Genomic DNA, 56966 nt, shown 5'->3' on the forward strand with positions numbered 1-56966 from the left:
ATGATGCATCATTCGAATAATTTAAGTTGATGATTTTGAAGTGTTAATAAATTTATTCGTGCGCTTTTGTCGTCTCTGGCCTGCTTTGTGCAGTAGCCCATGCACTTCTCTTTGCTACGGGATAACACCATGTCTGACGAACATCACAGCGGCCTGCTTTACGGCCTCGAACAGCGGATCCCACCGCTTCCTGCCTTTTTTAGCGCCCTCCAGCATGTGCTGGCGGGTCTGGTGGGGATCATCACGCCGCCGCTGATCATCGGCGCCACCCTCGGACTTGGCGACTGGCTGCCGTATCTCATCAGTATGTCGCTGCTGGCTTCGGGTATCGGTACCTTTCTGCAGTCCAACCGGGTCTGGGGCATTGGCGCCGGGATGATCTGCATGCAGGGCACCAGCTTCGCCTTTCTGGGCGTGGCGGTAGCCGGAGGGATGTGGGTGAAAGCGCAGGGCGGCGGGCCGCAGGATATTATGGCGATGCTGTTTGGCGTTAACTTTGTCGCCGCCCTGGTGCCGGTGATTGTCAGCCGCTTTATCGAACCGCTGAAGAAAATCTTTACCCCTATCATTACCGGCAGCGTGATTGCGCTGATCGGCATCAGCCTGATCAAGGTCAGCGTCATTAACTGGTGCGGTGGGGAAAAGGCGCAGGATTTTGCCAGCATGAGCAATATCGCGCTCGGGGCGGGTACCCTTGGCGTTATCGTCCTGCTGAGCTGCGCCAAAAACCGCTGGCTGCGGCTCTCCTCGGTGGTGGTGGGCATTGCCGTGGGCTGTGTGGCGGCAGGGCTGAGCGGTCAGTTCCATCTTCACAGCCTGGGCGATACCCTGTTTCGCCTGCCAACGCTGTTCCCGTTTGGCTTTCAGTTTAACAGCGCGATATTTCTGCCGGTGGCGCTGGTGTCGCTGGTGTGTATTCTGGAGGCGGTGGGCGATCTGACGGCCAACTCGCTGATTTCACTACAGTCTGTTGACGATCGCGCTTTCCGCAACCGGCTGAAGGGCGGTATCCTGGCGGATGGCGTCAGCTGCATGGTGGCCGCAATGCTCAGCGCCTTTCCAAACACGACTTTCGCGCAGAACAACGGCGTGATCCAGATGACCGGGGTGGCCAGCCGCTATGTCGGACGCTACATTGGCGTAATTCTGATCCTGCTCGGGCTGTTCCCGCCGGTGGGCGAACTGTTGCGGCAGATCCCGGCGCCGGTGCTGGGGGGCGCTACGATGGTGATGTTTGGCTGCGTGGTGGCGGCCGGGATCCGGATCATTACCCAGAACCCGCTCACCCGACGCGATGTGCTGATCGTGGGTCTGGCGTTTGGTGCGGGTCTTGGCGTGGAGTCGGTGCCGGCGTTTCTCAGCCATTTTCCGCCGATGGTCGGCGATCTGTTCGGTTCCGCGGCCACCAGCGGTGGGCTGGTGGCGATAGCGATGAACCTTGTTCTGCCGCAGGAGCAGGCGGCGACGAAAACGATAAGGAGTCAGGATGATCGCGCTGAGTCAGTTTAACAGCCTGAGTGGCGATGAGGCAGGGGAGCTGCTGGCTCCCTGTGTGGCGATCCCGGCCTGGAGCGATAAGCTGGTGAACTTGCGCCCCTTCGCCAACCGTGAAGCGCTGCTGCAGGTCGCCCGGGAAGCGATGGGCGACTGGGGAGAGAACGATCTGAACGCGGCGCTCAGCGCCCATCCGCGGATCGGCGAAAAACCGAGCGGCAGCCAGGCGCACGCGACGATGTCGCGCCAGGAGCAGTCGGCGGTGGACAGCGATAATGAAAGACTGGCGCAGGCCCTGCGGGAGGGGAATGCCCGCTACGAAGCCCGCTTTGGCCGGGTGTTTTTAATCCGCGCCAAAGGGCGCAGCGGCGAAGAGATTCTGCAGGCGCTGACGCGCCGGCTGCAGCATACCGCTGACGAAGAAGTGGCTGAGGCGCTTGCCCAGCTGCGGGAAATTACGATGTTAAGACTGGAAGGAGCGATTGGCGAATGAGCACCCTGAGCACCCATATTCTGGATATTTCCACCGGCACGCCGGCTGAAGGCGTCGCGGTCAGCCTGAGCCGGGAGGGCGAGACCCTGGCGAACCTGGTGACCAACGCCCAGGGGCGTATCGCCACCTTCAGCTCCGCGCCGCTGCCGGCGGGGCGCTACCGTTTAACCGCGGAAACCGGGGCGTGGTTTGCCCGTGCCGGGCGCGAGAGCGTTTTTACCCGGGCGCAGATTGATTTTGTCATTGGCGAGGCGGCAGAGGACCATTTCCATCTGCCGTTTCTGATCGCCCCGGGCGGGTGGTCGACCTACCGCGGCAGCTAAGCCCGGCTGCGCGTTGCCCGAGTGACAGCCATTGCCGGGCGGCGCTGCGATTGCCCGACCTGGATGATGATGAAACTGGTAGCGACAGCCCGTAGGCCCGGTAAGGCGCAGCCGCCACCGGGCAGACCACGTTGCTCCGGCTGCCATCCCTTCTGCTTTATCCCTACGTAAGGATAATCATTGACTTATCCCCACCAGGGGATAAACTTGACATTATCCCTTGCAGGGTATAAAACCAGTTTTATCCCGATAGGGGGATAAATGATGGTGAGGAACAAGGCGATGAATTCCCCGCAGATATACAGTCCGGTTCAGCTGGCCAATTACCTGAAACTGCTGCGCCAGCAAAATCACTGGACTCAGGAGGCGCTGGCCAGCCGGATCGGCATTAAACAGGCGACGCTGTCCAATTTTGAAAATCACCCCGACAAAACCACCTTAACCACCCTGTTTAAGATCCTCCAGTCGCTGGGGGTGGTGATGACCCTGAACGCCAAACCGGCAGAGACGGCGATGATTCCCGATAACACCACGGATCTTGACTGGTAATGGCGACGCTCACCACCTGGATGAACAATGCGCGCGTGGGAACCTTAACCCGCCAGGCCAACGGGGCGCACAGTTTCCGCTATGATGAGGAGTGGCTGCGCAGCCCGCGCGCCAGACCGCTCTCCCTCTCGCTGCCGCTGCAGTATGGCAATATTACCGCCGACGCGGTGTATCACTATTTTGATAACCTGCTGCCCGACAGCCCGCAGGTCCGCGAGCGGATCGTCAGGCGCTATCAGGCGCGTTCGAAACAGCCGTTCGATCTGCTGGCCGAGGTCGGGCGGGACAGCGTAGGGGCGGTGACTCTGCTGCCGCCGGGGGAAGAGGCGCATCTTGCCGCGTTGCGCTGGCAGACGCTGGATGAGGCGCAGCTGACCGCTTTGCTGACCGCCTACCAGTCGGATATTCCTCTCGGAATGGTGACCGGCCAGGACGATTTTCGTATCTCGGTGGCCGGCGCTCAGGAGAAAACCGCGCTGCTGCGAATGGGCGAGCACTGGTGTATTCCGCAGGGCACCACCCCGACCACCCATATCATTAAACTGCCCATCGGCGAGATAAAGCAGCCCAATGCGACGCTGGATCTGCGTGAAAGCGTGGATAACGAATATCTGTGCCTGGCGCTGGCCAGGGCGTTGGGCCTGGCGGTGCCGGAGGCGGAGATTATCAACACGCCGCGGATCCGTGCGCTGGCGGTGACCCGCTTCGACCGGCGCTGGGCGCAGGAGGGGCGCGTGCTGCTGCGTCTGCCGCAGGAGGATCTGTGTCAGGCATTCGGCATACCGTCGTCGATGAAATATGAGTCTGACGGCGGGCCGGGTATCGCCGCGATCATGACCTTTCTGCTGGGCTCCAGTGAGGCCCTGAAAGATCGCTATGACTTTATGAAGTTCATGGTGTTCCAGTGGCTGACCGGGGCTACGGACGGGCATGCGAAGAACTTCTCGCTCTTTTTGCTGCCCGGCGGCAGCTACCGGCTCACGCCGTTCTACGACATTATTTCGGCATTTCCGGTGCTGGGCGGGACGGGACTGCATCTGCGCGACCTGAAGCTGTCGATGGGGCTCAATGCCACAAAAGGGCGGAAAACGGAGATTAACGCTATCTATCCGCGTCATTTTCTGGCGACCGCCAAAGCGGTTAACTTCCCCCGGGAGCAGATGCTGGCGATCCTGGGCGAGTTTGCCGACCGCGTGCCGCAGGCCATCGAAAGCGCCCGCCAAACGCTGCCGTCGGACTTTTCCGCCCACGTCTGGCGGGCCATCACGGAGAACATGCTTAAACTGCACGCCCGCCTGCAGCAAGGGCTGCTGGCGGGATAGCGAAGCCGGTTGGCGGTTAGCTCTGCGGCGGCCCCCAGCGGCTGCGCAGGTAGTTAACCGCCTGGCGGGTCTGCGGCTGATTGAGGTTGTTTTCGCGGAACAGGATGGTGCCCTGGATCTGCGGCAGGGACTCATTGAGGTCGAGCTGTTTTTTCAGCTCCGGCACGCCGCCATCCACCGTCCAGTCAGGCTCATTTTTGGACGGTTCACCCACCTTGTACAGGGCCACGCCGATATACAGCCGGGTATGCGTCGGCTTGACCACCTCGGCCCACCAGTTGGCCAGCACATCGTAGCGCGCCGCATCGCGGGCAAACGGCCAGTAAATCTGCGGGGCGATGTAGTCGAGCAGCCCCTGCTGCACCCAGCTGCGGGTATCGGCATAGGATTCATCATAGGCGGCCGCGCCACGGGTATCAGACCCCGCCGGATCGTGGGAGCGGTTGCGCCACACCCCGGCCGGGCTCACGCCAAACTCGACGTTCGGATTGAGTTTTTTAATGGTCGCGGAGACCTGGGCAATAAGCTGCTGAGTGTTATGCCGCCGCCAGTCGCCCTTCGAGGCATAGCCCTGCCCGTAACGACGGAAGGTCTCGTTGTCGTTAAGCGGGGAAGAAGCGGTTTCGGTGTAGAAATAGTCATCGAACTGCACGCCGTCAATCGGGTAGTTCTGCACCACTTCAGCGACAATGCTGGTGATCCAGTCACGCGCTTCGGGAATACCCGGGTCGAGAACAAAGCGATCGCTGGCGGTGCGGATCCAGTTACGGTGCAGGACGAACACGCTGGCCGGCACCTGAGTGAGGGTGTTGTTCAGCTCGGCAATCGTCGACGGTTTGGTGTTGACCGAGACGCGGTAAGGGTTAAACCATGCGTGGACCTTCATGCCGCGCTTGTGCGCTTCATCCAGCATAAACTGCAGCGGATCGTAGCCGGGGTATTCGCCGATTTTGCCGGTCAGCATATCGGACCACGGCAGAATATCCGACCGCCAGAGCGCCGTACCGTCCGGTTTCACCTGGAAAAAGACGGTGTTGATCCCCAGGCGCTGCAGATTATCGAGTTTGGCGATCAGCGCCAGCTTCTGCTGGGTGATGCGGCTTTCCGGCGTACTGGCGATAATTGACCCGACCGGCGGCCAGTCAAGGCGCGAGACGGTGGTCAGCCAGACGCCGCGTACCGGCTCCCGGTGCGTCTGACCGGCTTTAACGGCCGCGCTCTTCGGCGGCGTGACGAGGGATTTGGGGGCCTTACTGGTGCAGCTGAACAGCATGCCGGCGGCGATGAGCGCCGCGCCTGCCAGCGCCACTTTGCTGGCTAGGGGGAATCGACGAGAATGGCTGATGATGAACTCCCGTGTAATCAGATCGTCGCGTGTAGGCGCTATTCTCTTACGATTCGCCGGCCAGAGCAATTCCTTGATTGGACTGTTGACATCAGGTGGGAGAGGTCAGTCGGGCTCCCACGCCAGAATATCGCCAGGCTGACACTCGAGCGCCTCGCAGATGCGCGACAGGGTATCAAAGCGGATGCCTTTGACTTTACCTGACTTGAGCAGCGACAGGTTCTGTTCGGTAATGCCTACAAAGGCCGCCAGCGCCCTGGACGTCATCTTTTTTTCCACCAGCAGTTTGTCCAGATTCACCACCACAGCCATCGTTAAATAAACTCCTTATTCTCTTCTTCCGCACGGATCCCGTGGAGCATGGCGTGAAATGTCACAAACAGCAAGCTTCCTGTCAGCAGCAGCACCCCGTCGCTGAGCAGAAACACCACCTGGTAATAAGGCTGCGGCCACCAGGCGAGCAGCGGGATGAGAAAGCGGCAGACCGGCAGTAAGATCCCCATCCCCACCATGGCCAGAGCGATGTAACGAACGCTGTGCGCCAGGGAGAGGCTGAGCACGCTGCGCTGGCGGACGCTACGGGTTACCTTCATGCCCTGCCAGATAGCGAACGCGAACAGCCCGGCCGGAAGATACAGCAGGGCCAGCAGCAACAAACGTCTCGCCATCCCCGGCGCCTGGGCCGGGTTGTCGGTTAACGGCACTTCAGCAAAGTGCAGCAGGGTGGAAAGAAAATATCGTTCGCCGGTAAAGAAAATCCACAGCGGCACGATCAGGGCGAGCATAAAAAAGAGGGGCAGTATGCCGCTAATAATAGCCAGACTCAGCCGGGTTCTGGATTGCTTCACAATTTACCTTCCTGATTGATGAGAATAATTAAAGCACCAGCCGCGTCAAGCATGACATAAGGGCCACGGCGAAGACAACGCTCATCGCCCGGACGCCGCGTCGACGGCTGGCAAACCACGGACGGGTCCAGACGCGGTAGAGGCTGAGGGTGATGAACGATGCCTGGATGGTCCAGGTCAGCATCCGAAACAGGTAGCCCATTTTGCCGAGATTCTGCAGGGTCTGGAAAACCTCGGCGAGATAAATAACCCCGGTCACCAGCAAAACATAATTGAGCAGGCGTATTTTTCGCTGCGCCAGCCAGTCGCCGGAAATAAACAGGATCACCGACAACAGCGTTAACAGCGCCCAGAGGATGTCAATTCCGTTCATTACGCGCCTCCTGTTCATCAGGGGTGGCAGCCAGTAAGAGCTTGATGGCAGGCCCGATCACCGGCCAGGCGGTATCGGAGAGGAGCACTACCGCGGTCTGTCGCTGTCGGTCGAAGGCCATCATTGCCGCAAAGCCGCCACTCTGCCCGTCATGCCAGACGATCTCCCGTCCGCGGACGCGGGTAGTGAACCAGGCATAACCCACCCGGGAATCGGGATCATCGGTGGCGAACAGGGGGGGCATGCCTTCACTGCCCGCCAGGTTTCCTGCCAGCAGCGCCTGGGCATATTTCGCCATATCGACAATCGTGGCGCGTACGCCGCCGGCGGGGGCGAAGGCGTCCATCACCCATGGCTGCTGAGGGAAACCAGAGGCTGACCAGCCCACGGTAAACGTCGGCGAGGCTGGAGTATTGTGCCGGGCCACTTCCGCGTCCTGCATTCCGGCGGGGGCAAAGACCCGTTGCGCCATCAGTGTGGCAAAATCGCGATGAGACGCCCGCTCCAGCGCCAGTCCGAGCAGGGCAAACCCGGCGTTGGAATAATCAAACCATTTCGTCGGCTGCAGGGTGGCCTGGTTCATCATCGCGATCAGCGCGGGTCGATCGTAGCGCCAGGGATTCTGCCGCCGGGCAATGTCGCTCAGAATAGCCAGCCGCTGCCCAACCGACGCGGTAAGCGGTGGCAGTCCTGAACGGTGAGAAACCAGTTGCTCCAGGGTAACGTTCCGCACCGGGCTGACAATCTCCGGGACCAGCGCCGACACCGGCGTCTGCGCGGTGACTTCGCCGCGGCGAATAGCCTCCAGCAGCAGGCTGGCGGTCATGGTTTTGCTCAGGCTGGCGATCTCATACTGCGTCGTATACTCGCTCCCCCACAGGCCGTAACGCACCCCCTGAGGGGTAATCAGCGCGGCGGCGACCTGTCCGCGGGCGCCATTGAGCAGGGGCGTTAATATCGAGACCAGCTGTTTATCCCCCGTCGTCCGGGAGCTGGGGGGATGAAAGCCGGGCTGCAGGGCGATCCCCGCCGCCACAATGACGGTAAAAACCAGCACGGCGGCAATGATCTGTCTGTCCCGGCGATAGCGGTTCCAGCGCATGTTTTCTCCTTAACGCGGTACGACATCCAGGTGAGGGAATACCGTTTCTCCCTGGTGTTAAAGTGAGCGCAGGTTAGCCTGGTGTTTATCGTTTTACAATAAATTTTTATCGTTTTATGATTAACTTTATGAGGAGTAAAGCAGACACACCCGGCGCGGTGTGGAGAACGCGGGGGGCAATAGAGGCCAGGGGATAAAGTGCGCTGACGAAGGGCGGTACTCGCCAGCGAGAAATGTCGGCTATGCCGATATACCGGGAGAAGAAAACTTAGCGGATCCGCGACTGCTCGTCGTCGCGTAACGTCAGCACCTCAAATCCGTTGGCGGTGACGGCCACGGTGTGTTCCCACTGCGCGGAGAGTTTTTTATCGCGGGTGACCACCGTCCAGCCATCCTTTTTGGTCTTGATACGACTGTCGCCCTGGTTCACCATCGGTTCAATAGTGAATACCATGCCTTCCCGCAGCACCGCGCCTTCACCGGGCCTGCCGTAGTGCAGCACCTGCGGCTCTTCATGCATTTCCTGACCGACGCCGTGACCGCAGTATTCTCTGACCACGCTGTAGCCATGGTCCTCGACCCAGCGCTGAATGGCATGGCCGATGTCGCCCAGCGTCGCGCCGGGTTTCACCACCTCAATGCCTTTCCACATGGCTTCATAGGTGGTCTTTACCAGCCGGCGAGCCAGCGGGGAAACGTCGCCTATCAGGTATATCTTACTGGAGTCAGCGATCATGCCCGCTTTCTCGAGGGTGATATCGACGTTAACGATCATCCCGGAGCGCAGATGCTCGGTCGCCTTCGGGATCCCATGGCAGACCACATCGTTAATTGAGGTGTTCAACACATAGGGAAAGTCGTATTGCCCCTTGCTGGCCGGGCGGGCGTCCAGCTGGTTGACGATAAAATCTTCCACTCGATCGTTGATTTCCATCGTCGTCACGCCGGGGACGATAAAGGTATCCAGCATGTCAAACACCGATGCCAGCAGCTGGCCGGCATGGCGCTGGCGCGCGAGCTCATCGGCGGTTTTAATGATTATTGATGGCATTGATCACCTCCAGCAGACGGTCAGAGCCGGATTTCAGCATCAGCAGTTTGATCTGCTGGTGGTTAAGCTCGGGGTAGAGTTCGCTCATCATGCCCAGGCGGATCCAGTATTCCGCCTGGGCATTAACGGAGCGGGACATGGCTTTGCTGGCATCACGAATGTCATCGTGCAGCAGATCGGAGATTTTGACGATTCCCATAGAAACAGACCATATATGATTCGTAGATGTATCGTATAGAAACCAGCGCGGGATGTCCTTGGCATTTTGTGGCGTGGGTGACGAGCGTCATGCAAAAAAGCCCGACCAGCGGGCTTATTTACCGTATTTTTACAGGTTAAAAATTCGCGCGGCTCACCATGGCGAAAATTACCCATTAGGTTATTGGTATGCGGAATGAAAATAACATGATGACGACGCATCAATATATTTTATGCAGGTGTTAATTTTGCGTATGAATATTCTCCCGTCAGGCCGGGAATCCGGGAAATTTACAGCGCGTCAGTGAGTTTATCCACCACCACTTTACCCGCATTATCGAACTGCGTAATGCGGAAGCTGTCGCTCCAGGAGCGGCGGGTGGTGAAGCGGTCAAACAGGGATACCCGGCCTTTACGCTGGCCATCTTTACTTAAAATAACCCATTCAGTTACCGAAGAATAATGCTGACTATTGTCATGACGACTCTGTTGTTCAACCAACCGATCTTCTTTTTCCACTTTTAAATAATCACGCAACATATTTAACCTCCATAGAAAGTATTATTAACATTACTCTTTTTATTTATTCTTTCAATCAAACTTTTTAATCAATAAAAGTAACTATTAGTGGGCGACCTAAGTGCGAAAATCGCCGAGGTTATCCCCCCGAAGATGGTCTGGCCCACTACGCTTAACAGGAGTGTCCGCCGCGCGATCGGCGGTTGTCCGGGCCGGAAAGGCGACCATAAAACACCTTAACCTTGTATTCATTATGGGCGTGATTCTGTTATATCTAATGCGTTTTGCCACGACCGAGCCACAGAGAGCGCTGTACCATGAGTAACGATCACCTGACGGACATTGCCTATCGCCACTTTATTGAAAGTGTTAAAGATTATGCCATCTATATGCTGAGCGCCGACGGGACGGTCATTAGCTGGAATGAGGGCGCCCGCCGGGCAAAAGGGTACCTGAGCGATGAGATCATCGGTCGCTACTTCGGTCTCTTCTATAGCGAAGCCGAACAACTCTCCAGGGTGCCGGCGAATAATCTGCAAATTGCCCTGCGTAGCGGGCAGTTCGAAGGCGAAGGCTGGCGGTATCGTAAAGATGGCTCCCGGTTCTGGGCGCATGTCATGATCAATGCCATCCGCGATGAGCAAAATAACCTGCTGGGCTTTGCCAAAATTACCCGCGACATCAGCGAACAGAAGGCGATCAATGACCGCATCGCGTGGATGGCGCGTTACGATGCGCTGACCGGTTTACCCAATCGGGTGGAGTTCTTTGAGCGGGTGGAAAAGCTAATCACCGGGAATGACGCCCGCCGCTTTGCCGTTTTCACCATCGATTTAGATAAGTTTAAAGAGATTAACGATCAGCAGGGCCATCTTATTGGCGATCAACTGCTGCAGCGCGTGGCAGGCGCCGTACTCAAAACGCTGCAGAAGGAGGAGATGGTCGCCCGCTTCGGCGGCGATGAGTTTGTGGCCGTCAAACCTTTTGCCGATGAAAGCGAGGTGGACGCCTTTGCCGCCCGTCTCTGGCACTGCTTCAGCGGTAAGCAGACGTTTGCCGCGACGGAAGTGATCCTTTCCGCCAGCATGGGTATCTCCGTCTACCCGGAGGACGGGACGGATATTAATACGGTTCTGAGCAATTCCGATCTGGCCATGTATCGGGCAAAGAGCAGTCTCGACCACAAAATTTGCTGGTACGAACGCGAGATGGACGACAAGACGCGGCAGCGGAATATGATGGCCGCCGACATCCGCCGCGGTATTCAGGCGGGGGAGTTTTCGCTTCACTATCAGGCGATCCGCAATATTAAAGATCGTCGCATCACCGGTTATGAAGCGCTGTTGCGCTGGCAGCATCCTCAGCTGGGCGCTATTCCGCCGGACGTGTTTATTCCCATTGCCGAAGAGAGCGGCGCCATCGTGCCGTTAGGCTACTGGGTGCTGGAGCAGGTGTGTAACGAAGCGCTGGAAAAGGGTCTCAACAGAAAAATTTCGGTCAATATCTCGCCGGTGCAGCTGCGTCATCGTAGCTTTATCGAAAAAGTCCGCGAGATCCTGATGCGTACCGCCTATCCGGTCAGCCTGCTGGAGTTTGAGGTTACCGAGACGGCGTTTATCGTGAACAAGCAGCTGGCATTCAGCGTCCTGCATCATCTGCAAAAGATGGGGATCAGTATCGCACTGGATGATTTCGGCACCGGCTACTCCTCCCTGAGCATGCTGCGCGATTTTCATTTCGACGTCATCAAGCTCGACCGCAGCTTTATGCTGGATGTGGAGAGCAATCCCCAGGTCCGCTCATTCGTGCGGGCCATTATTTCGCTGGGCAACTCGATCAATACGCCGCTTATCGCCGAGGGCGTGGAAACCGCAGGACAACTGCAGATCCTCGAAGAGGAGGGATGTGACGAAATGCAGGGGTTCCTGTTCGGCGAGCCGGTCGATATTAAACACCTGCCCGATCAGCGCTGAATCGCCCGCCGTCCGCTGGTGGGCGCAAGGTCATCACTGATGCGCAAGCGCTGCCTGCCCGGAAAGGTGCAGCAGCGCGGAGCGCAGGGAGACCTCGAACATCTGACCATGGGTCAGCCCAGGGTAGCGCCAGAAGGCCACCCGCAAGCCGTTGTCCGCCAGTTGCTGTTGGGTCTGACGCAAAACCGCCAGGGAAGCCACGTGCCCGGACGGCTCTCCAGGGGCTTTGCCATCCCCCTCCAGCAGATACAGCGATTTCCCGACGAAAGCCGCGGCATCGATGTTGTTGCTGTCTTTAAGCGGAGACTCGAGTGCCTGGCCGAGCGACGGGCTGGTGGAATAAAAGATATGGAACAGGTCGCTCTTACGCCACGCGTCGAGTACAAACAGTCCGCCATAGGAGTGACCCCAAATAGCGCGCTGGCGGGGATCGATTTTCAGCTTAGCTTCTGCTTGCGGAACCATCGTTTCGCTCAGCAGCTGGCGAAACAGGTCATTACCCCCGGTTTTTCGCGGCGGCAGCGCGGATTTTCCGGCGCGAGGTTGATGCGTCTTAAGCGGCGGAGTGTAATCCCAGGCCCGGGCGGCGGTATCGAAGGGCAGCGCCGTCTGGTAACCAATAGCGACGATGACCGGCGGGGAACCAGCGGAGAGCTGTTTCAGAAACGCGTCGTTGAGTTTATCCATCACCGCGTTGCCGTCCAGCATATACAGCACCGGATAACCGGCGGCCGGCGGCGCTTTATCCGGCACCGCGGTCCACACCCGGTAATGGCGTTCGCCATCGGCAGAGTCGTACTGGCGCTGGGTAAAATGATAGAAAGCTGACCCTTTGTCCGCAATATTCGGCCCCAGCGGCTGCAGATCCGGCCGGGCGAAACTGCCGCTGCTGTAGAAGAGCGCGGCGCCTATCGCCAGCGTCAGCAATCCGTGCGCCTGCCGCGCTGTGATGATCCCTGAATCCTGCTTCACCTCGTCTGTCCCCCATTTTCTGTCATCTGGCGTTTTGCCTGGGCTGACACGTTAGCATAGCTTCATTGATAATGGTTCTCATTTCTTTTCATGCGCGCTGTAGCAGGCTGCATGCCGCTAAGGCTGGTGGCGGAATCAGTCTAACTGGAGGAGAGATGGCCGCCTGTCGGCGGCCGTGAGAGAAAAGTCAGGACCGATCGTGAAGGGTGCTAAGCAGTTTTTTGACCAGCGGGGTAAGCGCCATAAACAGCAGCGCAATAATGACAATCAATAAGATAGTCAGACCTTTATGGTGATTGATAAGCACCAACAGCATTGCCAGCGTCATGGGCATGCTCCTTTAATAACGGTATTCAGCGCCGCTGAGGTGAATGAAATTCAGTAGAATGGTCATCACCACCCAGGCCAGCAGCAGAAAGCGTCGTCTGTCGCGTCGCGCTTCCAGGGCGGCGAAATAATTAGCGCTATACCAGGTCGATATAATAATAGCCAGCGTGATGATGACCTGCCAGACCGCCTGACGATAGCCTGTCACGATGCTTATCCCGCGAAAGCAGAGGACGATCGCGATACCATTAAGCGCGTTACACATCAGCCATCCCCACAGGCTTGCGGGCCGGCTAAATAAATATCCAAATCGTAAAACCAATGTCGTATACACCTTTCCAAAATAATCGCGCTGTAAAATGCAGTTTAACGCTGGAGGCAGTATTGATATAAATCAAAACTAATGGGATAGCGCAGGAATCACTGGCGCGCGGCACTCACGGCCTGAACAGCAAAGCAAAGAATGCAAAGACTTTTAATGTTTAACATGCTGTTTTTATTGGTCATTTTCCTATATTGGATAAGAGCTGTCGCATAATAAATAGAGTTGATAGCCATTCGATATGCGTTAATTTCCCCGGTTATTATTGTGAGTGACGTGATAACGGAGAAAATTAGATTTTTCGTAATGCTTGATTTCTGCGAGACCAATAAAATAAGGCGATGGCCGGGGGCAGAGCCCCGGCCGGTGGCGCACTTAACGCGGTAGCGCGTTATGCTGGAGGATCTTCAGGAAGTCATTTTTGTCGGAGATTAATGACAACGCATTCGCGATCAGCTCATCGCTGAATATCGAGGCTATTTCTTTGAGCACGTCAATATGCTCTTTCTCTTTCGCAATCACGCCAATGGCTATAAACATCACGTTGCCGCGATCCCAGATAACGCCATCAGGAAACTGATAGATCTCAATCCCGGTTTTAAGAATGATATCCGTCGCTGATTTCGGCAGATGCGGCAGGGTGATGCCATTGCCCAAAAAAGTGGAAACCTGATGTTCACGCTCCAGCAGAAAGTGAACGCACTCCTGATTGACATAGCCTTTGGCTTTACACTCTGCGCCAATCATGGCGATGACTTCCGCTTTATTACTGGCCTTGCAGCCGATGTGCAGATTATCCAGCGTGATGTTATCGATCATAGCCAACCTCCCTGGTGAGACGAGTAGATTTTTTATCCTCATGATTCGCTGACAGCTCCGCTTCTAACTGCTCCAGCGATTTATTGGAGGTCTCCGGCAGGGCGAACACCACGAACAGAATCGCCAAATAGTTGATGGCCGCGAAGATAAAGAAGACCGGCCCAAGGCCCAGTTTCGCCTGCAGCAGCGGGAACAGGTAGCTGACCACCGCGTTCATGATCCACATGAAAAATACCGAGATCCCCATCGACAATCCGCGGAATTTCAGCGGGAACAGCTCGGCTAATACCACCCAGGTGATAAAGCCCATCGAACCCTGCATCACGCCGACGAACAGCGCGCCCAGCAGCCAGATAGCGGTGGCTTTGAGGTCGCCCACCAGGGTGTAGTCGACCGCGGCGATAATCAGGTGCAGCGTGGCCATAATGGCGAAGCCGTAGATAATGATCGTCTTACGCTTAAAACGATCGACGAGAAACAGCACGCCAATCAGCATACCGCCGACGGAGAAGACGCCGTTCAGCACGTTACAGATCAGCGAGGTACGCTCTGAGAAGCCGGCGGCACTCAGGATTTCCGTGCCGTAATACATAATCACGTTCACCCCGGTGGTTTGCTGCAGCGCGGCCCAGGTAATGCCCACCAGCAAAATTTTGAGGATCCATGGCGTTTTGAGGATAGTGGTGAAGGTGTTCTGGGTGCTGTACTTATTGCCGGCTTCAATTTTGATCAGGGTGGAGATGTCGTCGAATTCTTTCTGCGCGCGTTCCGCCGGGCGGATCTGTTTGAGAATATGCAGCGCTTCCTCGTGGCGGTTTTTGCTAATCAGCCAGCGCGGACTTTCCGGCGCGCGCCACATGCCAACAAACAGGCAGATAGCGGGGATCGCCTGCACCAGCAGCATATAGCGCCAGACGTCCGGCAGATGGCCCCAGATGATGCCAATGATCGCGTTAATGGCAAACGCCGCCAGCTGGCCGATAACGATGGCGACTTCATTCAGGCCGGTCAGCTTACCGCGCATCTCGGTGGGCGCCACTTCAGAAATAAAGGTGGGGGCGGTGACCGAGGCGCCGCCGACGGCGTAGCCCAGCAGGGCGCGGGCAATCAGCAGGGTAGTGATATCGGGAGCCGCGGCGGAAAGCAGGGCGCCGATAAGAAAAACAAAGGAGAGGAAGAGCAAGTATTTGCGCCGGCCGAAGTAGTCGGCGAACTTACCGCCAAACACGCTGCCCAGCGCGGCGCCGATCAGCAGGACACTCATTACCAGCCCTTCGGTGGTCGGGGTCAGCGCCATGTACTGCTTCAGTGAGGAAAAGGCGCCGTTGATAACGCCGGTGTCGTAACCGAAAAGCAGGCCGCCGAAGGTGGCCACTAAGGTGATCTGATGAAGTCGTTTTCTCTGTTGCTGGTTCAGGTTTGTTATAAATGACATGGTAGTCCCTTTATTTTGTTGAACGACACAAGATAAAAATACATCTCCCCAGTCAGGATTTATCACGCCTGTGTTGTCGTATCTAACTGAATTAAATGATTTTCTTCTTTGTGTAATTGCTCAGCACAAGGCAGGGTACGCTAAGCAATGGCGGTCAAAGAGGTTTACGGCTTGGTGTTGGCATGGATGTCGTCGATATCCGTTCTCCTTTTCGGGTTAGCGGTCTTCAGTGCGTCGGCAGCGCCGACGTTGGCCGCAGGACAGCGCCCTGGTGTGGCACGTTGCTGTCGTTCCGGCGATTTACCGTGCTAAGAATATGGCACAAAGAAATGGAATGAGCATGCTACAAGATCACATTATGAAAATTTAATTTCAAACTGGTGTTGCAGGAAGGTAAATGCATGAAGCCAATCACAATGGCATGCGGCAGTATATCCCTATGAAATGCGGGTTAAATTTGCGAGTTAGTAATAATGATGTTGTTTTCAGTGGGTTAATGTAACTCAAAGAATACAACGCAGATCACATTTTTACGCCATAATATCGAAGAATAGAATTTATATTTCATTACTCTGTTCAGGGAAAATAGTGGCTGGCGATGCTGTGATGTCAGTCTGGCTGGCGTCGCGCAGGCCATTGACGCGTTGGCGCTGAGGGAGGCTATGGAAGGAGGTATCGCGGGATGGATGCCGGCGATAACCCTGCCGAGAGGGGCTCTCACGGCAGGGTTGTGGCAAAAAATCAGTGCAGCGCGGGCCAGTAACCTTCGTTGGCGACGATCAGCTCATCGAGAATCGCTTTCGCCACCGCGGCGCTGGGCACCGTTTTTGACAGGGTGATGGCCTGCCACAGTTTCTGGTAGCTTTTCTCAATCCAGGCGTCAACGACCAGCTTCTCCACCGCTACCTGCTGCTCCATCAGTCCTTTCTGGAACGAAGGGATTTTTCCCATCGCCAGCGGTTCCGGGCCGTTGACGCCCACCAGGCAGGGGACTTCCACCATCGCCGTCTCGTCAAAGTTGGCGATCGCCCCGTTGTTTTCCACGATCAACAGCATCCGCTCCTGGGTGTTAAAGGCGATGGCGCAGGCGAGGTCGACGATGAAGGTGGCATGGGCCCCGGCATGGAAATGCGCGCCTTCCGCGGTGCCGCGACGAGTGATCTCCCGGGCCATATCGAAGACCTCTTTTTCACGTCCGGCCATCACTTCGTTGGCCCGCGTAAAGTCCGGGTCAGAGTGGGCTACCTCGTAGTCAGGATAGAGGTAGTATTTCAGATAAGTGTTAGGCAACGTCAGGGGATCGAGGGCAAACACATCCTTCACTTTTTTAAAGGTTTCGATCCAGCTCGGCGCTTTATGCTGAAAATCTTCTTTTGGGCTACTGTAACCCAGCTCCGCCACGTGACGCTTGAGCGCCGGCATCAGATCGTTACCGGCTTTATCGGTGATGCTGGTCCACCAGCCAAAATGATTCAGGCCATAGTAGCGGACGTTCAGCGCCTTACGCGACGGCAGACCGAGGATATCGGCAAACAGCCCCTCGATGGCCACCGGCATATCGCAGATGTTGATGATGCGCGCGTCGGGCCGCAGGCGACGGGTCGCTTCCGCGACGATGGCCGCCGGGTTGGAGTAGTTAAGCATCCACGCCCCCGGGGCATACTGCTGCATATAATCGACCAGCTCCAGCACGCCGGCAATCGAGCGCATACCGTAGGCGATCCCTCCCGGTCCACAAGTTTCCTGACCCGGCACGCCATATTTCAGCGGGATTTTTTCATCCTTTTCCCGCATCTCATACAGGCCAACGCGAATATGCGCCATCACAAAATCCACGTCGGTGAAGGCCGCCTGCGGATCGGTGGTATAGCTGAATTTTACCTGCGGGAAGCGTTCCGCCACCAGAATGGCGCAGGCGTCGCCGATGGTCTTCTGACGCTCGTGATGGTTATCGTACAGACGGATCTCCCGCAGGGGAAAGCGCGCCATATTTTCCAGCAGCATCATGACAATCCCCGGCGTATAGGTACTACCGCCGCCGGCAATCGTGACCACAAAGTTATCTTTCATTTACCACCTCGTTATTCAGTTACACCCAGACTGGCGTTGACCGCCGTTCGAATTTTGTTAACCCCCAGGCCGTAGATCACCTGAACATGATTACCTTTAATCAGCACGCTGCTCCCGCCGCTCTCTTTTAACAGCGTCTGCTGGATCAGTGCGGGGTCGCGCACATCGACCCGCAGGCGGGTAAAACAGTTTTCCACCGCACAAACATTTTCTTTGCCGCCCAACCCCGCAATCACCATCGCACCTTTGTCTGACTCGCCATTTGCCGGATCCGTCTGTGGGGAACGCACCGCATCGGCAGCGGCTTCGCGCCCCGGGGTAAGCATTCGCAGGCGGTTAATACAGAAGGTGCCGACCAGGTACATGGTGGCGGTCTCCAGCAGCCCGAGGGCGACAAACACCGGCCAGCGCGTCACGCTGGCGCCGGCGGGCAGGTTATAGACGACAAAATCGATAAGACCGTTGGTGGCGCAGACCCGCACGTGAAGCAGCCAGGCCAGCATCTGGAAAAAACCGTCCAGCAGGGAGTAGATAAGCCACAGCAGCGGGGCGGTGAAGATGAAGAGAAACTCAAAAGGTTCGGTGATCCCCACCAGCACGGAGGTGACAATTAAGGGGATCAGCGTGACTTTGAGCCGCTGTTTATTCTCCGGTTTCGCCGTGCGATAGAAAGCGAGCGCCATACCGGCGGTACCGAAAATCTTCACCATCCCATAGGTCAAAAACCGGGCGGAATCACTAAGCGCGTCAACGGGATGACGGGCGATTTCGGCGAGAAAAATAGGCTTGGCGCCAATGACGGTCTGGCCATCAATCAGCAGCTGATCGCCGATAGAGGTAAAGACGAACGGCGACCAGATCAAATGATGCAGCCCGGTGGGGATGAGGAACCGGTTGAGAAAGCCGTACAGGAAGACCCCGATGGCGCCAAAGGATTTCATAAAGCCGGTCAGCGCTGAGATACCCAGCTCCACCACCGGCCAGAGATAGACGGTGGCGATAGCAAACAGGCCCACCAGCGGCAGCATCACGATCAGCACCAGCTTGCTGTTGCCGTAGATCGACAGCGCGCCGCGAAACTCAATGCCAACCACGCGATTGTGAACAAAGGCGACGGCGCAGCCAAGGATAATACCGAGGAACACGCCCATATCGATGACCTGAAAACCGAAGATATAGGTTTGTCCGCTGCCATACAGTTGCGCGTTGGTGGCTCCGGTCGCCAGACGATGGGTCAGGGTCAGCCAGCTGTTGTTCGCCGCCAGATAGACCAGCCAGGTCATGGCCGCCACGAAAGCGGCTTCGGCTTTGCGGGTTTTCGCCAGACCGCTGGCCAGTCCGAGGCAGAACAGAAACCCGAGATTGTTCATCAGCGCCCAGAGCATGCTGGAGACGAATTTCCCCAACAGATAGATCCCGCTACTTTCATCCACCCACAGCCGGTTGGTGGTCATGCTGAACAGGGCGATCAACAGGCCGATAGCCGGCAGATACAGCACCGGCCCGATCATCGCCTTGGAAAAGTCCTGAAGCTTTTTCACGCCAATCATGGTTGTCCTCTCGTCTTCATCGCCCGCTGTCATCACCTGATCAATAGGCTTATCAGACTAGGAGCAGACCACCGGGATCCCGAGCAGGAAAAAGGCCATCTGTGACGAAAGTCATATATATTGTTGCAGGAGAGATATATAAATATAGCCATTTTTATAGATGAGTTAATGTTGGCTATGACGCGTTAAAATTTAATGTTATGAATAAATACAATGTTTTACCTGTAATTGCATTTGACGTCCTCCCGCTCAGCGAGACATCTAAAAGTGATTTATAAAAAGATTGCCACCGAACTGAAGGCCCGCATCAACAGCGACGACTACGCCGTCGGGGATATGCTGCCCAGCGAAAAAGCGCTGGCTGCTGAGCTGCAGGTCTCGGTGATGACGCTGCGCAAAGCGCTGGCGCTACTCGAGGAGGAAAAGCTGATCGCCCGGCGGCACGGCAGCGGAACCTGCATTGTGCGTAAAAGTAACTATCATGGCGGAGAGCTGGAGGGATTTAACTACCAGATGCAGGTGGTGGGGGTCACCAACTACCGCAATAAGGTTATTGAGTTCACCTTGCTTGACGCCCCGCCGGCCATTGCCCAGCAGTTAAAGATCCAGCCGGGAGAAAAAGTCTACTACGTCAGGCGGCTGCGGCTGATTGATGAGGTCCCGATCCTGGTGGAGAACAGCTACATTCCCTACGCCGCTTTTCCGTGGCTCAGCGTGGGTAACCTTGAGCAGTCTAAGTTCAACTATTTCAAAAAAGAGTGCCATATCACCATTATTGAGAGCCACCGCAGCTATACCCCGGTGCTGGCGACCCGCGAGCAGGCGGAGCTGCTGCAGGTGGCGCCTAACAGCCTCCTGCTACGGGTGCAGTCTGTCAGCTACGCCCAGAACCGGGCGATCGTTGATTTCTCAGAGATCTACCAGAACACCAGTAAATACAATGTGAAGCACATTACCCGCCGCTAGGATGATTCCGCCAGCAGCCCCCGGAGGACAAGCTCCAGTCCCAGCGCCAGCAGGAACAACAGAAAGCCCTGACGAAAGCGCTGCGGACTGAGACGCGAGCGGATCCGCTGTCCCAACCACATACCGAGCAGCGCGGGCGCCAGCGCCAGCGCCGACAGCAGCAGCGATTCTGCGCGCCAGCCAGCGTGCAGAGAGAGGCCGGCCGCCATCGCCAGAGTGGAAAGGGTGAACGACAATCCCAGAGCCTGGACCAGTTCGTCGCGACGGAAGCCCAGCGCCTGCAGCCAGGGCACCGCCGGAATAACGAATACCCCGGTCGCCCCGGTGATCAGTCCGGTCAGTCCGCCCATCAGCGGCGACAGGCGCTTTTCCACGCGGGCGGAAACCTGCACCGCCGGACCACGGAGCGCGTATCCGGCATAAGCTATCAGCACGGCGCCCAGCGCCAGCGCCGACCACCGCGGATTAAGGTGGATGAGCAGTGACGAGCCCGCCAGCGTGCCGATAATCATCCCGGTCATCATTAACCAGAGGCGACGCGCAATCTGCGCCAGCGCCGGGCCTGCCAGCAGCTGCCAGAGATTGGTCAACAGCGAGGGGAGCACCAGCAGGGCCGCCGCGGCCGGTGGCGGCATCAGCAGGCCAAGCAGGCCCATCGCCACGGTGGGCAGCCCCATACCGGTCACCCCTTTGACCAGGCCGGCGGCGATAAAGATCAGCAGTAAAAAGAGAGTGTGGAGATCAAACATCATGGCTCACTTATCGGCTCAGAGAAGGGCATTGAAACAGCTGGTCGCGGGAGGGACAATGCGGTATGTTGCCCACAGGCTACGGTAAAACCGAAGGGAAGGAGGGCGTTATGCGACTGGATCTCGCCGATCTGCGGCTGTTTATCGCCATCGTGGATAGCGGCAGCATTACCGGCGGGGCGGCGGCGGCCCATCTGGCGCTGGCCTCCGCCAGCGAAAGGCTGCGCAAAATGGAGGCGGAGGTCGGTGTGCCGCTGCTGCACCGTCATGCCCGGGGAGTGACAACGACCGAGGCCGGGGAGGTGCTGGCGCGCCATGCTCGTCCGTTGTTAGAGCAGCAGCGGCGTCTGCGCCAGGCGATGCACGCCTTCGCCCGCGGTCAGCAGGGAACGCTGCGCCTGTTCGCTAATACCTCGGCGCTGTCGGCTTTTCTGCCGGGCAAACTCGCCGCGTGGATGGCTGCGCATCCTGGGATACAGATCGACACCGAAGAGCGCACCAGCGCGGATATTGTCAGCAGCATTCTGGCGGGCTTAGCGCAGGCCGGGGTGGTGTCCGATGCGGTCGATCCCGGGCCGTTGCGTCTGGAGCCCGTCGCGGAGGATCCCCTGGTGCTGATCGTGCCGCCGGCCCATGCCTTGCGTGAAACCGCCGAAGTGGCTTTCGCGACGATTATCCATGAGCCGCTGGTCGCGCTCTATCAGACCAGCGCACTGCAGCAGCATATCGAAGAGCAGGCCGCCGGGCTCGGCCAGGCGCTGAACGTCCGCATCAGGATGAGCCATTTTGAAGGGCTTTGCGAGATGGTGGCTCACGGTGCCGGCGGGGCGATCCTGCCGCGGGTTATTGCCGAACGCTACCAGCTGCGCTACCGGTTCACCGTTATCACATTGCAGGATCGCTGGGCGCTGCGTCGGCTGTGCCTGTGCTATCAGGATGACGACCGCCTGTCGCCAGCAATGCGCCGCTTGCTGGAGTGGCTCCGCCAGCCCTGAGCCGCTATAAACATGGCCATGACGTAGTGACAGTGTCACTTTTTATGGCGGTTATTGCTACTGACTTCCGTGCCAGAGATGCGATAGTAGACGTCCGCCATTTATTAATACGCGAATCAGGACAGACAAGATGAGTACATTACCAAAGGTCGCGGTGCTGGGACTCGGCGCCATGGGACACGCTTTTGCCAGCAATCTACTGAAGAAGGGCTTTACCGTCGCGGGCTGGAACCGTTCGCCAGCGCGCGGCGAGGATTTACAGGCGCAGGGATTATCTCTGCACGCCACGCCGCAGCAGGCGGTGGCCGATGCTGAGGTGATCATCAGTATGCTCGCCGACGGTCAGGCTACCCTGGAGGTACTGGCGCAAATTGCGCCTGCCTGTCAGCCGCAGGCGATCTATTGCCAGATGGGCACCATTGGCCTGCCGGAGACCCAGCAGGCTATCGCCTTGCTGCGGGAGCTTCAGCCGGCGATGACCTTCGTCGATGCTCCGGTTTCAGGGACCAAAGCCCCGGCGGAGAAGGCGCAGATCCTGGTGCTCGCCAGCGGGGAGCGTGAAAAATGTGGCGCGGCGGAGCAGATATTTGCCGCTATCTCACGTGGGACGCAGTGGTTTGGTGAGGCGGGCAACAGCCAGAAAATGAAGCTGGTCCTCAATGCCTGGCTGATTTCGATGATGCAGGGCATCGCGGAAAGCGCTCAGCTGGCGAAGACGCTGGGCTTTACTCCCGACCAGCTGTGGAGCGCCCTGGAAGGCGGCCCGCTGGCCGCACCGTATGTCAAAGTCAAACTGGACGCCATCGCCAATGAGCAATTCGTGCCGCAGATGCAGCTGGCGCATGCGCTGAAAGATGCCCGGCTGGCGCTTTCCCTGGCCGAGCCGCACACCATGCCGGGGCTGGATAACATCGCCGAACTGTGGCAGCAGGCGGCGGACGCAGGATATGCCGGGCAGGATTTGTCCTCGATATATCAGTGGCTGTCGACGTCGGCGAAAGCGTAGTACCGCATCCTCAGGAAAAAGTGGCCGTGGTGGCCACTTATCCAGAGAAGAGTTATTTCCCGGAGAGAGCCGGGCGAGTGTCGATCCCTTCGTCAATGCGCTTGATCATATAGGGAAAAAACGGATTGGAAGACTGGCGCATCAGCGAGTCCAGGCCCACTACCAGCACAGAACGCTCGCCGCGAGCTGCAAACGTGCCGAGGCTGATCCCGTATTGATTCAGCGGATGGGGATAGCGTCCGTACAGCGAATCGCTCAAGGGGAAGGGAAGCGCGACATGAGAAAGCGAATACACGTCCGGTAAATAATGCAGTCCCTGTAGCTTCTCCACCGTAGTGTCTGTTTTCCCGGCAGGTGTTGTTCGGATCTCCATCTCTGTACTGGCGGAATTGGCGTTAGTGATGATCGTGGTTTGATAAGCTCGCGGCGCTGCGGGCAGCAACCGCGCCAGCGCGGTGTAAGACGTCCGGCGTAATAATGAATTAAACCTGACCGCATGATTTAAATCGAACAGGACAATTTCACTGCCATTATCCGGCAAGCGGTTATACAGCGCCGTCACGATCGCCCGCGTACTGACCGTTGAATCCATGACGGACTGAAAGGTCAATACCGGCGGTAAGCTGTTAAGTTTCTGATTCCTCGCGTCAGCCACTATCTGCTTTTGCAGCGCTTTGGTCAGCAGGAAGGACTGCCGGGCGGCGTTCGTCGGGAAGGAGTTATATTTAAACGGATTAAATTCGGGCATGATGTTTAACCATGCGGCTTTCGAGAAGGCGGGGAGAAACGCGGGCCAGCCCGCGAGGCCGGAAAAACGCGCGAAGCTGGTAATGCCGATCATCGGAGAAATCAGGATCACCCGCTGGGGTTTTGCCAGTTCGGCATTATCCAGCGCGTCCAGCGAATACTTCATTGCCAGCGCGCCGCCGTTGGAAAATCCGACGATATGCAGGGGCGCATCTTTACCCGTCAGTCGTTTCGCTTCTCTCACCGCCAGGCGCGTGGCGGCCAGCCAGTCCTGCCAGTCCACGTCGGTCAGCCCGGCGGGAACCGTCCCATGGCCCGGTAATCTGATACCGATGGCGACATAACCCTGTTGGCGGTAATTTTCGGCGATATGCCGCAGGCTGTAGGGCGTATCCGTCAGGCCATGCAGCAACACCACGGCACCTTGCGGTTTACCATCCGGCATCATGATGTATGACCGATTCCAGTTGGTGGGAAACGAGTCCGGATAGATGGGGCTGTGGCTGTAGTAACGATTCAGTTCGGTTTGCTGCTCAGCGTCCAGCTTATCGGTAACCTGGCGTTTTACCTCACTGAAGAGCGCATTCTCTTTTTTGATGTAATCGTTCCAGTCAGCATTGTCGATTTCATCCGCGTCCATCTCATGCGGAACCCAGGTATGCCAGAGCTGCAGATCGGGCCCGCGCTGAATGTCATAAAGGCGTAGTCCCAGAGCGCCAACGATCAACAGCAGCAGGGACAACACGATACGTTTTAACCAGGTTAGCCATTTCAATGCGTAGCTTCCTTTCTTAATGACATGTTTTCTGAGTATAAATAAACATGGTCAGGGAGATTGACTTTTTATTAGGTTTCCTGTTACCCAAGCGTTGCAGCAGCAGGTGAGCAAGTTCTTTGACTTGCAGCGAATAACCTGGCAACCCCCTGAGACGAGGATACGACGGCACGCCACTCATTTTTCACAAGTCTCGCCTGAGGACGTCATTCTCAGGTGTAACAACAGGCTTAACGATGCAGGTAAAACGGTCAGTGTAACCAGCGTGGCAATCAGTAGCCCCCCAATAATCGCATAGGCCATCGGTCCCCAGAATACCTGATGGGAGATGGGGATCATCCCCAGAATGGCGGCACAGGCAGTCAGGCAGATGGGGCGCGCACGATGCTCTGCGGCCGCAATAATGGCGGCATCGCTTGCCATCCCCTGAGCAAGATTGCTGTCAACCTCGCTAATTAGTATGACGGCGTTACGAATGATCATGCCAGCGAGCGCAATCACGCCAAGCAGAGCGACAAATCCCATCGGTGTTCCGCCAGGTAACATAGCCAGTACGATACCCGGTAAACCAAACGGGGCCATCAGTATAGCCAACGCCATACGGGAATAGTTGCGCAACTGGAGCATCAACAGCAAGAGCATGATGACCATTGTCACCGGCAGAACCGCATAGACCGAACTATTACCTTTTTCCGATTCAGCAACCGCGCCTCCTTCTTCAATGCTGTAGCCTTCAGGCAGTTCCGCGCGCAACCTGTCTACCGCTGGTCGCAACGCTGCGGATACTGCTTCGGCGCGAAGTCCCGGTGCGAGGTCAGTTTGCACGGTGATGAAAGGCAAACGCTGTCGACGCCAGATCACCGGATCATCCACGCCCCAGACTGGTGTGGCAAAGGCGCTGAGGGGGATTTGTTTACCGTCATTCCCCTGAATAGTCAGCGAAGAGAAGGTGGCGAGGTTAAGACGCTCATTGTCCCTGGCCCGGAGCACTACATCGACAAGGCGGTCATTTTCGCGAACCGACGTGACTATACTGCCGGACCAGACGGTATTGAGCATCCGGGCCAGACTTTCTGACGACACACCCGCAGCCCGGGCGGCGGTCTGATTGACCTTGAGGGTCATGACTCTCTCCGGCTCGCCTGCCGTCTGATTAACCTCGCGGGAAGAGGGAGACCGACCAATGACATCACTCAGGCGATTCGCGATCGACCTGACCTTCAGATAGTCAGGCCCACTCACCCGGTATTTGACTGGCCACCCGACCGGGGGCCCAAGTTCCAGGGGCGATACGCGCGTGATGATGTCGCTAAAGCGCGTAGCCAGTATCCTGTTTAACTGTCGATGAAGACGATCCCGCGCTTTAAGATCTTTAGCCACCACCACCATCTGGGCGATATTTTCATTTGCCAGAAGCACATCCATAGGCAGGTAAAAACGGATCGCTCCCGACCCAACGTATGTCGAAAAGCGCTCAACGTTGCGGTTGCCTGCCAGGGCCTTCTCCAGCTTTTCAACCCTATTTTGCGCTTCCGACTGCGAGGCATTTGCCGGTAGCGTCAGGCTTACCAGCAATTCTGGCCTGTCGGAGGCGGGGAAAAACTCCCCCTGCATAAAGGTTGTTCCGTATACGGACAGACCAAGCACAATGAGGGCAATACACACGGTGGCGAAGCGGTGACGCAACGCCTTGCGCAGTAGCCACTGGTATCCGCGGGCCATCCATCCAGGACCTTTCGCCCTCTGTCTGATGTTGTCAGATAACAGCCACGTGCCGGTTAACGGTGAAAACAGGATCGCGACAACCCATGAGCACAGCAGGGCGATGAGCACCACGGCAAACAGGGAAAAGCAATATTCACCAGCGCTGGACGCAGCAAATCCCACGGGAATAAACCCGGCAATCATCACAAGGGTGCCCGTCAGCATCGGAAATGCGGTCGTTTTAAAAGCCCGGGTAGCCGCCTGCCGGCGGGAATCCCCGGCTTCCAGACCAGAGACCATGGTTTCCACGGTGATCATGGCGTCATCGACCAGCAGGCCCAGCGCGATAATCAATGCGCCGAGAGAAATACGCTGCAGACCTATTCCTGCCAGCATCATTCCCGTAAAGGTCATGGCCAGAACCAGGGGGATGGCCGCAGCCACGACCAGTCCAGCTCGTAAACCCAGTGAGACAAACGAAACGGCCAGGACGATCGCCACGGCTTCGATAAGCACCCGGATAAACCCGCTTACGGCGTCGCTGACCACCGCTGATTGATCGGCAACCTTGACCATCTCAATACCGTGCGGCAGCGTGACGCTGATGGCATGCATTTTTGCATTCAGTGCGGCGCCGAAACGCAGCATATTACCCGTCGGCGCCATCGAGATAGCCAGCCCGATGGCGGGTTTGCCGTTGACCCGATAAACCGGTTGGGGAGGCTCGCCGTTTTCCCGGCTAACGGTGGCAATATCCGTCAGAGGAAGGTAACGATTGTTAATATGCAGCGTGACGGCACGTAAGCTCGCTTCAGATGTCAGCTCCCCGCTGACCTTTATCGCCATATTTTCCTGTCCGGTGCGGATTATACCTGCCGGGACAACCGCATTTTGTGCTCTGAGGGCATCCGCTACCTGCTGGATGTTCAGCCCCATACCTGCCAGACGCGCTGGAGAAAAAGAGAGGACTATCTGTTCCTGCTGCTCACCCAGCAGAGTGGTTTTTCCGATATCCGGTAACGACATGAGTTCCCGGCGAATGGTCTCAACTTGGTCCCGGACCTCCCGCAGGGTATAGCCCTCAGGTATAAAGCCATAAATCGTACCGAACGTGTCATCAAACTCGTCGTCGACGGCGGGGCCCTGAACGCCTTCTGGCAACGACGGGGCAATGTCCTGCATTTTCTTGCGTACCTGATACCAGATATCCGGCACCTTTTCCGGCGGGGTATCGTCACGAAGATTGACATAAATAACGGTTCTCCCGGCACGGGATTCACTTTCGAGATAATCAAGCCAGGGGGTTTCCTGCAGCTTTTTTTCCAGCGTATCGGTCAGCAGTCGGGTGGTATCCGTTACGGATGCCCCGGGCCATTGCGCGGAAACGACAGCCGTTTTAATCGTAAACGCCGGATCTTCATTACGTGGCAGCTTCTCATAACAGAACGCGCCCATAGCAATGATCAGTAGCATGAAAAAACTGACCATCTGTTGATTATTTAGCGCCCAGGCGGAGAGGTTAACTTTCTCATTCAATACTGGTTTCATGATTCGCACTCCCCGGCAATCACCGGCTCGCCGGAGCGTAATTTACTCACGCCGGCGGTAATTACCCGGTCGCCTGGTTCAAGGCCGCCGGAGATAATGACCGAGGTGGCGGTATAGTATGCTGGCACCACCACGCGAAGCTGTGCCTGCGACTGCGGATTAATTACATAAACTGCCGGTTTGTCGCCGACGCGGCTCAGCGCTGAAGCGGGAAGGGCGTATCCATGCGGGCCGGTTGCGGGTAACGTGACGGTGACGCTGGCGCCCAACGCCATTGCCAGCGGCGGGTTTTGCAGAGTAGCCCTGACGCGCCATGTGCGGGTCTGAGGATCGGCCTGCGGGCTGATATCTCTTAGCGCGGCGGACGCTTGCACCGACGGGTCGCTGAGGAGGGACACTCGCAAGCCAGCCTGTTCCTGTGGCGGGATCGCATCGGGTTTCGCGATATCAAACACCACATCGCGGGCTTCGCCGGTCGCCAGCGTCAACACCGACTGCCCCCCAGTGACAACCTGACCCGCAGAGGCGCTTACTTCGGTGATCATGCCGCTTTGCGGCGCAATCAGACGCGTCCAGCCAAGATTTTCCCGGGCATTACGTAACGCGGACTCGCTGTTTTTTAAACGCGCGCGGGCGACAAGCCAGTCCGCGCGGGCGTTATCGAGCTGCGTGCGGGCAATCGCGCCAGTTGGCATAAGCTTTTGCATTCGGCTGACGTTAAGTGCAGCAACCTGAGCAGAGGCTTTGGCTCCTTCATAGTCAGCCTGTGCGCCATCGAGCTGATTCTGACTGGTTGTATTTTCAAGCGTGGCCAGCAGTTGCCCTGCATTCACCCGGTCGCCAATATCGACGCTACGCGTCACTATCCGGCCGCCGGTGCGAAAGCTAAGAATCGTTTCATCGTGCGCATGGATCTCTCCGGTTCTTTCCAGGGCGGGAAGGGTTTGCGCTGAGCCAACGACAACGTAGCGTACCGTTCGAACAGGAACAGTCTTATTACCATGGTTGTCCCCGCATCCGGGCAACAGAAAAATCACCACCGAAAGAATGGTCAGGGGAAGAAAGTGCAGCCAGGAAAGGGTGCGCGCCACGTCGTACAAATGGTGCAGACTGTGGCGGAGGGAGAGTAAAAATTCATCTGACATAACGCCGCTCCATAAAGGTTATGGCGTTATTAAATGCGCGCTTAGTCGAGAAAGATTCGACGTTTTGTCAAGGTATTATCAAGAGCGGCTATTTTCCATCTTAGACGACGTTGAGGGTAACAAAATTGTGACTGCGAGTCCGCCGGTTTCAGGTAACGACGCGCTGATACTGCCTCCAAATGACAATTACGGTTCCGATGGCCAGCGCTAATATACGTGCGCAAATCCAGCGCCACAGGGAGGAGTAGCGATTTTTTGTCATGGTTGTCTGAACCGGTAGCCTACGCCGCGAACGTTAACCAGCACGCCGGAAATACCCGCCGCCTCGAGTTTTTTACGCAGGTTATAAATATGGGTATCCACCACGCGCTCCAGGGCTTCACTTTCCGGCAAACAGTGCTCCAGTAAATGCTGGCGGGAAAAAGGTCGTGAAGGAGAGCGCATAAGCGTAGTCAGTAGCGAAAATTCGGTTGGGGTGAGGTCTAACGTCCGCGGTGTGTTGTTCCCGTCGACAATACTCGCCACGATGGCCGTGACATCCACTTCAAGTGATTGCCAGCGAAGGATCTCTTCCTTTGTTTCTTTTTTATTGCTACGGCGCAGTACCGCCTGTACCCGAGCAACAACTTCTCCCGGATGGTAAGGTTTAACAATATAATCATCGGCGCCATAGCGCAAGGCGCCAATACGATCGGGAGTATCGCCCATGGCGGTGACCATGATCACCGGAACATCATTTTTGCGACGCAGGCCAGCCAGGACTTCGGTGCCGTTAAGCCCCGGAAGCATCACATCCAGCAGGATCAGATCGGGTTTCCACCGGTGCGCCATATCCAGCCCGGACAGCCCATCTCCGGTAATGACGACATCGTAATTTTCACGGCGTAAATAGGCTTCGAGCACGCCAGCCGCATCGGCGTCATCTTCAATAATCAGCACTCTTCTGGACAACATCCATTCACCTTGACCGTTTCTTAACACTATCCCGACGATTCATTGATTTTGCCAAAGCATACTGCGCCAACATTTTGTGGCAGCTCCTGCCTCAGGAGAAACCAGCATCCGTGAGGAGAACAGTATGATAGCGATAAAAAAAGCCCTGTATATGACCGTACCGCTTTTGACGGCCATCACATCCTGTGTACAGGCAAATGATGACGGCTCTTTCACTATCGGGCTGGGGGGGCGCTACGCTCCGCGATATTCAGGTTCAGACAAGCAGGTATGGCAGGTGGTTCCTGTATTGCAGGGTCGTAACGGCGCTTTCTTTATTGATTCGCAGAAAGGGGTAGGGTATGACCTGCAGAACGCCAGCGGCTGGTACTTCGAACATACGCTGGGATACGATCTGGGAAGGACGGATAAAAACGCCAGCTGGCGGGCAGGGGCAAATAATTTGAAAGGGATGGGAGATATTGATGTTTCCCTGAATACAGCTCTTGCCGTCGGCTGGCAGGCTTTTTCCTGGCTCAGTGTTGAAGGTAAAGCGACGCTGCCTTTAACGGACAGCCAGGGGGTAAGCTACCAGGCATCCTTCACGTTGATTCCCGTACAAACTGGCCAGGACACGTTCGCCATTCAAACGGCGGCCCTGTTTGGCGACAAGCGTTACCTGAATACCTGGTATGGCGTGAATTTGCAGCAGAGCCAGCGCTCAGCTTATAGCCGCTATTCAGCACCGGGGGGATTTTATGGCATAGACAACAGTCTGGTCTGGAGCCACCAGTTTGATGCCCACTGGGGCACGGTTTTGAGTGCTGACTATACCTGGCTTGGGGAGCATGCTAATGAAAGCCCGATCGTGTTACGACGTAACGAGGCGGCACTGACAGCAGCAGTTACCTGGACATTTTAGGGCGGAGAAAGTGCGGCGTGCGGTTTGCCGGGAACGGTTAAAATTGAGTGAGTCAGCATTATCTGGCAGATACGCAACCAGAAGCGAGACCTGATGTTAACCGCGCCGGAAAGCCGGGTGCGGTCAGCGTGTCGCCGTCGTGCGTTCGCCTAATGAACCCAACGACGATCGAGCGCGCCATATGCGTGCCGGAGGAGTTTATGAAAAACGCCATAGCTGGTCCGCGGGAAGTTGTTGGACACGTGGTGCACGGTCGGCATCAGAGTACCGTGAGTGAAAACAGCGCGAGTCATATACAAACGAGTAAGCAGCCGGTGGAGGACAAGATGGAGCCTATGAATTTCATGGGGTAGAGTTGTAACTATGGTTGGGTTACGCGTCCTGATATTCTATTTAACATAATATACATTATGCGCACTTTGATTGTGGTGGCTAAGTTGTAAGGCCAGCTCTTGGATAAGTGACGCGTAGATTCACCATCGAGGGATTCTGATAACGGCTCATGCAGCGGACGTTTTCACTTTGGATGAAGTTAACCGACTCAAAATCATTCAGGACGTTGTCGACCGGCGTCTGACCACTCAGATGGCCGCGCAGCGCCTAAGTATATCTGATCGCCAGTACCGACGCCTTCTGATGCACTGCCGTGAATCATGCTCGCCAGATATCGCTAACCAACATTGTTGAAATCTCAGCAATAACCAGCTGCCAGATGACCTTGCACAGTACGCGCTCAATATTATCCGCGAGCGCTATACCGACTTTAGTCTACGCTGGCGTGTGAGAAACTCGCAGAACTGCATGATGTTCATCTGTCCAAAGAGACTGTCCGTTCACTCATGGTCAAAGCCGGTCTCTGGATCCCCCGCAAACAACGTGCGCCGAAAATTCAGCAGTCACGTTATCTTCGGGCCTGCTGCGGAGAACTGATCCAGATTGATGGTTGCGACCACCACTGGTTCGAGAACCGTGTACCCGCCTGTACATCACTGGTCTTGTCGACGATGCGACGAGCCGCCTGATGCAGCTTCGTTTCGTTAAATCGGAATCGACCTTCACCTATTCATGCCACTTTAAAATGATGGCGTGGAGATCGCTCCGGGGTCCTTACGCCTGATGTCACCTTATATTGATTGAAGCGTCGCAAGCGCCGAAAGCAGGATACCGATAACGACCGGATAAAAAACGCAGGAAATCAGGAATTCAGCTACATTATGACCTTCACTTTGTATATGAATAGTTCTTCCTATACTTATCAGAGAGGCAAAAAAACCGATCGTCGCCACAACGGCGATGAAAGTCAGAATGCAATACAGCGTTAACCCGCCAGCCTCTCTTTTCTCAAGGCAACCAAACATCGCCAGCGCCTGCAAAAGGCTTAATGCGATCGCCCCGGAGCAGCTTTCACAAACCCTTCCATAGATACCAAACACTTCCCAGGCACGTTCGTTAATGCGCTTCACTCAGAATTCCTTCTATAAAATAAAAAAATAACAGGCGCTTAAGTTTTTACCTCTTCACCTTTGCAAATCTATATAAAAAATCCATTTAAAAAATGGTGGCCTCTTTTTTCAGATATTCATAAGGGTTCACCCTTCCCTGCCCCTTTAGCGTAAAAACATCGTTATTTTCAGGCACAGGAACCATTCAGGATATTATCAACCATCGTCTGGCGCCATGCCTAAACCCCTTTGTAGTGCTCTTTATTCAGACCATACTTCTTCATTCTGAGATAAAGTTTGATACATCGAAAGCGCATTCAACGGCTGATTGATCTCATGCGCCAGGGTGGTCATCGTCTGCCCAACCACCGCCAGTTTAGCGGTCTGGATCAGCTCGTCCTGCGTGGCGCGCAGATCGGCCTCAATCGCTTTTCGCTCGCCAATCTCCTGTTCCAGCTGCTGTTTTTGCGCATTAAGCTGACCCAGAGTATGACGAAGCAAACCGGCAATACGTCCCAGCTCGTCGCGCCCGTAAACCGGAATGGTCGCCCCGATCTGGCCTAAATATTTTGTCCAGATGCTGGATAATCTGGTTGCGCAGCTGCAGTCGTACCGTAGTATTCGGCGCCAGCAGAAATTCATTGAGCTGATCGACCACCAGATTAAGATTACCTTCAATCAGAAAAGCCGAGTGGATGCGCGGAAAATACTCATCCAGCGAATAGCGGATCTGCGAACTTTGTTCATGCCAGGAATAGAGGCTGACGCTGCTGACAATCAGCGTCAGCAGCGCCCCCATCAGAAAAGCCCCGCGTAGGCTGCTACTGATACTGATTTGCCGCAGACGTTGCAGCATGGACCTGCCCATCATTTCAGTTCTTCCAGTTTAGTAATCGCCTGCCGCTGATTATTGAGAAACCAGAGCTGCCACTCCATCATCTGCTGTTCCGCAAAACTCTTGTTGTCGAACTGAGCCAGCCAGGCTTCATCCTCGCTGCTGGCCGGATCCACCGGGACACGGGTGAGCAGTGCGCGTATCTCGGGCAGCGGACGCTTGAGACGGACCTCCGCGCTATGCAGCGCTCGCCAGGCATCTTTTAGCTGGGCAAGACGAAAGCTAATGGCCGTATCAAATATCCGCTGAACCAAACGCTGACGTTTGAGGATCAGTCGATAGTTTGTTGGCGGTTGATTCATCAGCATCGCCTGCTGCGCCGCCCGTGGATTGCCTGGCGCCAGCGGTGTTACCGGGTACTTCCCGGTATTAGCGTCGGCGAGGATCGCCTGGCCCTCCGGACTTAACAGATAGCGAATAAACCGCCGCGCTTCGCTGGCGTGCTGGCTGTTTTTAAGCACTGCGACATAGGTCGGCGAAACCGCCGACTGCGGGAAATAGGTAAAAGCCAGGTGCGGATCGTTCAGCAGCAGATTGGCGTAATTATCAATCACCGGACCAGCCACGCCCAGGCCGCTTTTAATCTTATCTGCCACCCCAAAGCTGCGGGATGAAATGGTCACGAGGTTTCCTGCCGTCGTCAACAGCGTTTCCCATCCCTTAATCCAGCCTTTTTGTTGCAGCAGCGACTCAACCATCAGATGGTTGGTATCCGAACGCGACGGACTGCTCATTAGCAGCGCCCCCTGATAACGGGGATCGGTCAGGTCATCCCAGTCCGTTGGCGCAGGCAGATGCCGGGTCATCAGCGCCGAGCGATTCATCAGCAAACCGAACCCGGAAATCGCCACGGCCACGGAGGTGGAGCGAATGGATTCCGGCACCAGATGTTGGCTGGCTGCCGGCGCACCGCTGAACGGCGCCAGTTTTTGATGCTCCTGAAGATGCTGCAGCAGCATCGGCGATGAGGTCAGGATGAGATCGACATTTTCGGCATTTGGCGTATCAAGCAGCTGTTCCAGCGAGGCGCTGGTGCGGTTGAGCGTCCTTATCATCACCGACCCCGGTTCTTTCTGCCAGCGATCGATAATCCACACGGTGGCGCTGGGAGAAAATGTCGTCGCCATCACCAGCTCATTGCCTTGCGCCGCACAGGGTCCCAGCCATGCGGTCAGCAGCAGCGCGAGTATTTTGCCCACTATCCCTACCCCACGAAGAAATATGTTTGTGATCCCGTTCATAAATATTGAAATACCGTAAAAATCGCGTTGAGACAAAACTTACCCGTTTATGACATCCGGTGAATTAATCGCCGCGAGTGGGTAAATAGTCAAGCCGGCGTCCGGAAATATCGGGAAAGATTACCAGATAATGACTGGGGAATTTGTTAGTGTTCGCACAAGCCGGACATGAAATTAGCGCAAAATTAATGGCGTAGAATCTCACTCATGCTCTATGGGTCAAAAATACCCCTCCCTTTTATTATTTTGAGTCAATTTTGACTCATTTCGACGATTTGAATTTTTTAGGCGCTTATTTCACCCTTCGGGGCAATTACCCGTGATGTTCATATCAATATAAATACAGGTGAAGACATGTTATCATTATTAAAAAAAGGCCCGTCGGCGAATAAAGTTCCAGCTGAGAAAATTCAGGCAACCTATGGTCGATACCGTATGCAGGCGCTGCTAAGCGTATTTCTGGGATACCTGGCGTACTATATCGTGCGCAATAACTTCACCTTATCCACGCCCTATCTGAAAGAACAGTTAGACCTTAGCGCCACGCAGATCGGTTTGCTCAGTAGCTGTATGCTCATCGCGTACGGGATCAGTAAAGGCGTGATGAGCAGCCTCGCGGATAAAGCCAGCCCGAAAGTCTTTATGGCCTTTGGTCTGGTGCTGTGCGCCATCGTCAACGTCGGGTTAGGATTCAGTACCGCATTCTGGGTCTTCGCTGCGCTGGTTGTCCTGAACGGCCTGTTTCAGGGTGTGGGGGTCGGCCCCTCTTTTATTACTATTGCGAACTGGTTCCCGCGCCGTGAGCGTGGCCGCGTAGGGGCGTTCTGGAACATTTCCCATAACGTCGGCGGCGGAATTGTCGCCCCGATCGTCGGCGCCGCATTCGCTATTCTCGGCACCGAGCACTGGCAGAGCGCCAGCTACATTGTACCGGCCTGCGTGGCGGTGGTATTCGCCATTAGCGTACTGGTGCTGGGTAAGGGTTCGCCGCGCGAGGAAGGTCTGCCTTCGCTGGCAGAAATGATGCCGGAAGAGAAAGTGGTGCTGAAGACCAAACACGGCCAGAAAGCGCCGGAGAACATGAGCGCATTTCAGATCTTTTGTACCTACGTACTGCGTAACAAAAACGCCTGGTATGTCTCCTTTGTGGATGTGTTTGTCTATATGGTGCGTTTCGGCATGATCAGCTGGCTGCCAATTTACCTGCTGACGGTGAAACATTTTTCCAAAGAACAAATGAGCGTCGCATTCCTGTTTTTTGAGTGGGCGGCGATTCCGTCTACTCTGCTGGCCGGCTGGCTCTCCGACAAGCTGTTTAAAGGGCGCCGGATGCCGTTAGCCATAATCTGTATGACGCTAATCTTCATCTGTCTGATCGGCTACTGGAAAAGCGAATCTCTGCTGATGGTCACGGTATTCGCGGCGATTGTGGGCTGTCTTATTTACGTCCCGCAGTTTCTGGCCTCGGTCCAGACCATGGAAATCGTCCCCAGCTTTGCCGTCGGTTCAGCCGTGGGTCTGCGCGGATTTATGAGCTATATCTTTGGCGCATCGTTAGGCACCAGCCTGTTCGGCGTAATGGTCGATAAAATGGGCTGGCACGGCGGGTTCTATCTGCTGATGGGCGGGATCGTCTGCTGCATACTCTTCTGCTACCTCTCTCATCGCGGCGCGCTGGAACTTGAGCAACAGCGTAAAATCACCGAGCAGGAAGAGGCCCGACTGGCACTGGCTGACGCACAGTAAGCGCCTGACCCCGGCAAAAGAGCCCGCCTGCTGGCTCTTTTGCCGTTGAGAGAGCAGCTGATGTCTGTGACTGCTCCCGATGGCCGTATAAATGTCGTATTCCTGTCATCGCTGATGTTGCTGTTGAGAGGAATGAACTGTCTACTTACTTCGCCGGGATAATCAGCACCTGAACCGGATAGATTTTGTCGGGAGGGTCAGCATCGGTTTATTGGCTTCAAAAATACGTTGATAATCATTGGCCGAGCCATACATCGCTTTTGAGATAGCGCTCAGGGTGTCACCGGATTTGACCGTGTAAAAACGACTTTCCGCCCCGCTTTGCGTCACCTTAACGCCGTCACTGACCTGGCCTACGCCAGTGACATTACCTACCGCAACCAGAATTTTTTCCTTATCCTCCTGCGAAGCGACATCACCAGTGACCGTTGCGGTGCCATCTTCAGCAACAGCAATATTGACCTTTTCGGCGCCAGGCAGATTAAGTCCATCGATATGTTTTTTCAGCTTATCGGCCCGATCTTCTTTACTGTCGCCGGAGACGGCATCCCATATTTTTTCGCCCGCTTCTTTCATAAAATTTAATAATCCCATCTTTCCATACCTCCACGACTAAGCGTCAAAGTGCAGGAAATTTGCCCTGGTACGGCAGGAAAGTCTGTATTCCGGCAAGGCGACACCTGATGAAAGCGGGCATTGTCCCCCAGGAGGACGAAACCGGAGATTACCGACGGCTCATTGCCAGCTTCGCGGCGAATATCAGAAACAGGCAGCCGGTCGTTCGATCCATCCATTTCACTACGGCTGGTTTTTTCAGGATATCGGCGGCATAGCGAGTGGCGGTAATCAGCGTTAACGACCACAGCGTCCCTATCAATACATGGATTGTGACCAGGAGAAAGGTCCAGCTGATGGGTGAATGCCCGGCGGGGATAAACTGAGGTAAAAACGAAACGTAGAAGACGCCCATTTTGGGATTAAGCACATTCCCCAACATCCCGCGCAGGAACCAGTTACTCGTGGAATTGGATTCGGTCGGGTGGGTGTTAAATTGCTGGCGTGGGCGCAGGAGCAGCTGGATGCCCAGCCAACAAAGGTAGCCCGCGCCGCACCATTTCAATAAGGTGTAAGCCAGTTCAGAAACCGCCAGTAGCGCGCCCAAACCAAAGGCCACCAGCGCGCCCCAGATAAAGCACCCGAGATCGATGCCTAACGCGGCATGCAAGGCTTTGCGTCCCCCTTCCGCGGTCGCCGTGCGCAGGATAAGAGCAGTATCCAGACCTGGCGTCAGGGTAAGCAGCGTGGCAGCGAGAGTGTAAGCAAGAAGTGAATCAGTGACGAGCATTTCCTGTCTCCGAAAGAGACAAGGCTACTGAAGCGTTCCCATTTTTGCAACAAGAATGATGAGCCATTCAACGTGGATGGCGTTCCGCCTGGATAACGGCAAGTCCCCTATGAGGCTCTCTATCCAACGCATACAACAACCGGACCTGTTGCTACCAATGGATCCGGTTGCCATCTGCCAGAGCGGAGAAGGCAACTTAACTGATGCTTGCCCTTTTGGCATTTAAAATTCTGTTCGCGCCATCAACAAACCCTTCACCACCTGGAAATTGACTTATCCAGCGCGGCAATGATGGTATAACTTGCGCTATGTCGTTGATCGTGTTCATTCCCAACGTTTTGCTGTAGTAGCTGAACATGGGGGCGTCATTGAGCGAATCACCACTGTAGAAAACCGATGCCTGTTCATCTGATTCTTCCAGTGCGTAAAAATGCTTTAACACCTTTCTGCTCATGACGAGTTTGTCATACCCCCCTAACCACCCCAGTACCCATAGATTATTAATGGTATAGCTGCATTTATTTTCCGCTAATTCGTCAATGAGCTGTCTGGTCTGCTCATGATTTTTGGGAAGTTTGAAAGCGATACTCGTCAGGCGAAAATCCTGATCGTCAGACACTTCAACCCAGGGGTATTTCTGGCGAATCTTGAGAAGAATATGGCTGATTTTTTCTCGATTGAGAAGATATTTGTCTTCATGCCAGAAGTACCTGTTAATACCATGTTCGATGTTATTTCTGGTAAGAAATAATCCTCCATTTTCAGCGATGACCCCATCAACTGGCCACATTCTCGCCATCTGATCGGCCCAGCCGGCAGAGGCCGCCGTTACCGGAATCACCTTGATGCCCGCATGTTGTAGCATTTCCAGACTCTGATAGGTTCGGGCCTGCAGTCTGCCCTTATAAGTCAGCGTTTCATCCATATCAGTTAAAACAAAACGAATATTCTGTAGCTCTTCATTCTTAACGTTATCAATTAAATTCATAAATCCCCCATACTGGTGATATTAATGGCTTTATTGATAAACGTTAATATCGAATTGGCATTTGATATTCTCTATTAACTCGAGAGATTTGATCCTTCTTACTGCACGAAGAAAGTCCGCAGGGGCATTATCTGGCCGAAGATTAATTTATTGTTCCGTACTACTTCGAAGCCTTGTGCTTCCCCGCGCCATCGGCAACCCCTGCTTATCGCTTCAACTCGTCCTGCCACAGCGGGGATGACGCCAGCTGTTGGCATACCGTGTCGATAAATACCCGGGTATGCCGCCATCAAAGCGGTCTCTCCGCGGATGGCCGCGCGTGGAGAAGGCGCGATCCTGCTGACTGGCGGCATGTTTGCCACTCAGCCCCACACCATCAGTAACCCTCCCCGGCCGTCGCCAGGCGTCCGGGAGCCATCGCCCGGACGTGCGGAAGAAACGTCATCCATCGCTTGCTTTCCCTGTCACCTCGGATCAGGATACGACGATATTCATGGAGGCTATGTGATGAAATATTTTATCGGTATGGCGGTGACGTTATTGTTGAGCACGCCGGTGCTGGCGGCGGGCGAGCTTGAGATTAACCAGTCTCCCCTGACGCTGGTGTTGAGCGATCAGAATCAGGCACGGGTCTCTTCCTGTGCCGATTTCATTGCGCTGCGTAAAGCGGGAGAGACCGTCGATGCGCTGCCCGGGCTTTCCGACCCGGATGGCCGTGCGGCGGAAGCGGCGTTATTCTCCTGCTGGCTACAGGCCTACACCATCGATCATACGTTATTCCCCTCTGCTGCGCCGAAACCAACCCTGGCTGAGGTGGTTCAGCACTTTCCTGCCAGTGCGGCGTTTATCGTCAGCGATGACGAAAAGCAGGACGTCGCCAAAAACTATGTGGGGAAAACCATCGCCGACTATACCCCGGACCTGAAAGCCAGGGACGATCGTCTGGAATCAGCGGCCAGCGCCAGCGGTTATGTGCTGGATGAGTATTATGCGTTTACCGATAAGCAAGGGCATCAGCTCAACATTGTCGCTCTGGTGGGCTACGCCATCGGCGGTACGGCAAGCGTGAAAAGCTACTATCGCATCGATGACACGCACGCCCGCGTCTGGAGCGTCACCCTGCTCGATGAGAACAGCCCGTTATAAGCGAGGGTTCCCTCTGCGGCGCTACCGCAGAGGGTTTCCGGTTTACCTGGCCAGCCACTGACGCCAGCCGCCCCAGGCGGTGATCTCTGTGGCCGCGCCCAGCCCTCCGGCTTCGCAAATAAAGCCAGTCACCCAGCGGCCGTCGGCCAGCTCAATCTGTCCCAGCCCCAGCGGCGCGGGGATGGCGGCCAGCAGCGACCCCACCTCGGCGCTGGGGATCTCCCAGACTTCCACGGCTATCGCGTCCCCCTCTGGCTCGTCACGCACCATCGCCGGGCGCTTGCCATCCGGAAGGACATACAACCGATAGCGCGGCGCGCTGTGGGTCGCCTGCAGCAGCCTGCCGCCCCGCGCCAGCAATTGACCGTTCAGCGGCTGGCCGGACAGATGCGCGCCGCATACCGCGAGAGCCATTCGATCATGTCCCGCGGGATGTGCAGGCGGCGGGCTTTCCAGCCGCGCGCCGCCAGCCAGCGGTAGCCGCTCCGCGCGCTGGAAGGCGTCGGCCAGGCTCAGCAAATACTGATCGGTAAAGGCCCGGCCAAACAGCGTGACGCCGGAGGGCAATCCGTCAGGCATAAACCCGCACGGCACGCTCACCGCCGCATAGTCCAGCAGGTTCATAAAGTTGGTGTAGTAGCCCAGGTCGGCATTGCGGGTGATGGGCTCCACCGCCAGCTCGTCGAGCGTTACCGGGCGCGGAACGGTTGGCGTCAGCACGCAGTCCAGCGTCTCGAGAATGGCATCGCACTGCGCTTTATACCCCTGCAGCTGATACATCGCCTTAAAAGTCGCCGTCGCGTCGATATCAGGCGCTTTCGCCAGCACATCGCGAATGACCGGCAGCACGGCATCCGGCTGCTGCTCAATCAGCGGGCCAGCCACCGCATAGCGTTCAGCAACCCATGGTCCGTCATATAGCAGGCGGGCGGCGGCCAGAAATGGCGCGAAATCGATCGCTACCGGCACGCCGCCGAGCGCCGTCAGCCGCTGCACGGCCTGGGCGAACAGCGCTTCGCTGACGCGGCAGCCGAGGAAGTTAAGCTCCCGCGGGACGCCAAAGCGAAACCCGGCGGACGGCCTGCCGAAGGCCTGACGGCTGTTCCACTGGGGATTGCGGCGGCTGTAGCTATCCTGCTGATCGGATCGGGCAACCAGGGCCAGCAGCTGGCTGGCCTCGTCGGCGGTGGCGCTGAAAAAGGTCACGCAGTCCAGCGTCCGGCAGGCAGGTACCACTCCAGCGGTAGAGATCACCCCTTTCGTCGCTTTCAGCCCCACCAGGTTATTCAGCCCGGCCGGGACGCGACCGCTGCCGGCGGTGTCGGTCCCCAGCGCGAAGCTTGCCACGCCCAGCGCTACCGCCAGCGCGGAGCCGGCGCTGGAGCCGCCGGAGGGATAAGCGGGATGGTACGCGTTGCGGCAGCGGCCATACGGCGAACGGGTCCCGTTCAGGCCGGTGGCAAACTGGTCGAGATTGGTTTTGCCCACCGGCACCGCCCCCAGGGCAATCAGCTGAGCGACAATGGTCGCGCTTTGCGTCGGCCGGTAAGCAAACGCCGGACAGGCAGCGGTGGTGACGATCTCCGCAAGGTCAATATTATCTTTGATCGCGAACGGCACCCCGTACAGCGGGAGCGTTTCTGGCGAATGGCCTTCCAGCGCCGCCAGAAACGGCGCCTGCTCCGCTTCGCTCAGGAGATGAATAAACAGATTAAACTCGGGATTCAGCGCTTCCGCCCGCTGGCGGATCGCCGCCAGCAGGGCGCGCGGGGTGGTGTTGCCATTACGATAGTTCGCCGCCAGGGTCGCCAGGCGTAAATCAAACGTCTGCTGCATCATGCCTTCTCCTCAATAATCACTGCCACCCGCTGCCCGGCACGCACCGCGCTGCCTGGCTGCACATTGACCTGCTGAACCCTGCCATCGCACGGCGCCAACAGCGGGATCTCCATTTTCATCGACTCAAGCACCACCAGCACATCGCCGGCACGTACCTGGCTGCCGGCCGCGGTCTGTACCTGCCACAGATTACCGGATACCGGGCTTTCCACCCCCTGCTCCCCCGGCTGCAGCGGCGCCTCGCCCGCCTCTTCTGACGCGCCCTCCTGACTGTCGAAATGGGCCTGGCCGCTGGCGATCCAGCGCTTGCGCTCGGCGTTAAACGCCCGCTGCTGATGGTCGCGAAATGCGCTAATGCTCTGCGCCTCGCGAGCGAGAAACTGCTGGTACTCCGCCAGCCGCAGCGTGCTGTGCTCGATGCGCAGCGGGTAGCGTCCGAGCGGGAAATCGCGGCGAATCTCCAGCAGTTCCTCCGCCGAGACCGGATAGAAACGCAACTGGTCGAAAAAGCGCAGCAGCCAGGGCTTGCCAGCAAAATCGGCCACCTCGTGATAGCGACTCCACATCTGCAGGGTGCGGCCGACAAACTGATAGCCACCCGGGCCTTCCATGCCGTAAACGCACAGATACGCTCCGCCGATGCCCACCGAGTTTTCCGCCGTCCAGGTTCGCGCCGGGTTGTATTTGGTGGTGACCAGCCGATGGCGCGGATCAAGGGGGGTAGCCACCGGTGCGCCGAGATAGACATCGCCGAGCCCCATCACCAGATAGCTGGCGTCAAACACCGTTTGCCACACCGCCTGCTCATCCGGGAGATCGTTTATCCGGCGAATAAACTCGAGGTTGCTTGGGCACCAGGGGGCGTCCGGGCGGACGGTGGTCATATATTTGTCGATCGCCTTGCGGCAGGCGGGATCGTCCCAGGAGAGCGGGAGATGCACCACCCGTGTAGGCACCTGCAGATCGTCGCTCATGCAGACCGTGGCCCACTCCTCGCGGACCCACGCCAGCAGGGTCTCCAGCGCCAGCGTTTCCGGCTGGTAATGCAGCTGCAGGGAGCGGATCCCCGGCGTGATATCAATGATCCCTTCCCGGGCTTGCTCCTCAAGGGCCTGCATCAGGGCATGGATGCGAAAGCGCAGCACCAGATCCAGCTCCGCCTCACCGGCCTCCAGCAGCAGATGGGTATCGCCGGAGAGGCGCGCCACCAGGCGTTTGTCAGCTTCGCCGCAGGTCATCACCACCGGCGAGGTAAGCGGCACAGGCTGCCAGGCAACGTCCTGCGCCTGCAGGGTCGCCAGCTCCGCGCGACGGCCTGCCGCCAGCCGCCGGGCGGTGGGGACGTCCACCGCCACAAAGCGCACTTTATCCCCCGCCTTAAGCTGGCCCAGTTGCCAGAGATCGGCTTCGATCACCGTCACCGGGCAGACGAAGCCCCCGAGGCTTGGGCCGTCCGGCCCGAGGATCACCGGCATATCGCCGGTAAAATCCACCGCCCCCACGGCATAGGGGTTGTCATGAATATTCGACGGATGCAGCCCGGCTTCGCCGCCGCTGTCGCGGGCCCAGACCGGCTTGGGTCCGATCAGGCGCACGCCGGTGCGGCTGGAGTTAAAATGCACCTCCCAGTCGGTGGCAAAAAAGGTCGCCATATACGCCGGGGCAAAGAACTCCGGCGCGCCGTGGGGACCATAGATCACCCGCAGCGTTCGCACTGCCGCAAGCTCAGTGCGCAACCCTGCAGTAAGCGCCGCGCTTTCCGTGGTCTCAGCCGGAGGTGCAAGATGCAGCACGTCGCCGGCGCGCAGCGCCCGTCCGCCGTGGCCGCCAAACTGACCGAGGGTAAAGGTGCTTTTACTGCCCAAATAATCCGGTACCTGAATACCGCCGCGCAGGCAAAGATAGCTTCTGACCCCAGGCCCGCTTATTGCCCCCAGCCTGAGGGTCGCCCCCGCCGGAATAGTGAATACGCAGTCCATCTCCTGGTCGACGCCGTCGAGCGTTACGGCCAGCGGCGCGCCGCAGACCACCGCCTGTACGGCGGTATTAAATTTCAGGGTGGGTCCGCTAAGGGTGATCTCCAGCGCAGCGTCGCCCTCGGCATTGCCCAGCAGACGGTTGCCCAGGCGCAGCGCCCGGTCATCCATCGGTCCCGAGGGCGGTACGCCCACCGCCCAGTACCCCAGACGTCCCGGGTAGTCCTGGACGCTGGTCTGGGTGCCGGCGCTCAGAACCTCCACGGTATCGGCCCGGTAGCGCAACTGCTCCAGACAGCGAGTCCAGGGTTCTCCGGCAGTAAACGGCGCAAAGCTGAGGATCTGCTGCAGGTACTGGCGGTTGGTTTCGACGCCGTACAGGCGGGTCTCTGCCAGAGCCTGCGCCAGGCCGGCGATCGCCTCATCGCGGCTGGGGCGCCAGACGATAGCTTTCGCCAACAGCGGGTCGAAAAACGGCGGCACCTCACACCCGGCCTCCACCCAGCGATCGATGCGCAGGGTGGCGCCGTCCGCCGGTGGAAACCAGACGTCGGTTAACAGTCCGGGAGAAGGCTGAAACTGGCGGCCAGGATCTTCGGCGTAAATTCGCGCCTGAATAGCATGGCCCCGGGGCTGTAGCCCGGCGGCCAGCTCGCTCAGCGGCGGTAAATCCCCTGCCGCCAGGGCGATCATCCAGTGCACCAGGTCCACGCCCCACACCTGCTCCGTCACGCCGTGCTCCACCTGCAGTCGGGTATTGACCTCGAGGAAATAGAAACGCTGCGCCGCGCTGTCGTAGACAAACTCCACCGTCCCGGCGCTGCGGTAGTTCACTGCTTTTCCAAGGGCAATGGCCGCGCTACACAGCGCCTGCGCCATCCCGTCCGGCAGATTTGGCGCCGGGGTCTCTTCAATCACTTTCTGGTTACGTCGCTGCAGCGAGCAGTCGCGCACGCCGAGGGCGATAACTTCCCCCTTCCCGTCGCCGAAGATTTGCACCTCCAGATGGCGGGCGCGTTCGATATATTTTTCGAGAAACACCCCGGCGTCGCTGAAGTTGTTTTGCCCCAACCGCTGTACCGTGGCAAACGCCTCGCTCAGTTCGCGGGCGTCGCGGCAGACGCGCATGCCAATCCCTCCGCCGCCCGCCGTGCTCTTGAGCATCACCGGGTAGCCCACCGCCTCAGCCGCCCGGCAGGCTTCCTCACTGTCGGCCAGCAGTTCGCTGCCTTCCAGCAGCGGAACGCCCTCCGCCTTCGCCAGGGCGCGGGCGGTATGCTTCAGGCCGAAGGTTCGCAGCTGTTGCGGTGTCGGGCCAACAAACGCCAGTCCCGCCGCCTCACAGGCTTCGGCGAAGGCGGCGTTTTCCGACAGAAAGCCGTAGCCGGGATGGATAGCGTGGGCGCCGCTCTGCAGCGCGGCGGCAATGATCTTCTCTACCACCAGATAGGTTTGCGCTGCCGGCCCCTCGCCAAGGCTGAGCGCCTCATCCGCTTCGCGGACGTGCAGACTGCTCAGGTCGGCTTCGGCGTAAACGGCGACGCCCTTCACCTGCATGGCGCGCAGGGTGCGCAGAATGCGGCAGGCAATCGCCCCGCGGTTAGCAATCAGTAAGGTATCAAACATAAGCGGAACTCACAGCGAAGCGGGTCGTCCCGCAATAATTCGTCTTCCCCTGAGGTCGTCCCCGGGAGAGCCGGCGCTTAAAGGTGGCGCGTCGGCGTGTGGTTCAGGCGGTCGGCGCGAACGGCGAACAGCCGAAAGGCCAGCAAACGCCAGCGCTGCCAGCGGGTCAGTTCCATACCAGCACCTCGGCGGGGGTCGGGTTCCAGCCGTTGCAGGGATTGTTGAGCTGCGGGCAGTTGGAGATCAGCACCATGGCGTTACACTCCGCGCGCAGTTCCACGTATTTTCCCGCCGCCGAGATGCCATCCTCGAAGGTCAGACCACCCTCCGGCGTCACCGGCACGTTCATAAAGAAGTTAATGTTGGCGCCGATATCGCGTTTATGCAGACGGCCATCGTGCAGACAGGCGCAGAGAAAATTGTCCCGGCAGCTGTGCATATAGCGCTTGTCGAGAGCGTAGCGCACGGTGTTGCTCTCCTGGGCGCAGGCGCCGCCGAGGGTATCGTGCCGCCCGCAGGTATCGGCCACGATGGTCATCAGCGGATGACCAAGATTGGAATAGAGCACGCTGCCGGCGGTCAGGTAGGCGTTACCCTGGCGGCGCAGCGTGCGCTGCGCATCGTAGCGCTCGCGCGGGTTGTCGGCGTTGTAAAACAGGGTATCAATCGCCTGGTTGCCTTCGAGATCGAGCAGGCGCAGGGTTTGCCCTTTTTTTACCTCAAACAGCCACGGCTCCCCGGCGGGGATCACATGGCGATAGACGGCCTCTTCCGGGCGTCGGTTACTGGTGATAAGGGTCATAAACGCCTCCTTACAGGGCAAAAAGTTGGGTATTGCGGAACGCGCGCTGGTTCTCATCGCGGGTCAGGAGCACCTGGGTGGCTGCGTCTTCATCGTCGGCCTGATACCAGCTCAGCTGCACCGGACGGGGGGCATACTCGGTGGCCGGATCCTGGGGATGGGGCAGCGCGGTGAGCACCAGCAGGACGTCCATCGGGGCATACAGTTCCACGTAATCCCCGGCGCGGCTGTTGCCGGAGACAAAGTGAAAGCGCCCCTGGTCATCGACGGTGACTTTGCTGAAGAAGTTGACCACCATCAGCAGATCTTCCAGACCGAGATCCCATTTACCCATCTCCACCAGCAGGTTATCGACGCCGTTGCGGTAGAAGCCATTGCGTAATTCCTGGTAGCGTCCGGCGCCATATTTGTCGCGCGTCTCTTCGGCGTTAAGGACCCCGCCGAACGGATCGTGCCAGCCGCAGCTGTCGGCGACGATCCCGGCGAGCACCCGGCCCATATCGGAGTAGAAACAGTGCCCGGCGGTCAGACGCGCGGTATGCTGCCCCTTGAGGGTATCCGGCAGGTTCAGGCGCTCACTTTTCTCATGGGGGTTGAGCATCATCATGCTGACGTTCGCCCCGCCGTCGATATCGGTCAGGCGCAGGATCTGCCCTTTGCGCAAAATCAGCGAGGTGTGCGCCCCGCCGGGAAGCTGCTCTTCGCGCAGGCTGGGGGTGGAGTGAAGCAGTTCAGTCATCAATTTATCTCCTTAATGCGTAAACGTTGGTGTCGCTACCGGCGGCCAGCTGCGCCATCCGCGCTTCATTGAGCGGGATGTCGTAGGTAATACGCGCTCCCCAGGCGTTGGGCGCCTGCGGGTCGATGCGCACTTTGTCGAACACCAGCAGCCTCGTGCCGAGGTTGAAGCCTTCCGCCAGGTCGTGGGTGACCATAAACACCGTCATGCGCGTTTCGCTCCACAGCTGGAGCAGCAGCGCATGCATATCCTTGCGAATGCCGGGATCCAGCGCGCCGAAGGGCTCGTCCAGCAGCAGCACCCGCGGCTGCATCACGAACGCCTGGGCAATGGCCAGCCGCTGCTGCATCCCGCCCGAGAGCTGCGCCGGGTATTTATCCAGGGCGTGTCCCAGGCCAACTTTCTCCAGCATCCGCTGGGCCTGTTGCCGGGCCTCGCGCTTTCTGCCGCCAAACAGGCGCCCCAGCAGCGGGGACGCCGGCAGCTCCAGGCCGATGGCGACGTTATCCAGCACGTTGAGATGCGGAAACACCGAATAGCGCTGGAAGACCACACCACGACTGCGGTCCGGCTCCGCCGCCAGCGGCTGGCCGTCGAGCAGGATGGCACCACGGGTCGGTTTTTCCTGACCGAGCAGCAGGCGCAGAAAGGTCGATTTACCACAGCCGGACGCGCCGACCATCGAGCAAAACTCGCCCTCTTTCACCTGCAGATTGATGCGCTCCAGCACCACGTGGTCGCCGTACTCCTGCCAGATGTTTTTGATGTCGATAAAACTCATCCCCGACCTCCTTCCGCCCACGGGAAACAGGCCTTGTGCAGCTGGCGCAGCGCCAGATCCATCAGCCATGCCAGCAAAGTGATCCAGATGACATAGGGAATAATCACGTCCATCGCCATATAGCGCCGCACCAGGAAAATACGGTACCCCAGCCCGGCGGTGGCGGAGATGGCCTCGGCGGAGATGAGGAACAGCCATGCCGAGCCCAGCAGCAGGCGCAGGGAGGTGATCAGCCGCGACAGCAGCTGGGGAAGCACCACCCGCAGCACCAGGGTCCAGCTATTGGCGCCGAGGGTCTGCGCCTTAATAAACAGCTCCGCCGGGATCTCCTGCGCCCGCTGCTCCAGGTCGCGCGCCAGCATCGGCGTAATACCGATGACGATCAGCATCACTTTCGACAGCTCATCCAGGCCAAAGACGATAAACAGCACCGGCAGGATCGCCAGCGGCGGGATCATTGACACCACCGTCAGCAGCGGCGACAGCGCCGCGCGGTACATCGGGAAGACGCCGGCGGCGATGCCGATGACGAGGCCGATCAGCGACGAGACGGCCAGGCCCGTCAGCAGACGGCTCAGGCTGATCAGCGTATCGGCCCACAGCAAATACTCGCCGCTGCGTTTGTCCGGGGTGAACGCCATCCGGTCAATGGCTGCCACCATCTGCGACAGGCCTGGCAGCAACTTGTCCTGCGGATTGGCTTCCAGCCGCACCGCCGATCCCATAAACCAGGCGGCGATCAGCACGACAAAAGGCAGCAGCATCAGCGTCAGGCGCATCCCCTTTTGGGGATAACGGTTAATGTGGCGCATGGCGTGGTCTCCCGGCGGCAATCATTAGAGCTGGCCCGCGGCGGCCAGCTTCAGGTAGCTGTCGTCAAAGCGCAGTTTGCGGTTGGCGGCATCGCCGAGGGTGACATTTCCCGGGAAGGTCATGCCGATAAAGTCCGCGCTCTGCGCCCCTTCACCCAGCAGGCCTTTATCGAACGAGAACTGCGCCACTCGCTGCATGGTTTTCGCCAGATCTGGCGAGGAGATAAACGCCAGGGTGTCGGCAGGCGTCCAGAACAGATGGGTGGTTTTCAGCTGCGCCTGGTAGCCGGCGAGATCGGTACCGGCGTCGGCGGCCATGGTGCTCAGCGCCTGGCTATCCCCGGCCTTCATTTTGGCCATCATTTCAAACCAGGCACCGGTCAGGGCTTTGCCCAGCGCGGGGTTATCTTTCAGGGTCTGGGTATTCACCACCATCATGTCGATAAGCTCGCCGGGCACCTGCGAGGAGCTAAACACTTCGCTGGTTTGCGGGGTCTTTTTGATAACCGACAGCTGTGGATTCCAGGCCACCGCCGCCCGCACGCCGCTGGTGCCGAAGGCCGAGACGATATCGGCATCGGAGGTATTCACCACCTTGACGTCTTTTTCCTGCAGCCCGGCTTTTTCCAGGCCGCGCACCAGCAGATAGTGGGATACCGACAGCTCCGGGAGATACACCGACATTCCTTTCAGGTCGCTGAGCTTTTTATCCGCCCCTTTGAGGACCACCCCGTCGTTACCGTCGGAGTAGCTGCCGGTGATCAGCGCCGTACTGTCGACACCCCCCGCCGCCGGGATCGTCAACGCGTCCATGTTGGTCATCGTGCAGCCGTCAAACTGCCCGGCGGTGTACTGGTTGATGGATTCGATGTAATCGTTGAGCTGAACGATATTGATTTTGATGCCGTATTTGCTGGCCCATTTATCAATGATCTTTTCATTGCTGATGGCGCCCCAGGGCATCCAGCCGGCGTAGATGGTCCAGCAGACGTTGAACTCTTTTTTGACGGCGGCAAAGGACGGGACGCTGGTCAGCAGCATCAGCGACAGGACGAGTGAGCGGAGGAGCGGCGATGTTTTCATGGTGGACCTCTGGTTAGCACGAGAAACGGAGCAGCGCGACACCCAACGGTGCTGCTGTCTCCCGGGCTTTTATCCCGCCGTGTAACCTCGCCGAGGTCGCCAGCTCTCGGACCAGACGTTCACCGCGGTGAACCGGAACCCTAGCCAGCTATTGTGTGATCTGAATTGTCTGTTGCGCTGCTTTCTGCCGATGTTCTTGCAAGCACCATGCCAGGAGCCAGATAGCCGTTCCATCAGCGATTTACCGCCAACCGGGGCATCGCCTCCCAAAAATGGGGAGTAAAAGTGGGGCATTGCATGGCTTTGGTGCAGGAAAGATAAGCATGCCTTCCCGCATATCGGCGTGTTTCCCCGAGCACCGCAATCACGCATTTGCACCGCCTCAGTGCCGCTTGCTCACCATGCCGCATCCCTTCAGATCCCACCTCATCACATTAATATCTTGAATATAAATGATTATTTTAGGTGGCACGTTTAATGCTGTGCGCTTGTATACCGCGATGTGGACAAGATCGTATGCCGTATGGCCACAACACGTCGTCACTCTGCGGTCGCCACCTTCCCCTTTCCGTGAGGCATCCAGGGTGAATGCGTTTCACGGAAGTCTGTTAACTGAAAACGGAGAACAACATGACGACACTCAGCGAACCGTTGGTTACCCCGAAATATGGCAAATGGCGCCAGCTGGTGCTGGGCTTGATCTGTATGGCCGCCATCTCCAGCCCGCAATATGTCTGGACGCTGCTGACGAAACCCCTGGCCGCCAGGCTGGGCGTCGGTCTGCCCGAGCTGCAGGTCACCTTCTCGCTGCTGATCATCCTTCAGACCTTCTTTTCGCCCTTTCAGGGGCGGTTAGTGGAAAAATTTGGCCCACGGCGGCTGATCGCTATCGGCACTGTGATGGCCGGAATGAGCTGGGTGCTTTCTGCGCAGGTGAAGGGCCTGGCGACGCTGTGGCTGGTTTATGGCTGCATGGGCGGCCTCGGGACCGGGATCGTCTATATCGGCGTTGTCGGCCTGATGGTTAAATGGTTCCCAAAGCAGCGGGGTTTTGCCGCCGGCGCGGTGGCGGCGGGCTACGGGATGGGGGCGATCATAACCACTTTCCCCATCTCCCTGTCGCTGACCACTAACGGCCTTGAACACACGCTGACAACTTTCGGGATCCTGTTCGCCCTCGTCGGCTTCCTCGCCAGTCAGGGGCTGAAGCTGCCGCCGCCTGCTGTCTCCCTGCCCGTCAGCCAGACCGTGGCGCAGAGCAGCAGATCGTTTACCTCCCGGGAAATGCTGCGCCAGCCGCTGTTCTGGCTGATGTTTGCCATGATGGCAATGATGTCGACTTCCGGGCTGATGGTCACCTCGCAGATGGCGGTGTTCGCCGAGGACTTCGGCATTAGCCAGGCGGTGGTGTTTGGCATGGCGGCGCTGCCGCTGGCGTTAACGATAGACCGCTTCACCAACGGCTTAACCCGGCCGCTGTTTGGTTTTATTTCCGACCGCTTCGGCCGCGAGCAAACCATGTTTATCGCCTTTGCGCTGGAGGGAGTGGCGATGACGCTCTGGCTGGCGTGCCGGGAAGATCCGCTGCTGTTTGTCCTGCTCTCCGGGGTGGTGTTCTTTGGCTGGGGGGAAATCTTCTCGCTCTTTCCGTCGACGCTCACCGATACGTTCGGCAGCGAAAATGCCGCCAGCAACTATGGCTGGTTGTATATTTCGCAGGGCATCGGGTCCATCTTCGGCGGTCCGCTGGCGGCGCTGCTCTATCAGTACACCCACGGCTGGCATGTGGTTTTCAGCTGCGCGATTGGTCTGGATTTTATCACCGCCGCCCTCGCGCTGTGGGTGCTAAAACCGTGGCGCGCGCGCTTTATCCGCCAGCATAGCTGATCGCCCGGCCGGACAGAAGTGACGGCCATGCCGTCACTTCACTGATATTCGCTGCGCAGCAGCGCGTACAGATACTCATCGCCCCACTCGCCTTTAAAAAAGATATTCTGCCGGTAATGCGCCTCGCGACGAAAGCCCAGCCCTTCGAGGAGTTTGATCGCCCCGGTATTGCGAGTGTCTACCACCGCTATCAGCCGGTGATGGGCTAACTGCTCAAAGAGTAAGGCTATCACCGCCCGCATGGCTTCCCGGGCATACCCCTGATGCTGATATGCCGGGGAAAAGGTCATCCCCAGCTCGGCCTGTCTGCCCCGATCGAAAAAATGGATCCCCACATCTCCCGCCAGCGCACCGTTGGCCTGGATCGCTACGGCAAGCTGGAACCAGCTTTCATCCTCAGCAAAGGCCAGCGAACGCTGTTGTTCATAGAAGGCTGTCGCCTCTGTCATGCTGTAGTGGGTCCAGCTCTGAAAGCGGGCCACCTCCGGCAGGTTGCGATAATGGCTGAAAGACGGCAGATCTTCCGTTCTGAACCGGCGCAGCAGCAGCCGGGCCGTGGTCAGGGGTAACATCATCTCTTCTCTTCTTCCTGGTGAGCCGGGCAATAGCGCGCCATCTTAACCTGCGCAGCCTGGCGCTGCCAGGCTCATGGCGGTGCCTCATCCCAGCGATAGATTTTGGTGGTGGCCAGCGCCAGCATGGCGAAATCTTCCGGCGTATCGCCGTAGGCGAAGATCTCCTCGTAATCGGCCAGGGAGTAGTTCGCCAGGATACGCGCCTTTTTGGCCAGGCCGCTGCAGTCTCCCCCCTGATACTTTCCGGTCGCTGCCCCGTTTTGAAATTCCACTTCGCTGCACAGCAGCTCAAGATTATGCTGCTGGCACCACGGTCGAAGATAGACATCCAGCGAGGCTGAAACCACCACCACGGTGTCCCCTCTCGCCTGATGCCAGGCTATGCGCTGCATCGCGTTCTCCCGCAGTGTATGGGGAATAAATACCTGGCTATGATCGTTCCCGCGCTGCAGGATCTCAGGTTGCGATTTCCCGGCAAAAGCATAATGAAATACTTTTTGCCGGATGGCAGAGGCGGAAAGCCAGCCCATTTTCCAGGCGAGAATATACGGCAACAGCCGCAATTTGCCCTGACGAATGGCTTTCGCATCGAGGGACTGATAAATAAAAGGGGTAAACGTATCTTCGTGGGTGATCGTGCCATCGAAGTCAAAAAAGGCAATGTTCTTCTTCATCCTTGTAACCTTATACAGACACACCGGCGCCGCTAAGGTGCGGCTGATTTACTTTTTCCCCGCCTGGCGGCAATATCCGGCATAATGCACCGCTGTCGCAGGACGGCCGTGTCTCCGGCCGTCGTGACAGCGAACCAGTCGACAGGAAAACGCATGAAGCCAAAACAAGCGGACATTCTCCGCCACGCCAGCGCGCTGTTTAATCGCGAAGGATATCAGTCCCCCAGCATCGAGCGGATTGCTGAGCATGCCGGCATCTCCAAAATGACCTTCTACCGCTACTATGCCGATAAAGAGGCGCTCATTCTGGCTATCCTCCGGCAAAAAGAGAGCGAGTTTATGCAGGATCTCACGCAGATCACCGCGGATAAAGCCACCGCGCGGGAGAAGCTGTTCGCCGTGTTCGACTACTATCAGTGCTGGTTGACCTGCGAAACGTTCCACGGCTGCATGTTCACCCGCGCGCTATTCGAATATGGCGCGTCATCGCCGGCGATCCGGGAGCAGTGCTCCCGGTTCAAGTCGCGCCTGTGGCAGTTTTTCCGCGATATCCTGACTCTGGTATTAAAACCAGAGCCTGCCGAACGGGTCGCTATGATGATGGTGATGCTCATCGATGGCGCCATCGCCGCCCAGCAGGCCGAGTCCGCCGAATGCCGGGAGATCCCGCCGGGGACGACCGCCTGGAGCGCGGCCAAAGCGCTTATTTACTCAGAAGGCGGTACGCTGTGAGATGATGCGCTGCCGTCCAGCGACTGCAGCGCCGCCAGCAGACCATCATAGTAATCGTTGCAGGTTTGCAGGCGCAGCGCGGCGCCAAAGTAGACCTCCTCCATCGCCGCCGGATGTTTTTTGCCAATCTGCACAATCACATTGTTCAGCCAACCGTCCGCATGGCCGATATCGACCGTGATATGTTCGGCATAGTAATGCACGTCGCGATCGGAAAGCCCAATCCGCCGACAGCCCGCCACCAGTTTTTCATACTGCGGCGGGTCGAGCAGTTCGGTCATCGCCATCACTCCCAGCGATTTGTAGTAATGCTGACGATTTACGCCGCCGACCATAAAGGCGTTATACCCGGCCAGCCCCTGCCACTCGTACAGATGGGCAAAATGGTTGTCCGGTAAGGCGATATTCCGCCGCTTCAGTAAATCCTTATACAGATTGACGTGGGTGATCTCAGTGCTGCCCTGACCTATCTCATCCCACAGATTCTGGGCAATCTCGGCGCGGGTTTCCGGCAACGAGCCCACCAGCCCCATCGCCACCAGATCGAAGAAAAGCAGATTCAGCGCGCTGTCGCTTTTGAAGAAATAGTCGATCTGCGCGGCGGAGGCCTCGCTGGCAAGGAAATCGAACAGCGGATGATGAGACGCCGGGTGCTGCTGGCATAGAGCGCGCAGTTCGTCGACGATATTGCCGGCATTGAGCACCGGTCTCTGGCGATGGAAACGTTTGCTTTCCGCCCGCAGCCACTCAGACTCAATGTAATTTCGGATCCCGGAGAGCAGTGGATGAAACTGATTGGCAGCCGCCGGCGAGAGCGGGTCGGCAAGCCAGGACTGATAGAGGATGAACAGCGCATGGTGCGCGCGCTTTTTGGCCTGCGGGTCGTCAGCGGAGAAGGCGCGGATGCAGATATTCTCAGCCAGATGCCAGGCTCTGTCGGCGACCTGCGGATTGGCCGTCAACTTCAGCGACAGCGCGTTACTGTGCAGAAGCTGGTCAATTAACTCATCCAGCGCCAGCCTGGCCATCACCGCGGTTTGGTCACGACCAATGACCCCATTGTCGGTATTACGCATGAATTTATCCCTGTGAAATGCATGGCGACTATACGGTATAGTACCGCTCACAATGCGGCAACGTAAATTTCATTCATATTACTAACATTCTGTTTGTTAAAGAATTTAAACAAAACAAACAAAAACCACTAAAATATTATTGATATTATAAAAATAATAACGTTACCATCCAGTACAGTGACAAACGACACAAGGAATCACTATGCCCTATCTGTTACTGACGCTGGCCGCCCTGTTCTGGGGGGGGAATTACGTTGTCGGTCACGTGCTGGTTCAGGGCGTGGATCCGATCCTGATGACCGAAGCGCGGTGGGCGCTGACGGCGCTGCTGCTGGGCCTGCTCTACCGCCGGCAGATTGCTGACAGTCGTCACCTGCTGCGGGAAAACGCCCCGGCGGTGCTGGTGCTCACCCTGTGCGGTCAGGTCAGTTTCCCGCTCACGCTCTATATCGGTCTGCAAACTACCTCCGCCCTCAACGCCGCCATCTATATGTCCGCCACGCCGAGCATGGTGCTGCTGATTAACCGGCTGATTTTTCGCGACCCGGTATCGGCCCGCAACTGGCTGGGGGTGGTCTTCAGCACTCTTGGCGTGATGATCCTCTTATTCCAGGGGGATCCGCTGCATGCCGCCTCGCTGCATACTTTTTCCGTCGGCGATTTGTGGGCGATGAGTTCGGCGCTGAGCTGGGCTCTCTATTGTTCGCTGTTACGTCTGAAGGACCGCCGCATCCCGGCGAATGGCTTTGTCGCCGTCAGTTCGCTGCTCGGCGCCCTGCTCCTGCTGCCAATCGTCGCCTTCTGGCTGATGCGCCACCCGGCGCAGGACTGGACCGCCTGGCGCGAGCCGTTTTTCCTTAGCGGTCTGGCTTATCTGGTGATTTTCCCGTCGTGGCTGGCCTATCTTTTCTGGAATAAAGGTATCGCTACGATTGGCGCCACGCGGGGGGAGATTTACACCCATATCATCCCGCTCTCCGGCGGGGTATTGAGCATCCTCTTCCTGCATACCCAGCCGCATGCCTGGCACCTGTTCAGCGCGCTGTTCATTATGCTGGGGATTGGCATCTGCTCGCTGGAGAAACGCCAGGCGGCGACGGTTCGCCTGCGCGGTTAGCTTGTCTGCCGGGCGTCTGACAACGCCCGGCGTCAGCACTTAACGGCTGGTGGAGAGCGGCTGGTGAGGCGCCGTCCCGGCGGGTTGCGTCATCCGGCCCTCGCGGCCAAAGAAGGTCAGAATGGTAATGACGATCGCCACCGTCCCGGCCACCAGGGCCATAGCCAGGCCGTAGTTATGCCCGTGGTGCTGGGCAATGGAGGCCTGCAGGGTGGCATTCACCGAGGCCAGCAGATTCCCCAACTGATAGACGAAGCCGGGCAGCACTGCCCGGGTGTTGGCCGGAACCAGTTCGTTGAGCCAGGTAGGGATCACCCCCCAGGCGCCCTGCACCATAAACTGCATCAGAAACGCCCCGGCCCCCAGCGCCAGCGAGCCGCTGGCGAAAGCCCACAGCGGGATCACCGGCAGCGCCAGCAGGGCGGCGCTCATAATCGCTTTGCGCCGGCCAATCTTCTCCGACAGCGAGCCGAAGAAAACCCCGCCGATGATCGAGGCGATGTTGTAGCACACCGCGATAATGCTGACCGTTTTAGGCTCGAAGCCATGCTGGACTTTCAAAAAGACCGGGTAGAGATCCTGCGTCCCGTGGGAGAAGAAGTTAAAGGCCGCCATCAGCACCACCAGGTACAGGCACAGCTTCCAGTGGCTACGCAACACCGGCAGCAGAGCCGTGCTCGCTTTACTCTGCCGTGCCGCCAGCCAGACCGGGGACTCCTCGACGCAGAAATAGATAAACGGCAACAGCAGCACTGGGGCGGCGCCAATGACAAACATCCCGCGCCAGCCGAGCTGTGTAAACAACAGCCCGTAGGCCACGGCCGCCAGCAGATAGCCGAAAGGATACCCCGCCTGGAACAGACCGGACATCAGGCCGCGCGAGCGGTCAGGGATCGTCTCCATCGCCAGCGACGAAGCCACGCCCCAGATCCCGCCCATCGCCACGCCGTACAGTACCCGCAGCAGAAAAAACAGCATCAACGACGGCGCCGCGGCGGAGAGCAGCTCAAAGGCGGAGAAGAAAACGATGTTGAGCATCAGGATCGGTTTGCGGCCAAACTTTTCCGCCGCCCTGCCGAAGATCAGCGCGCCAACGGGCCGCACGGCCAGGGTCAGCAGAATCGCCAGGGTGACCTCTTCAAGGTCGACGTGAAACGAGTGGGCGATATCGCTCAGTAAAAAAACCAACAGGAAAAAGTCGAAAGCATCGAGCGTCCAGCTTAAAAAACTGGCGATCGCCGCGTTGCGCTGTCGTGAAGTCCAGCCGTGCATCTTGTCATCCCTATCCCGACGGCGTTGCCGGGAGCTTGCGCGGCGTCCGGCAGAGCAGGCTGGTGCCACCGCTTGTGTAAATTGTTTGTATAGAAAGTTGCTCTTTTGTTAATTACACCCCTTTTCCAGCCGTCGGCAAGTTTATTAGCACGCTAATTTGTTTCAAATTGCGTGCGACGGCCCACCGGTTCGCTAATTTTCGACCAGAATTAAGGGCAGGCTGGCTTCAGTGCACTGCCCCAGATGCCGCATCCACCCACAGGAAGGGAGAGAATCATGAAGAGAATCGCCATCGTCGGCGCCGGGCCGACGGGGATTTACACCTTGTATGAACTGGTGAAGCGTGGTGAGCCGCTATCGATCGCGCTGTTTGAAAAAGAGGCGCAGGCCGGGGTGGGTATGCCCTATAGCGACGATAATACCGCGGCGCAGATGCTGGCCAATATTGCCAGCATTGAGATCCCCCCTATTGACCTGACCTATCTGCAATGGCTGCAGCAGCAGAGCGACGACTGGCTGGCGGCGCGCGGTCTTGAACGGCAGGCTCTGCATGAGCGCCAGTTTCTGCCGCGGGTGATCCTCGGCGAGTACTACCGC

General features: G+C 57.5%; 51 protein-coding genes, 3 pseudogenes and 1 riboswitch (1 of these 55 only partly in view). Of the genes and pseudogenes, 17 read left to right on the forward strand and 37 right to left on the reverse strand.

The window, feature by feature from the left end; translation table 11 throughout:
* Window positions 1-129 precede the first annotated feature (129 nt).
* The 5 genes from ACQUTI_RS01380 (at window position 130) to ACQUTI_RS01400 (ending at window position 4181) form a co-directional block, all read left to right on the forward strand.
* Window positions 130-1509, forward strand: coding sequence for a nucleobase:cation symporter-2 family protein (locus tag ACQUTI_RS01380; protein WP_428923179.1), 1380 nt, complete (start codon window positions 130-132; stop codon window positions 1507-1509).
* The gene (gene uraD, locus ACQUTI_RS01385; protein ID WP_017900378.1) at window positions 1487-1987 is read left to right on the forward strand and encodes a 2-oxo-4-hydroxy-4-carboxy-5-ureidoimidazoline decarboxylase; all 501 of its coding nucleotides are present in this window, start codon (window positions 1487-1489) and stop codon (window positions 1985-1987) included. The genes ACQUTI_RS01380 and uraD overlap by 23 nt, the downstream gene beginning before the upstream one ends.
* Window positions 1984-2310 carry a hydroxyisourate hydrolase gene (gene uraH, locus ACQUTI_RS01390; protein ID WP_122543000.1) on the forward strand — a complete coding sequence of 109 codons (327 nt, stop codon included), beginning with the start codon at window positions 1984-1986 and terminating at the stop codon, window positions 2308-2310. The genes uraD and uraH overlap by 4 nt, the downstream gene beginning before the upstream one ends.
* A gap of 282 nt (window positions 2311-2592) precedes the next feature.
* Window positions 2593-2859 (forward strand): type II toxin-antitoxin system antitoxin HipB, encoded by a 267-nt coding sequence (gene hipB / locus ACQUTI_RS01395; protein WP_004205921.1) that lies wholly within the window; start codon window positions 2593-2595, stop codon window positions 2857-2859.
* Complete coding sequence (locus ACQUTI_RS01400; protein ID WP_043519554.1) at window positions 2859-4181, forward strand: type II toxin-antitoxin system HipA family toxin; 1323 nt, start codon at window positions 2859-2861, stop codon at window positions 4179-4181. Before hipB ends, ACQUTI_RS01400 begins: the two co-directional genes overlap by 1 nt.
* A gap of 16 nt (window positions 4182-4197) precedes the next feature.
* Here ACQUTI_RS01400 and ACQUTI_RS01405 read toward each other — a convergent pair whose 3' ends face one another.
* The 8 genes from ACQUTI_RS01405 to ACQUTI_RS01440 form a co-directional block, all read right to left on the reverse strand.
* Window positions 4198-5490, reverse strand: coding sequence for a glycoside hydrolase family 10 protein (locus ACQUTI_RS01405; protein WP_023318214.1), 1293 nt, complete (start codon window positions 5488-5490; stop codon window positions 4198-4200).
* 141 nt (window positions 5491-5631) lie between these two features.
* The gene (locus tag ACQUTI_RS01410; protein ID WP_004205917.1) at window positions 5632-5838 is read right to left on the reverse strand and encodes a helix-turn-helix domain-containing protein; all 207 of its coding nucleotides are present in this window, start codon (window positions 5836-5838) and stop codon (window positions 5632-5634) included.
* A gap of 2 nt (window positions 5839-5840) precedes the next feature.
* Complete coding sequence (locus ACQUTI_RS01415; protein WP_004205916.1) at window positions 5841-6374, reverse strand: DUF2975 domain-containing protein; 534 nt, start codon at window positions 6372-6374, stop codon at window positions 5841-5843.
* A gap of 28 nt (window positions 6375-6402) precedes the next feature.
* Window positions 6403-6747, reverse strand: coding sequence for a hypothetical protein (locus tag ACQUTI_RS01420; protein WP_004205915.1), 345 nt, complete (start codon window positions 6745-6747; stop codon window positions 6403-6405).
* Window positions 6734-7849: a serine hydrolase domain-containing protein gene (locus ACQUTI_RS01425; RefSeq protein WP_049115414.1), complete on the reverse strand. Its 1116-nt coding sequence runs from the start codon at window positions 7847-7849 to the stop codon at window positions 6734-6736. The genes ACQUTI_RS01420 and ACQUTI_RS01425 overlap by 14 nt, the downstream gene beginning before the upstream one ends.
* A 268-nt stretch (window positions 7850-8117) precedes the next feature.
* Window positions 8118-8900, reverse strand: a complete 783-nt coding sequence (map, locus tag ACQUTI_RS01430; RefSeq protein WP_122542998.1) for a type I methionyl aminopeptidase — start codon at window positions 8898-8900, stop codon at window positions 8118-8120.
* Window positions 8881-9099, reverse strand: a complete 219-nt coding sequence (locus ACQUTI_RS01435; RefSeq protein WP_002904808.1) for a ParD-like family protein — start codon at window positions 9097-9099, stop codon at window positions 8881-8883. The genes map and ACQUTI_RS01435 overlap by 20 nt, the downstream gene beginning before the upstream one ends.
* Window positions 9100-9389: 290 nt before the next feature.
* A complete protein-coding gene (locus tag ACQUTI_RS01440; RefSeq protein WP_004205912.1) occupies window positions 9390-9638 on the reverse strand; it encodes a hypothetical protein in 249 nt (82 codons plus the stop codon).
* A 296-nt stretch (window positions 9639-9934) separates the two neighbouring features.
* On the opposite strand from ACQUTI_RS01440, the gene ACQUTI_RS01445 reads away from it, so the two are divergent.
* The gene (locus ACQUTI_RS01445) at window positions 9935-11590 is read left to right on the forward strand and encodes a putative bifunctional diguanylate cyclase/phosphodiesterase (protein ID WP_049092386.1); all 1656 of its coding nucleotides are present in this window, start codon (window positions 9935-9937) and stop codon (window positions 11588-11590) included.
* Window positions 11591-11623: 33 nt separating this feature from the next.
* Here the strand turns inward: ACQUTI_RS01445 and ACQUTI_RS01450 are convergent, their stop codons facing one another.
* The 7 genes from ACQUTI_RS01450 to ACQUTI_RS01480 form a co-directional block, all read right to left on the reverse strand.
* Window positions 11624-12562, reverse strand: a complete 939-nt coding sequence (locus ACQUTI_RS01450) for an alpha/beta hydrolase (protein ID WP_108432960.1) — start codon at window positions 12560-12562, stop codon at window positions 11624-11626.
* A 187-nt stretch (window positions 12563-12749) separates the two neighbouring features.
* On the reverse strand, window positions 12750-12890 hold the full coding sequence (locus tag ACQUTI_RS01455) for a hypothetical protein (protein ID WP_004205909.1): 141 nt from the start codon (window positions 12888-12890) through the stop codon (window positions 12750-12752).
* A gap of 12 nt (window positions 12891-12902) precedes the next feature.
* Window positions 12903-13154 (reverse strand): hypothetical protein, encoded by a 252-nt coding sequence (locus tag ACQUTI_RS01460; RefSeq protein WP_004205908.1) that lies wholly within the window; start codon window positions 13152-13154, stop codon window positions 12903-12905.
* 432 nt (window positions 13155-13586) lie between these two features.
* The gene (locus ACQUTI_RS01465) at window positions 13587-14030 is read right to left on the reverse strand and encodes a PTS sugar transporter subunit IIA (protein ID WP_004205906.1); all 444 of its coding nucleotides are present in this window, start codon (window positions 14028-14030) and stop codon (window positions 13587-13589) included.
* A complete protein-coding gene (locus ACQUTI_RS01470; protein ID WP_017900389.1) occupies window positions 14020-15465 on the reverse strand; it encodes a sugar porter family MFS transporter in 1446 nt (481 codons plus the stop codon). Before ACQUTI_RS01470 ends, ACQUTI_RS01465 begins: the two co-directional genes overlap by 11 nt.
* 741 nt (window positions 15466-16206) lie before the next feature.
* Window positions 16207-17535 (reverse strand): 6-phospho-alpha-glucosidase, encoded by a 1329-nt coding sequence (locus ACQUTI_RS01475; RefSeq protein ID WP_032456040.1) that lies wholly within the window; start codon window positions 17533-17535, stop codon window positions 16207-16209.
* 11 nt (window positions 17536-17546) lie between these two features.
* The gene (locus tag ACQUTI_RS01480) at window positions 17547-19085 is read right to left on the reverse strand and encodes a PTS transporter subunit EIIC (RefSeq protein ID WP_122542996.1); all 1539 of its coding nucleotides are present in this window, start codon (window positions 19083-19085) and stop codon (window positions 17547-17549) included.
* A gap of 267 nt (window positions 19086-19352) precedes the next feature.
* On the opposite strand from ACQUTI_RS01480, the gene ACQUTI_RS01485 reads away from it, so the two are divergent.
* Window positions 19353-20051, forward strand: coding sequence for a GntR family transcriptional regulator (locus ACQUTI_RS01485; RefSeq protein ID WP_004205898.1), 699 nt, complete (start codon window positions 19353-19355; stop codon window positions 20049-20051).
* Here the strand turns inward: ACQUTI_RS01485 and ACQUTI_RS01490 are convergent.
* Window positions 20048-20800: a sulfite exporter TauE/SafE family protein gene (locus ACQUTI_RS01490; RefSeq protein ID WP_122543052.1), complete on the reverse strand. Its 753-nt coding sequence runs from the start codon at window positions 20798-20800 to the stop codon at window positions 20048-20050. The genes ACQUTI_RS01485 and ACQUTI_RS01490 overlap by 4 nt on opposite strands.
* A gap of 110 nt (window positions 20801-20910) precedes the next feature.
* Here ACQUTI_RS01490 and ACQUTI_RS01495 point away from each other — a divergent pair, with 110 nt between their 5' ends.
* Both ACQUTI_RS01495 and ACQUTI_RS01500 read left to right on the forward strand, forming a co-directional pair.
* Window positions 20911-21795 carry a LysR substrate-binding domain-containing protein gene (locus ACQUTI_RS01495; RefSeq protein ID WP_122542993.1) on the forward strand — a complete coding sequence of 295 codons (885 nt, stop codon included), beginning with the start codon at window positions 20911-20913 and terminating at the stop codon, window positions 21793-21795.
* Between the two features lie 130 nt (window positions 21796-21925).
* Window positions 21926-22801 (forward strand): NAD(P)-dependent oxidoreductase, encoded by an 876-nt coding sequence (locus ACQUTI_RS01500; RefSeq protein WP_017900395.1) that lies wholly within the window; start codon window positions 21926-21928, stop codon window positions 22799-22801.
* Window positions 22802-22853: 52 nt separating this feature from the next.
* On the opposite strand, the gene ACQUTI_RS01505 is transcribed toward ACQUTI_RS01500, so the two are convergent.
* From ACQUTI_RS01505 to ACQUTI_RS01520, 4 genes are all read right to left on the reverse strand, one after another.
* Window positions 22854-24323, reverse strand: coding sequence for an alpha/beta hydrolase (locus ACQUTI_RS01505; protein WP_004205892.1), 1470 nt, complete (start codon window positions 24321-24323; stop codon window positions 22854-22856).
* A gap of 177 nt (window positions 24324-24500) precedes the next feature.
* Window positions 24501-27575 (reverse strand): efflux RND transporter permease subunit, encoded by a 3075-nt coding sequence (locus ACQUTI_RS01510; RefSeq protein WP_138100191.1) that lies wholly within the window; start codon window positions 27573-27575, stop codon window positions 24501-24503.
* On the reverse strand, window positions 27572-28720 hold the full coding sequence (locus ACQUTI_RS01515; RefSeq protein ID WP_060655820.1) for an efflux RND transporter periplasmic adaptor subunit: 1149 nt from the start codon (window positions 28718-28720) through the stop codon (window positions 27572-27574). Before ACQUTI_RS01515 ends, ACQUTI_RS01510 begins: the two co-directional genes overlap by 4 nt.
* A 258-nt stretch (window positions 28721-28978) precedes the next feature.
* Window positions 28979-29674, reverse strand: a complete 696-nt coding sequence (locus tag ACQUTI_RS01520; RefSeq protein ID WP_004205879.1) for a response regulator — start codon at window positions 29672-29674, stop codon at window positions 28979-28981.
* Between the two features lie 124 nt (window positions 29675-29798).
* Between ACQUTI_RS01520 and ACQUTI_RS01525 the strand changes: the two genes are divergently transcribed.
* Together ACQUTI_RS01525 and ACQUTI_RS01530 are read left to right on the forward strand one after the other, a co-directional pair.
* On the forward strand, window positions 29799-30575 hold the full coding sequence (locus ACQUTI_RS01525; RefSeq protein ID WP_122542987.1) for a MipA/OmpV family protein: 777 nt from the start codon (window positions 29799-29801) through the stop codon (window positions 30573-30575).
* Window positions 30576-31067: 492 nt separating this feature from the next.
* Window positions 31068-31638, forward strand: a pseudogene (locus ACQUTI_RS01530) (ISNCY family transposase); the annotation flags it as partial.
* A 61-nt stretch (window positions 31639-31699) separates the two neighbouring features.
* Here the strand turns inward: ACQUTI_RS01530 and ACQUTI_RS01535 are convergent.
* The 3 genes and pseudogenes from ACQUTI_RS01535 to pgtC all read right to left on the reverse strand — a co-directional run bounded on the left by ACQUTI_RS01535 (window position 31700) and on the right by pgtC (window position 34153).
* On the reverse strand, window positions 31700-32038 hold the full coding sequence (locus tag ACQUTI_RS01535; RefSeq protein ID WP_114506217.1) for a hypothetical protein: 339 nt from the start codon (window positions 32036-32038) through the stop codon (window positions 31700-31702).
* Window positions 32039-32317: 279 nt separating this feature from the next.
* Window positions 32318-32873, reverse strand: a pseudogene (locus tag ACQUTI_RS01540) (hypothetical protein); the annotation flags it as partial.
* An 11-nt stretch (window positions 32874-32884) separates the two neighbouring features.
* Complete coding sequence (gene pgtC / locus ACQUTI_RS01545) at window positions 32885-34153, reverse strand: phosphoglycerate transport regulator PgtC (protein WP_114508166.1); 1269 nt, start codon at window positions 34151-34153, stop codon at window positions 32885-32887.
* Window positions 34154-34507: 354 nt separating this feature from the next.
* On the opposite strand from pgtC, the gene pgtP reads away from it, so the two are divergent.
* Window positions 34508-35899: a phosphoglycerate transporter PgtP gene (gene pgtP, locus ACQUTI_RS01550; RefSeq protein WP_122542985.1), complete on the forward strand. Its 1392-nt coding sequence runs from the start codon at window positions 34508-34510 to the stop codon at window positions 35897-35899.
* Window positions 35900-36044: 145 nt separating this feature from the next.
* On the opposite strand, the pseudogene lysM reads toward pgtP, so the two are convergent.
* The 3 genes and pseudogenes from lysM to ACQUTI_RS01565 form a co-directional block, all read right to left on the reverse strand.
* A pseudogene (gene lysM, locus ACQUTI_RS01555) lies at window positions 36045-36493 on the reverse strand (peptidoglycan-binding protein LysM).
* Window positions 36494-36623: 130 nt separating this feature from the next.
* Window positions 36624-37244 carry a LysE family translocator gene (locus ACQUTI_RS01560; RefSeq protein WP_428923180.1) on the reverse strand — a complete coding sequence of 207 codons (621 nt, stop codon included), beginning with the start codon at window positions 37242-37244 and terminating at the stop codon, window positions 36624-36626.
* A gap of 196 nt (window positions 37245-37440) precedes the next feature.
* Window positions 37441-38232, reverse strand: a complete 792-nt coding sequence (locus ACQUTI_RS01565; RefSeq protein WP_048324220.1) for an HAD-IIB family hydrolase — start codon at window positions 38230-38232, stop codon at window positions 37441-37443.
* A gap of 507 nt (window positions 38233-38739) precedes the next feature.
* On the opposite strand from ACQUTI_RS01565, the gene ACQUTI_RS01570 reads away from it, so the two are divergent.
* The gene (locus tag ACQUTI_RS01570; RefSeq protein WP_012968198.1) at window positions 38740-39378 is read left to right on the forward strand and encodes a hypothetical protein; all 639 of its coding nucleotides are present in this window, start codon (window positions 38740-38742) and stop codon (window positions 39376-39378) included.
* 42 nt (window positions 39379-39420) lie between these two features.
* Here ACQUTI_RS01570 and atzF read toward each other — a convergent pair whose 3' ends face one another.
* The 7 genes from atzF to ACQUTI_RS01605 all read right to left on the reverse strand — a co-directional run bounded on the left by atzF (window position 39421) and on the right by ACQUTI_RS01605 (window position 49036).
* Entirely contained in the window at window positions 39421-41217 is a 1797-nt protein-coding gene (gene atzF, locus ACQUTI_RS01575; protein ID WP_216555476.1) for an allophanate hydrolase, read from the reverse strand.
* Entirely contained in the window at window positions 41214-44819 is a 3606-nt protein-coding gene (uca, locus tag ACQUTI_RS01580; RefSeq protein ID WP_216555467.1) for an urea carboxylase, read from the reverse strand. Before uca ends, atzF begins: the two co-directional genes overlap by 4 nt.
* Window positions 44820-44985: 166 nt before the next feature.
* Entirely contained in the window at window positions 44986-45621 is a 636-nt protein-coding gene (locus ACQUTI_RS01585) for an urea amidolyase associated protein UAAP2 (protein WP_017900291.1), read from the reverse strand.
* Between the two features lie 10 nt (window positions 45622-45631).
* Window positions 45632-46360 carry an urea amidolyase associated protein UAAP1 gene (locus ACQUTI_RS01590; protein ID WP_094334343.1) on the reverse strand — a complete coding sequence of 243 codons (729 nt, stop codon included), beginning with the start codon at window positions 46358-46360 and terminating at the stop codon, window positions 45632-45634.
* Between the two features lie 4 nt (window positions 46361-46364).
* A complete protein-coding gene (locus ACQUTI_RS01595) occupies window positions 46365-47141 on the reverse strand; it encodes an ABC transporter ATP-binding protein (RefSeq protein WP_004205863.1) in 777 nt (258 codons plus the stop codon).
* Window positions 47138-47953 (reverse strand): ABC transporter permease, encoded by an 816-nt coding sequence (locus tag ACQUTI_RS01600; protein WP_043519578.1) that lies wholly within the window; start codon window positions 47951-47953, stop codon window positions 47138-47140. Before ACQUTI_RS01600 ends, ACQUTI_RS01595 begins: the two co-directional genes overlap by 4 nt.
* A gap of 24 nt (window positions 47954-47977) precedes the next feature.
* Window positions 47978-49036 carry a putative urea ABC transporter substrate-binding protein gene (locus ACQUTI_RS01605; protein WP_108450426.1) on the reverse strand — a complete coding sequence of 353 codons (1059 nt, stop codon included), beginning with the start codon at window positions 49034-49036 and terminating at the stop codon, window positions 47978-47980.
* 56 nt (window positions 49037-49092) lie between these two features.
* A riboswitch (guanidine-I (ykkC/yxkD leader) is annotated at window positions 49093-49191 on the reverse strand.
* Between the two features lie 475 nt (window positions 49192-49666).
* Here ACQUTI_RS01605 and oxlT point away from each other — a divergent pair.
* Entirely contained in the window at window positions 49667-50923 is a 1257-nt protein-coding gene (gene oxlT, locus ACQUTI_RS01610) for an oxalate/formate MFS antiporter (RefSeq protein WP_108450425.1), read from the forward strand.
* 38 nt (window positions 50924-50961) lie between these two features.
* On the opposite strand, the gene ACQUTI_RS01615 is transcribed toward oxlT, so the two are convergent.
* Window positions 50962-51498 carry a GNAT family N-acetyltransferase gene (locus ACQUTI_RS01615; protein ID WP_108450424.1) on the reverse strand — a complete coding sequence of 179 codons (537 nt, stop codon included), beginning with the start codon at window positions 51496-51498 and terminating at the stop codon, window positions 50962-50964.
* 71 nt (window positions 51499-51569) lie between these two features.
* Window positions 51570-52172 carry an HAD-IB family hydrolase gene (locus ACQUTI_RS01620; protein ID WP_017900283.1) on the reverse strand — a complete coding sequence of 201 codons (603 nt, stop codon included), beginning with the start codon at window positions 52170-52172 and terminating at the stop codon, window positions 51570-51572.
* 153 nt (window positions 52173-52325) lie between these two features.
* Here ACQUTI_RS01620 and ACQUTI_RS01625 point away from each other — a divergent pair, with 153 nt between their 5' ends.
* Window positions 52326-52904 carry a TetR/AcrR family transcriptional regulator gene (locus tag ACQUTI_RS01625; RefSeq protein WP_004205853.1) on the forward strand — a complete coding sequence of 193 codons (579 nt, stop codon included), beginning with the start codon at window positions 52326-52328 and terminating at the stop codon, window positions 52902-52904.
* Here the strand turns inward: ACQUTI_RS01625 and ACQUTI_RS01630 are convergent.
* Window positions 52880-53980: an iron-containing redox enzyme family protein gene (locus ACQUTI_RS01630; protein WP_108450422.1), complete on the reverse strand. Its 1101-nt coding sequence runs from the start codon at window positions 53978-53980 to the stop codon at window positions 52880-52882. The genes ACQUTI_RS01625 and ACQUTI_RS01630 overlap by 25 nt on opposite strands.
* A 202-nt stretch (window positions 53981-54182) precedes the next feature.
* Here ACQUTI_RS01630 and ACQUTI_RS01635 point away from each other — a divergent pair, with 202 nt between their 5' ends.
* Window positions 54183-55097: a DMT family transporter gene (locus ACQUTI_RS01635; RefSeq protein ID WP_122542969.1), complete on the forward strand. Its 915-nt coding sequence runs from the start codon at window positions 54183-54185 to the stop codon at window positions 55095-55097.
* Window positions 55098-55136: 39 nt separating this feature from the next.
* Here ACQUTI_RS01635 and ACQUTI_RS01640 read toward each other — a convergent pair whose 3' ends face one another.
* A complete protein-coding gene (locus tag ACQUTI_RS01640; RefSeq protein ID WP_004205848.1) occupies window positions 55137-56369 on the reverse strand; it encodes an MFS transporter in 1233 nt (410 codons plus the stop codon).
* 276 nt (window positions 56370-56645) lie between these two features.
* Here ACQUTI_RS01640 and ACQUTI_RS01645 point away from each other — a divergent pair, with 276 nt between their 5' ends.
* Window positions 56646-56966 carry the beginning of an FAD-NAD(P)-binding protein gene (locus ACQUTI_RS01645; RefSeq protein ID WP_053810370.1) on the forward strand. The gene runs 1287 nt beyond the window's last position, so the window shows 321 of its 1608 coding nt (coding positions 1-321); it begins with the start codon at window positions 56646-56648; the stop codon falls past the right edge of the window.

The sequence above is a fragment of the Klebsiella sp. 7-CIP_Kleb. genome (assembly GCF_050378655.1).
GTDB lineage: Bacteria > Pseudomonadota > Gammaproteobacteria > Enterobacterales > Enterobacteriaceae > Klebsiella > Klebsiella quasipneumoniae.

Excerpts from the sequence above, each read along its gene's own strand:
- ACQUTI_RS01620 (WP_017900283.1), bottom strand. The coding sequence starts at position 52,172 with ATGAAGAAGAACATTGCCTTTTTTGACTTCGATGGCACGATCACCCAC.
- ACQUTI_RS01455 (WP_004205909.1), bottom strand. The coding sequence starts at position 12,890 with ATGACGCTGGCAATGCTGTTGGTGCTTATCAATCACCATAAAGGTCTG.
- ACQUTI_RS01410 (WP_004205917.1), bottom strand. The coding sequence starts at position 5,838 with ATGGCTGTGGTGGTGAATCTGGACAAACTGCTGGTGGAAAAAAAGATG.
- ACQUTI_RS01380 (WP_428923179.1), top strand. The coding sequence starts at position 130 with ATGTCTGACGAACATCACAGCGGCCTGCTTTACGGCCTCGAACAGCGG.
- uca (WP_216555467.1), bottom strand. The coding sequence starts at position 44,819 with ATGTTTGATACCTTACTGATTGCTAACCGCGGGGCGATTGCCTGCCGC.
- ACQUTI_RS01495 (WP_122542993.1), top strand. The coding sequence starts at position 20,911 with ATGCGACTGGATCTCGCCGATCTGCGGCTGTTTATCGCCATCGTGGAT.
- oxlT (WP_108450425.1), top strand. The coding sequence starts at position 49,667 with ATGACGACACTCAGCGAACCGTTGGTTACCCCGAAATATGGCAAATGG.
- ACQUTI_RS01570 (WP_012968198.1), top strand. The coding sequence starts at position 38,740 with ATGAAATATTTTATCGGTATGGCGGTGACGTTATTGTTGAGCACGCCG.
- ACQUTI_RS01490 (WP_122543052.1), bottom strand. The coding sequence starts at position 20,800 with ATGTTTGATCTCCACACTCTCTTTTTACTGCTGATCTTTATCGCCGCC.
- ACQUTI_RS01520 (WP_004205879.1), bottom strand. The coding sequence starts at position 29,674 with ATGTTGTCCAGAAGAGTGCTGATTATTGAAGATGACGCCGATGCGGCT.
- ACQUTI_RS01590 (WP_094334343.1), bottom strand. The coding sequence starts at position 46,360 with ATGACTGAACTGCTTCACTCCACCCCCAGCCTGCGCGAAGAGCAGCTT.
- ACQUTI_RS01585 (WP_017900291.1), bottom strand. The coding sequence starts at position 45,621 with ATGACCCTTATCACCAGTAACCGACGCCCGGAAGAGGCCGTCTATCGC.
- ACQUTI_RS01600 (WP_043519578.1), bottom strand. The coding sequence starts at position 47,953 with ATGCGCCACATTAACCGTTATCCCCAAAAGGGGATGCGCCTGACGCTG.
- uraD (WP_017900378.1), top strand. The coding sequence starts at position 1,487 with ATGATCGCGCTGAGTCAGTTTAACAGCCTGAGTGGCGATGAGGCAGGG.
- ACQUTI_RS01635 (WP_122542969.1), top strand. The coding sequence starts at position 54,183 with ATGCCCTATCTGTTACTGACGCTGGCCGCCCTGTTCTGGGGGGGGAAT.
- ACQUTI_RS01640 (WP_004205848.1), bottom strand. The coding sequence starts at position 56,369 with ATGCACGGCTGGACTTCACGACAGCGCAACGCGGCGATCGCCAGTTTT.
- ACQUTI_RS01435 (WP_002904808.1), bottom strand. The coding sequence starts at position 9,099 with ATGGGAATCGTCAAAATCTCCGATCTGCTGCACGATGACATTCGTGAT.
- ACQUTI_RS01445 (WP_049092386.1), top strand. The coding sequence starts at position 9,935 with ATGAGTAACGATCACCTGACGGACATTGCCTATCGCCACTTTATTGAA.
- ACQUTI_RS01440 (WP_004205912.1), bottom strand. The coding sequence starts at position 9,638 with ATGTTGCGTGATTATTTAAAAGTGGAAAAAGAAGATCGGTTGGTTGAA.
- ACQUTI_RS01475 (WP_032456040.1), bottom strand. The coding sequence starts at position 17,535 with ATGAAAGATAACTTTGTGGTCACGATTGCCGGCGGCGGTAGTACCTAT.
- ACQUTI_RS01465 (WP_004205906.1), bottom strand. The coding sequence starts at position 14,030 with ATGATCGATAACATCACGCTGGATAATCTGCACATCGGCTGCAAGGCC.
- ACQUTI_RS01500 (WP_017900395.1), top strand. The coding sequence starts at position 21,926 with ATGAGTACATTACCAAAGGTCGCGGTGCTGGGACTCGGCGCCATGGGA.
- ACQUTI_RS01480 (WP_122542996.1), bottom strand. The coding sequence starts at position 19,085 with ATGATTGGCGTGAAAAAGCTTCAGGACTTTTCCAAGGCGATGATCGGG.
- ACQUTI_RS01525 (WP_122542987.1), top strand. The coding sequence starts at position 29,799 with ATGATAGCGATAAAAAAAGCCCTGTATATGACCGTACCGCTTTTGACG.
- ACQUTI_RS01510 (WP_138100191.1), bottom strand. The coding sequence starts at position 27,575 with ATGAAACCAGTATTGAATGAGAAAGTTAACCTCTCCGCCTGGGCGCTA.
- ACQUTI_RS01630 (WP_108450422.1), bottom strand. The coding sequence starts at position 53,980 with ATGCGTAATACCGACAATGGGGTCATTGGTCGTGACCAAACCGCGGTG.
- atzF (WP_216555476.1), bottom strand. The coding sequence starts at position 41,217 with ATGATGCAGCAGACGTTTGATTTACGCCTGGCGACCCTGGCGGCGAAC.
- ACQUTI_RS01470 (WP_017900389.1), bottom strand. The coding sequence starts at position 15,465 with ATGTCATTTATAACAAACCTGAACCAGCAACAGAGAAAACGACTTCAT.
- ACQUTI_RS01595 (WP_004205863.1), bottom strand. The coding sequence starts at position 47,141 with ATGAGTTTTATCGACATCAAAAACATCTGGCAGGAGTACGGCGACCAC.
- pgtP (WP_122542985.1), top strand. The coding sequence starts at position 34,508 with ATGTTATCATTATTAAAAAAAGGCCCGTCGGCGAATAAAGTTCCAGCT.
- map (WP_122542998.1), bottom strand. The coding sequence starts at position 8,900 with ATGCCATCAATAATCATTAAAACCGCCGATGAGCTCGCGCGCCAGCGC.
- uraH (WP_122543000.1), top strand. The coding sequence starts at position 1,984 with ATGAGCACCCTGAGCACCCATATTCTGGATATTTCCACCGGCACGCCG.
- ACQUTI_RS01565 (WP_048324220.1), bottom strand. The coding sequence starts at position 38,232 with ATGAATTTAATTGATAACGTTAAGAATGAAGAGCTACAGAATATTCGT.
- ACQUTI_RS01605 (WP_108450426.1), bottom strand. The coding sequence starts at position 49,036 with ATGAAAACATCGCCGCTCCTCCGCTCACTCGTCCTGTCGCTGATGCTG.
- hipB (WP_004205921.1), top strand. The coding sequence starts at position 2,593 with ATGAATTCCCCGCAGATATACAGTCCGGTTCAGCTGGCCAATTACCTG.
- ACQUTI_RS01625 (WP_004205853.1), top strand. The coding sequence starts at position 52,326 with ATGAAGCCAAAACAAGCGGACATTCTCCGCCACGCCAGCGCGCTGTTT.
- ACQUTI_RS01615 (WP_108450424.1), bottom strand. The coding sequence starts at position 51,498 with ATGATGTTACCCCTGACCACGGCCCGGCTGCTGCTGCGCCGGTTCAGA.
- pgtC (WP_114508166.1), bottom strand. The coding sequence starts at position 34,153 with ATGAACGGGATCACAAACATATTTCTTCGTGGGGTAGGGATAGTGGGC.
- ACQUTI_RS01425 (WP_049115414.1), bottom strand. The coding sequence starts at position 7,849 with ATGCGCTGGAACCGCTATCGCCGGGACAGACAGATCATTGCCGCCGTG.
- ACQUTI_RS01560 (WP_428923180.1), bottom strand. The coding sequence starts at position 37,244 with ATGCTCGTCACTGATTCACTTCTTGCTTACACTCTCGCTGCCACGCTG.
- ACQUTI_RS01515 (WP_060655820.1), bottom strand. The coding sequence starts at position 28,720 with ATGTCAGATGAATTTTTACTCTCCCTCCGCCACAGTCTGCACCATTTG.
- ACQUTI_RS01420 (WP_004205915.1), bottom strand. The coding sequence starts at position 6,747 with ATGAACGGAATTGACATCCTCTGGGCGCTGTTAACGCTGTTGTCGGTG.
- ACQUTI_RS01460 (WP_004205908.1), bottom strand. The coding sequence starts at position 13,154 with ATGTGTAACGCGCTTAATGGTATCGCGATCGTCCTCTGCTTTCGCGGG.
- ACQUTI_RS01400 (WP_043519554.1), top strand. The coding sequence starts at position 2,859 with ATGGCGACGCTCACCACCTGGATGAACAATGCGCGCGTGGGAACCTTA.